Source organism: Haloferula sargassicola, assembly GCF_040362925.1.
GTDB lineage: Bacteria > Verrucomicrobiota > Verrucomicrobiia > Verrucomicrobiales > Akkermansiaceae > Haloferula > Haloferula sargassicola.
Window position 1 is genome coordinate 228,986 of sequence record NZ_BAABRI010000002.1, and the last position, 57,671, is coordinate 286,656.

The following is a 57,671-nucleotide window of genomic DNA, read 5'->3' on the forward strand; positions in this document are numbered from 1 at the left end:
AGAGCAGCAGGCAGTCGGCCGGCAACCCGTCGCGACCGGCGCGGCCGGTTTCCTGATAGTAGCCTTCGAGGTTTTTCGGCAGGTCGGCGTGGATGACGAAGCGGACGTCCGGCTTGTCGATGCCCATGCCGAAGGCGACCGTGGCGCAGATCACGCGCGTCTCATCGCGCAGGAAGGCCTCCTGATGGCGGGCGCGGGCGGCGGCATCGAGGCCGGCGTGGTAGGGCAGCGCGGCGATCCCGGCATGGCGCAGCGCGGCCGCCATCTCCTCGGTGCGCTTGCGCGACTGGCAATACACGATGCCCGAGTCCTGCCCGCGTTCGAGGATGAAGCGGGCGATGCGTTTCACGGCGTCTTTCTTCGGCTCGACGAGGTAGTGCAGGTTCGGTCGGTTGAAGCTGGCCAGAAAAACCGCCGGATCGCGCAGCCCGAGCTGGCGCACGATGTCCTCCCGCACCCGCGGCGTGGCGGTCGCCGTCAGGGCGATCACCGGCACGCCGGGAAGCGCGGCGCGCAGCTCGCGCAGACGGCGGTATTCCGGGCGGAAATCGTGGCCCCACTCGCTGATGCAGTGCGCCTCATCGACTGCCAGCGCGGTGACCTGCCACGAGCGCACCGTTTCCAGGAAACGTCCGCCCATCAGCCGCTCCGGGGCCAGATAGACCAGCTTCAGCTTCCCCGCGCGGATCGCATCGAGCCGGCGGCGGGCTTCATCGGGCTCGAGGGTCGAGTTGAGGAAAGTCGCGGGGATGCCCGAGGCGGACAGCTGGTCGACCTGATCCTTCATCAGCGCGATCAGCGGGGAAACGACCAGCGTCAAACCCTCGCGGGCGAGCGCGGGAAGCTGGTAGCAGAGGCTTTTCCCCGCCCCCGTAGGCAGGATCGCCAAGGTGTCCCGCCCGCCCAACGCCGAGTGCATGATGTCCTCCTGCAAGGGCCGGAACGAATCGTAGCCGAAGTGGGTCTTGAGCAGCTCGTGGAGGGGGGATGCAGCGGTCATGTCGTCATTCAGTAAAGGGTTCAGATGAACACATCAAGCGTGAAGAATCCCCGGCCCGATGGGCAATCTTGCTGTGGATCCCCGCGTCCGTCCTCGACAGCCGCTGCCTCCGCAGAGGAGCCTCGCGCCATGAATGCCGACCTCATCCAGCGCCGCATCGATGCGCTCGTTCATGAAAGTTACTTCGTCCGCTCCGAGGCGCTCGAATTCTGGGCGGATGAAATCACGCCCCCTCCTGCCGTTACCGATCGTGCCGTCGAGGCCGTGGAGACTCATGGGCTCGATGGGGCTTTCCGCTTCGTTCACCAGCTCGGCGAGCTTCCCCACACCGAGCGGTCGTGGGCATGGCTGCTGGAGCGCTTGAAGGCGGTGCGCGACCGCGCTCCGGATGCCCCTCCCTCCGATCTGCGGTCTCATCTTCTGGGATGGCTGGAAAAAGGCCCGCCCGACTGGATCGCGCGCGATCTCCCCGGGCTGTTCGATGTTTCCGATGGGAAGATCGTGCCGCTCGGCGGCTTGGCGGACATGGATGACGGGGACCGGTTGGAACGTATGCCTGCCCGATGGCGAATCGCGGCGATGTCGCCCGAGGAACGGCGGGAAATGCTCGAGAACCGGATCAAGCACGCGGCCGGGTGTTCCGATTTTGCCCATGCCGAGGTGGCGGAAATCGAGATGCTTGCCGGGGAAATGGGGAGCCGTGGAGAACTCGCCGCGGCCACGATCGAGGAGTGGCTGAGCGGGTTCGTGGCAAACCCTGAGGGCGATGACATCGGCTACCGGGCTGCTGCCGCGTTGTGGGCGCTCGCGGCGGGCCGGGGGAAAATCGAGTTGCCCGTCGACCTGTTGCTGAGCGTCCTGGCCATCGATTCGGAGTGGCACAACGAACTGGTCGGGACGTGCATGACCACCGGCGCGAGTGCGGCGGACCTTGAGGTCGTCGCGGTGGCCTGGCCGCGTTTCCAATGGTTCGAACGTCTCTACCTTTCCACGGCGTTTGAGCGGCGTCGGTTTCCCGAAATCGAAGCCGCCGTGCTGGGCCTCCTCGATGAGGATGAGGACGACGATTTGATGCCGCAAATCAGGCTCGGCTGCGCCGCCGTCTGGTATGGTAGCGACGAGTCTCTCGACGCCGCTCGCAGGTTCGCCGCGGAAATCTCCGACTACGGGGATGGTGCCCAGCTTCACGACGCGCTTTGGTTTCACGACGCGATCACGACCGGTATCGAAGGCGAGGTCGCCCGCCGGCTTTCCCGGATGAAGAAGCACGAGGAGGAGGCCCAAGCGCGGATGAAGATGCTGGAGCAAGGTGCCTGGTCCGGCCTCGCGAGACCCTCGGGTCGCGAAGCCGACTGGTATGTCGGAGGCCCACCGGTCCCCACCTTCACCCGCGAAGCCCCCAAAGTGGGCCGCAACGACCCCTGCCCCTGCGGCAGCGGGAAGAAATACAAGAAGTGCTGCGGGTGAGGGCTGACCAGCGCTTCAGGTCAGACAGGCGATCCTTTCCTCTGCGTAGGCCATCAGGATCCGCTCTTGTTCGAGGCGGAGCCCGTCGCGCGAAAGTTGCCCGAAAACATCGGCCTCACCCGAGCTCAGGCATCCGATGTCGAAAGGCGGTCGACGGCAGGGGTCCGGAAACTTGGTATCGACCCCCGCGATCGGGAACTGGCGGATGTAGAGCCCGGAGTCCGGGTGATCCCGCAACCAGGCGCCCACAGCCACGATCCGCGGCCAGTTCCCCAGTTCGCGCAACAGCACGCGGACATGATTTTGCAAGCCACGGCCACCAATCGGGGAAGGTCTCCAGGACGAAAGCAGCTTCTTCCCTGAATTGCGAGACCTCGTCCGCCTTGCCGAGCGCCCGCAGGTAAGCGGCTTCCCCGGCAAAAAAGGCCCGCATCGGGTGTTCGTGGCGTCCGAAGCGGCGTTCCTCCACCGTTTCCGAGTGGAGGAATGAAAGGATGAAGGCGGCCTGCTTTTTCCTCAGCAGCCCGGCGCTCGGATGCTGGAGCAACTGCCGGACTTCAAGATAGGTCATGCGTGTCGGATGAAACGTCGTGACCGGGTCCGGCAATGCGGATCGATGAAAACCGCCTGCCCTACCTCCCGGTCCGCGAGCGGGCGTGATGGTCGGCCCATTCGTGGATCATCTTCCGGGCTGCGGCTCCGCCGGCTTCAAGGATGTCGATCATTTCCTGGAGGCGTTGCGTTTCGTCGATGAGTTCGAGCTTCTCTCGCTTGGGATCGATGCGGTCGCCAAATGGCCCGGCAAAGCGTTCGAGAATCTCATACTCCGGCTCGTAGGGAAGCTGCCGGGTGTGCTCGCGGGTCTCGGCGGCCTGTTCCTTGAGCACCATGGCGTAGATGCGCAGCTTTTCGTCCGTGGCCTTGGCGAGATTCCCGGCTTCCTCACCGAGCCATTCCATTTCGATCTCCAGCATTTCGCGCAGGTCGCCGCCGGAATGGGCGCTGGTGAGGCGCTTCATCCAGCTCTCCTTGTGTGCCTTGAGGGTGGGATCGGCTTCGAGGTCGGGGTGCAGGACTTTCGCGAGCTGTTTGTAGAGCGTCTTGATGTCGCGCTTCTTGGCTTGCTCGATCTCCTGCTGCCTCCGTTCGCGCTCGAGGGCGGCCTTGGTCGGCTTGCGCTTGCGTTTCGGCTGGCCGGGAGGGGGCGGCAGCTCGCCGCTCTCGAGTTTCTTTTGGAAATCCTCGCCGGCGGCCTTGAAGCGCTCTTCGAGCTGGCGTTCGAACTCGGCGGGATCGCCGTTGAGGTCGAGGCTGGAAAGATCGATCTCCACGCCGGCGTTGCGGGCCATCTCTTCGATGATGCCGCTGAGCATGCCGAACTCCTCGCGCTCCCATGCCTGCTGCTGCTTGTCGAATTCGCTGACGCCGAGCGTTTCAATGAGCGCTTCCAGCTCATCAAGCTCCGCCTCGGCGAGGTCGACCGGGTCGGCGAGGCATTCGGCGGCTTTTCTGCTGATCAGATCGCCGAGCCATTTTTTCCGCCGCTTGGTGAGCTTGATCGATTGGCTGAAGCTTTCCGCGACGATGACGAGGCGGAAGCTGATGCGGTTCATCTTCTCGACGAGGGGCATCAGTTCGGTGCGGCAGAGATGCAGCTGCTTGTCGAGGCGGTCGCGTTCCTTGGCGTGGGAAGTGCGGGCCTTTTCGAGGGACTTCAGCCGCTTGTTGAATTCCACCTGCGCCGGACTGAGGGTGGCGGTCCCGGCGGCCGGGGAGAGGGTGAGGCCGGGCTTCGGTTTGGGAAGCGGATCGAAGCCGAGGTCGAGTTCGTTCTGTCGCGGCCGAGCCATGCGCGGACTTTGGCGGCCTTGGCGGAGATGTCCCGCTCGAACCCTGGTCTTCGAGAAAATGGAGGTGGGGACTGCCGGGCGGGGATCTCAGTTCAGGCAAGCCCGCACTCGTTCGACGACTCCCTCCGCATCCCGATGCCATTCCCTCGCGGTGACCCGCAGGTGCTTCCAGCCGCGATGGGCGAGGACGTTGGGGACGTGGACGTAGTCTTCATACACGTCGGCTCCGGCATCTCCCTCCTCGCAGAGGATCGCCAGGGCATACTGGTGGCGGTTTCCATCCGAAACGACCGCCACGGGCAGCCGGAACTCGCTGCTGCCGATCAACGTTTCGACGGTGAGGCCTGCTTTTTCCAAAGCCAAGGCAAGCTGGTGATGCAGCGGGAGGTGATCGGTTTTCGCGGCGATTGCGGCAGCTCGGGGCGAGACCCGACGGTCGTTGATGAGGGAGAGGATTTTCTCAGCCTGGGTGCGGCGGCATTCATCCTTGTCATCGTTCTCATATAGTGAACATTTGTTCACCTCATGCCTCGCTCTCGAACCAACCCGCGTGACAGGCTGCTCGCCTTCCTCCAGAAGCTGGAGGTGGCCGCTGCACCGCCCCCATCCGTTCGGGAGGTTTGTGACGAACTTGGCTACCATAGCCCGAACGCCGCTCTGAAGCTGATCCACCGCCTGCAGAAGAGCCGCGATGTGATTTACGAGCCCAAGCGCGCACGTAGCCTTCGGCTGAGAAAAAAGCCTCACCCCGGAGTGCCGTTGCTCGGGTCGATCACCGCCGGTTTTCCCGACGAACCCGGCGTCGATCCGACCGAACGCCTCCCTCTCGACCCTGCCTCCTTCGGAATCCGGAATCCTGCGGCCGCCTTTGCACTCCGCGTCCGCGGCGATTCCATGATCGGTCGGCATTTTCTCGACGGCGACCTAGTCCTTTTGGATCGCGCCGCCGAAGCCAGGCACCTAGATGTCGTCGCCGCTTTGATCGATCAGGAGTGTTCCCTGAAGACACTCGTGATTCAGAACGGCAAGACTTTGCTGAAAGCCGAAAATCCCGCCTATCCCGACCTCATCCCCGCCCATGACCTGGAAATCCAAGGAGTCGCCAAAGCCGTGATTCGAATTATCACCGCATGAGTTCCGCTCTTTTCCAACCCTTGCCCGAACCTCCCCGGTCCGGTTTCCGTTACTACCGGACCGAGAGGGAAATTCGCCGTGCGCCCGAGTTGCTGGCTTATCAGCACCTCCTGTTGCGGGCATGGGAGGAAATGAAGCTCACGGCAGTCTTGACCCTCAATGGGCTTCCAACGGTTTACGTGCGCGACTCGAAGAAGCCGCTGCCACCGGCAAAGGCGGCGGAGCTCCAGTGTCAATTTTGGAATCAGGGTCTGGCCACCGTGCTGCTGCTTCGCGAGCCTGGACGATTGAGGGTCTTCTCTTCCATGGAGCGTCCGGTCCCGCCGGTGGAGGCAACGAACCACGATGTAGACGCCCCAACCGTCGAGACGCTCAATCTCCTCGATGTCGCCACCCAGGCCGCATGGGTGGAACGATTTTATCTGGAGCTTGGGAACGGCCAGTACTACGCGAAGCACTCCACCAACTTCAACCCGCGGGAATCGGTCGATGCCTGGCTCATCGACAATCTGGAAGCGGTTCGCGATGTCCTGACCTCGGGCGCGAACAAGCTTTCCGCACCCGTGGCCCATGCCTTTCTCGGGCGCATCCTTTTCACCTGCTACCTGTGCCATCGTGGCATCATCAAGCTTGAGAACTACGTCACCGGTGGACCTTGGGAGGATCTGCGCGATCTCCTGAAAAGGACGCCCTCGGAAAAAATCCGGACGCTACTTTATACCAAGCTCTTCCCCAAGCTCAGGGAAACTTTCAACGGCAGCATGTTCGATGACGACCTCGGCGCCGAGCAGGACGCCATCCAGCCGCGCCACCTGGAGGCGGTGCTCCATTTCCTTGAAGGCTCAGAGGTGAAAAAGGGGCAGCGAAGTCTCGGTTTTTGGGCGTATCGCTTCGACTTCATTCCTGTCGAAACCATCAGCTCCATCTACGAGAAGTTCCTCGAACACGAGGACGGAGCGTCGAAACGCAAACTAGGGGCCTATTACACGCCCCGTCTCCTCGCGGAGATGACTCTTGATCTCGCGCTGAGGGATCGGTGTGACATCAGTGGTCTTCGCTTCATCGACCCGTCGTGTGGCTCGGGGATTTTCCTCGTGCTCGCCTTCAATCGGCTCGTGGCCGCATGGAACGCGAGGCGGAAGAGCGAGCCCTCCGTCACGGATCGCGCGGACGCTCTCCTGACGATTTTGGGACAATTGCGAGGTGTGGACATGAATCTCACCGCCTGCCGCATCGCCTGCTTCAGCCTCTACCTCGCCTTTCTCGACCAATTTAGCCCGTCCGACGTCAAAAAATACGTCGAGGTAACCCGACGGAAGCTCCCGAACTTGCTTGTGGAGGAAGGGCGCGGACTTAAGAGGGCGGATATTCCCGTAATCTGGAAGCGAGATTTCCTAACGATCGCGAAAGAATGGCAGGGGCAGTTCGACATCATTGTCGGGAATCCCCCATGGGAAGGTCGCGGCAAAGGGCAGATCGCCAATCGCTTCATGGAGGCTGTTCCGGGTTTGCTTGCTGCGGAAGGGCGCTCCGCATTAATCCTACCCTCGAAGATTTTCCTCAATAAAACCGACGATTTCCAGCGCCGCTGGCTGGGACAAGTGACGCTTGAGACGATGATCCAATTGGCGGACTACCGCTTCATCCTCTTCAAAGAAGCCGTCTGTCCAGCGTGCGTCGTGGCGTTTACTTCGGTTAAGCCTACACGGGATCATGAAATCGAGTACATCGCGCCAAAAGTAACCCGTGTGGATCTGCGCGACGGCCAGGTTCCCATCTCGCCGCAGGATCGGAAATGGATCCGCCTGTCGGCTCTCCTTGATGGCGAGCGCCAAGATCCCATGTCGGTCGTTTGGAAAACCCGCCTCTGGGGAACCCCCCGCGACCAAAAACTGCTGGACTATCTGTTCACGCTTCCGAGGCTCTCGGAGCTGGCCACGCTGATCAGCAAGAAGAGAGCTGCAGACCAAAAGAGATGGATCGCCGGACAAGGCTGCAAGCCTTGGAAGGCCAACTCAAAAGCAAAGCCTGACCGTGTGCTAAAGGAATTCGGCACATGGGCCGAAACGGATCGCTTCGTGATTCCCGACTCGTTGGACGGCATCGCGCTTCTTTGTGAGGAAGCATGCGTTTCACTTCGAGATCATTTCACCAATGCAGGATATTTGCTCGGCAAGCTTTATAGTAAGCCTCCCGAGTGCCTTTTCACGCCGCCTCTGGTCCTTCTGAACCAAGGCTTCTCGGAGGCGAGCTTTTCCAAGCGAATCGTCAGATTTCAACACTCGCTCCAGTCATTTTCGAATCCCGCGGGCGGAGACCAGGAAGCCTTGTCATTTCTTGCCGCATTTTTCAGGTCGAAGTTGGCGCGCTACATGGCATTTCACACAGCGTCGAATCTTGCCACTGAACGCAACAAGGTTCATTTGGACGAAGTCTTGAGATTGCCGTTCTTTCTTCCCGGCCCCGATGAGATCACTAGTGGAGTTCATGAAATCTATGATCAAGTTGTGTCCGCGATGCGCTCCGAGGAAGCCCGCCTATCCGAGTCAGCGAAAAACTTCCAGAAAGAGTTCCGGCGCAGAAAGACCGATCTATTTGAGGATGACAAAAGATCGTCTTGGGAAGCCGCGTGGCTGGCAAGTGAGAGAGCCAGCGGCTCAGCCTTCCGGAGTTCGCTGGATCCATTGTTCTATCAGTATTTCGGCCTCACGGATCAAGACATCGCTCTTGTCGAAGACACCTGCGACATCTTCGACAAGGGAGACACCCCAACGTCGTTAGAGAGCGCAATGGACATTCCCACGCTCCAACCCATCGATGACGCGAAGGGCCTTGAGCCGTATTCGACCATGCTGACCAAAACCCTGAACCAATGGGCCAGCGGTCCGATGAAGAGTGCCGCCGCGGGAACGGTGGATCGCCAAAGTGGATTTGCTATGGTCGAACTGACACAGACGAGGGAAGAACAGCCATTTCGCACGGTCTCCCGATCCGGTAAGGTTCTCGAAGCCGCGCGCCGCCTTCAAGACGCCTCCGTGGAAAAACTGGGTAATACCCTCGGGTTCCAACGCAATGGCTGGTTTTTCGAGGGGAAGCGCATCTTCATCGTGAAGACCTCAAGAGTCGGCGAATGGACGAGGACGGCGGCGCTCAACGATGCCGCGGAATTGTTTGCCCACATTTCCCAAACCCGATTTTCCGGCAGAGCATGAGCGATGATGCGGGCAAGTGGGTAGTTCCCGTGTTTCCGGAAGATGAGATCCTTCACATTCTCGCCGCTTTGTTGCGCTGCCTCAAAGGACTCCAAAAAACCAGTTCGTTGGAGCTCGAGACGTCACTGACCAAACGGCTCCTCAAATTGCTACGGCAGGATAGCGGACTCCGAGATCGCCCTGTGTGGCCATTTCGCGAAACCGTCATAGACGACGAGGAATCCGACGCCGAGGGCAGGCTCGACTTGCATTTTCACCTTCAGGATCCACGGCATAAGCCACCCCCCTATTTCGCCGTCGAAGCGAAGCGGCTGCACGTCACTTTCAACGCAGGCTGGAAGTCCTTGGTGTCCGATTACGTCACCCATCATCAGGGAATGATGTGCTTCATTGACGGCAGGTATTCCAAAGGCCTTCGGTCCGGGGGAATGGTGGGCTACGTGTTCGACGGCAATATTCAGAGAGCCATTTTGGCCATCTCGGAGAGTCTGGAGGCACATCGGGAGAAATTGAGATCGGTGACGCCTCATTTGCCTCAACCATCCTCCGAGTTTCCACTTGATACCGTTTGGACGACGATTCACCGAGTGGATGGCCACTCATTCACGATGTTTCATATTCTGGCAGAAGTGTGAACCGTCCCCGTCGATCGATTCCGAACCTAGCTCAGTAAAGGCGCGAAGGTCTGAGCTAATGCACGAGGGAGGCTGTTGTCGAAGAAGTCGCAATAATCTGCCGGGATAGGTGCCAGGTTCCCCTGCCGACAAAATCGCTTTGTTGCTCTCGCAATTCCGCTGCCGGGGCGATGTGCATTCGCGGCTGTGGAAAAACGTGAGTCGGGAAAGAAGGGCTACTTGCCGATGTGCCGGGTGGGGGACGATGATCCGGAAGGGTTTTCGCAGATGCGGCATACTCACGCGATTGCTGGATTCCCTTTCTCCCCCGAGCCCGTAGCATCCGCCGCATTGAGCGAGACGACGGATCAACAACGAAGCTGGCTGGATGACCTGGATCGGCAGATGCGGCGCGAGGTGCGGTTGCAGCGGCAGGCGACGGAGGAAATCTGGCGCACGCCGTTGGCGGAGCGGGTGGCGAAGGGGCATGCGCTCGGGCCGTTGCGGGTGGTTTCGGTTTCCGGGAAACGGTTGATCCTCCAGCCTGCCGACGACTCCGCCGCCATGGCCGAGTGTTCGCTGCGCGAGGGCGACTTCGTTTGTCTCAGCCAGGATGCGCCCCATGCACCGACGGGGCATTTCATCCACGGCGGCGAAGATCATGCAGGGATTCATCTCCATCTCTGGAAAGGTGAAGTTCCGTCCGCCGGTGAGGGTTGGGTGATCGACCCTGACTTCTATGACCTCAGCCCGCGTTTCGCCGAGGCCATCGAGGCGCTGGCGATGACAGCTGACGGCCGCGACCGCATCCTACCGCTGTTGATGGGGGATACGTCGGGCAGCATCGATCCGGATGTCTATGAAGACGCCATGGATGAGCTGGAAAGCGCAGATTCGGTTGCTCCGAAGTGGCATGACTCGCAGGAGGAAGCGATCGCCTGTTGCGTCGCGGCGCTGGATGCCCACCTGGTCCAAGGGCCGCCGGGGACCGGGAAAACGCGGGTGCTGGTCGAGGTCGCGCGGCGCTTGATCGAGCGCGGCGAACGGGTGCTGGTGACGGGGCCGACGCACCGGGCGATCCACCACGCGCTGGAGGGCATCCGCCGCGAATTGCCGGCGACGGTTCGGGTGGCGAAGATCGGAGTGGCGCCGTTTTCCCCGGTCACCTTCGAATGCCACGAGGACTATACGGAGAGCGGACTGCTGGAAAGCGACGCGCCGCATGTGGTCGGAGCGACGCCGCATGCGTTGTGGAGCCGTTTCGCGGGCTTGCACGAGGCGCGCTTCGACAGCGTGCTGCTCGACGAGGCATCGCAGCTCACGCCCCTCCTCGCGGCGATGGCGATGATGCGCGGCGAGCATTGGTTGTTCTTCGGCGATGACTGCCAGCTTCCGCCGGTGGTGCTCGGCGATGACGCCACGCCGCCGCGACTGAGGTCGGTTTTCGGTCGGTTGAAGGGGCGGGGCTTCGATACGCTGCTGGAGGAAACATGGCGTCTCAACGAACCGCTCGCCGAGTGGCCGTCGGCGACCTTCTACTATGGTCGCCTGACTTGCCGCCACGACCGCCGGCTCGTGTTTCACACGCCGCCCGCCCATTCGCTGCTGGCAGCGGATCCCGCGGCGTGCCTCGCGGTGCTGCCCGGTGATGGGTGCGCCACGGTGCGCGCGGACGAGGAGGCCCAGCTCGCGGTCGATCTGGTGCGCGAGGCCGTCCGCTGCGGGCTGGACCCGGAGCGCATCGGCGTGATCACGCCCTTCCGCGTCCAGGCGGCACGCGTGCGGCAATTGCTGGGGATCGACTCGCTTTCCGGCCTACGGCAGAGGGTGGCGGTCGATACCGTCGAGCGCTATCAGGGACAGGAGCGGGATCTGATCATCATCACCACCGCCGCCGCCGATCCGCGCTTCATCCGCCTGCGCGCCGACTTCCTTTTTCAAGGCGAACGCTGGAACGTCGCCATGACCCGCGCCCGCTTGAAGACGATCGTCATTTCCTCCGAAGGCTTCGTGGAAACCGCCGAGTCGCTCGCCGAGGAGCCGCACGCCGGCGCGTCGTGCTTCGTTTCGCTCATCGATCATCTCCGCCACCACGCTTGTTAGATCATGGCCATCCTGATCCCTCCCAAGCCCCACGCGGCCGCGCCAGCACCGGTGATGCGGATGTTCCGGCTGCTGAAAAAGCTCGGCGATGATTTCACCGTGCGCCATCTCCTCGATGCGGACGGGCCGCAGTTCCTGATTGTCTGGCGCGATCGACACGCCTTCCTGCTGCACGTGGCGGCGACCAGTCAGGAGCTGGCCGATCGCGCGCTGAGTCCGTCGTTTTTCTCGGATGCCGAGGCGGTGGATCTGGATGAAATCGGCCGCCCGGAGGTTTTCGGCGGTCTTGCTTCGGATCTGCCCGTCAGACGGTTGGTGGTGTTTCCGAACGTCGATAACTCCACCGTCGATCAGATCGAACGCCTGCGCTCGGAGGACAGCGGCGTGAGTTTTCTCGGTCTCAAACAAACGCCGCCGGAGCGCTTCGCAAGTCATCTCGAAGCGCTCGCCGAGCCGCCGCTGAGCGAAAGCATGTTGCTCACCCTGCGCGAGCGCTTCGATGCCGGTTCGCGCATCCACGACAGCGCCGCCGTGCGCCGCATCCCGCTGTCGTCGAGGCTCGCCGACGAACCGCTGCCGCCCGCGTTTCTCGATCTCGATCAGGAAACGCTGGCCAAGCTGGACATCGCCCTGCCGCACGCGGACCTCCGGCTCGCCGAGCGTTTCGACACCCGGCTGGTCACCGGTCCGGCCGGCTGCGGCAAGTCGCTCGTGCTTCTCCACCGTGCGCTCTTCGCCGCCCGGCTCAACCGCGGGGCGCGGCTGTTGCTGCTCACGCACAACCGGCCGATCAATGCTGAGCTGCGTCGCCGCGCCGTCGCCACGGCCCCCGAGGGTTCGCGGATGCAGGCGCTCAGCTTTTTCGCCTGGGCGAGGAAACATCTGCCCGACTGGCCGCAGCGGATCCTCCCCGCCGCCGTCACCCGTGAACGGCTCGCCGCCCTCATGGATGGCGTATCGACCAACCTCACGCCCGCCTTCGTCGCCGAGGAAATCGGCTACCTGCGCGATCTCGGTATCGGATCGCTGGACGAGTACCTCGCGCTCGATCGCAGCGGCCGCCTGATGGCGCTCACCGGCCCGCGTAGGGAAGCGGTCTGGAGCTTGCTGGAGAAATACCGGGCCGACCTCGCGCGGCGTGGCGAAAGCGACTGGCACGAGGTCGCCTTGCGGTTCCGCGACTTCGCCCGCGAGCATCCCGAACGCCTGCGCGCGCAGGATTTCATCTTCATCGATGAAGCCCAGTTCTTCGCCAAGGTCTGGTTCGAGCCCGTGCTCGCCGCGCTGAATCCCGGAGGCCAGCTTTTCCTCGCCGCCGACCCGACCCAGGGCTTTCTCAAGCGCCGCGACTCGTGGCTGGCCGCCGGCATTGATGTCCGCGGTCGCGCCAGTCGGCTGCGCACGCCCTACCGCTCGACCCGCGCGATTCTCGGTTTCGCCCGCGACCTGCTCGCGCGCCGAGCCGCCCTCCACCCGGACGCCGCGTCCGACCTCGACCCGCCGACCGACGCCGACCTCGCCGCCGTGCCCGAGGAAGGCGAAGCGCCCGTTATTCTGTCGGCGGCCAGCCCGCACGATGCCCTCGCCCGCGTGGTCCGGGAAATCCACGACCTGCGGGAGACCTCGCCGCACCTCGCGGGCTCCGTGCTCGTCCTGCATGCCGACAGTTTCGCCACCGGCGGCCTCGTCAACGCCCTGCGCGCCAAGCTCGGCCCCGACGCCGTCGCCGACCTCAACCACAGCCGTGACCCGCAACCCGTCGCGCCCTTTTGCCAAGTCTCCACCTGCATGGCCGCGACCGGCCTCGAAGCGGCCGTCGTTTTCCTGCTCGGCGTCGACATCCTGCTGGAAAAGGAAGGCGACCCACGCCTCGACGAAGCCGCCCGCGCCGAGCTCGCCGCCGATCACACCCGCCTCCTCTACATGGCCTGCACTCGCGCCGCCCGGAGGCTTGTGGTGTTTTCCAGCCGGCTCTCATGATTTCGCGGCCCGGCCTTTCCCTTCCGGACCGCTCCCTGCACTCTTCCTCCGCCATGCCCTCCAGGAAAAAGCCTTCGAAACGCCGCGCGAAAAAGAACGCCATTCCCCTTCCGTCCGCAGGCGACTGGCGCAGCACCGACGAACAGGAAATCCTCCGCCGCGTCCAGCGGGCCCGCGATGAAAAGCACTCGGTGGTTTCCCTCCGCGACGACCACCCGGTGTTTTCGTCCTTCGAGGTCAGCTCTCCCAGCGGGATGGCCTATCAGGTCGAGATACGCGGGCTCGCCGACCGCGCTTTTTCCTGCACCTGCCCCGACTTCCGCACCGCCGGCCTCGGCACCTGCAAGCACGTCGAGGCCACGCTCCTTTGGCTGAAGCGACGCCGGAAAGGCGATTTCCGCGTCGCGCAGAAATCCTGCTCGCCCTTCATCGACCTCGTTCCGGACGGCGATGGCCTGCGCATCGAGCGCAATCTCGACGCCCTGCCGGGTGCCCTTCGGCCGCTCTTCGGTGACGACGGACGCATCCTCACGGACCCCGAGGCGGTGTTGCCGAGACTCCGCCGCTCGGAAAAGATCCGCGTTTCCCAGGACGTCGGACCTTTCCTCGAAAACCGCCGCCGGGCCATCGAGCGCCGTCAGCTCCGGCGCGATTACGAAACCGGCGTCGTCGAAGGTCGCCATCCCGAGCACGTCACCCTCCATCCGCTCTATCCCTACCAGCGCGAAGGCATGCTGCACCTCGCCTTCGGCGAACGCGCCCTGCTCGCCGACGAAATGGGCCTTGGCAAAACCATCCAGGCTGTTGCCGCCTGCGCGCTGCTCCACCACCTCGGGAAAGCCCAGCGCGTCCTCGTCGTCACACCCGCCTCGCTCAAGACCGAGTGGGAAGAGCAGATCAACAAATTCACCACCCTTTCCCACCAGCTCGTCTTCGGCCCCCGCTCCGCCCGGCTGAAATACTACGCCGACCGTAATCCGCCCTTCTTCACCATTGTCAACTACGAGCAGGTCGTCTCCGACAGCCTCGACATCAACGAGCACCTGCGCCCGGACATCGTCGTGCTCGACGAAGCCCAGCGCATCAAGAACTGGGCCACCAAGACCGCCCAGGCCGTCAAACGCCTGCAATCCCGCTACGCCTTCGTCCTCACCGGCACGCCCATCGAGAACCGCATCGACGAACTCTACTCCATCGTCGATTTCCTCGATCCCTCCCTGCTCGGCCCGCTGTTCCGTTTCAACCGCGCGTTCTATCAGCTCGACGAAAAAGGCCGGCCCGAGAACTACAAAAACCTCGCCGCCCTCCGCGAGCGCGTCCGCCCCGTCCTGCTCCGCCGCCGCAAGCACCACGTCGAAACCGAGCTTCCCGACCGCACCGACCGCAACCACTTCGTCAAGCTCACCCGCGCCATGCGCTCCGAGTACGACGAGGTCAAGCAACAGGCCACCCAGCTCGTCCAGCGTTCCCTCAAGCGCCCGCTGACGAAGGACGAATCCGAGCTGTTGATGATCCTGCTCGGCATGATGCGCATGATCTGCGACTCGCCCTCCGTCATCAAAAACCGCGACTGTCAGGACTGCCCGAAGCTCGACGAACTGGCCCGCATCCTCGACGAGGCGCTCGAAGACCCGGACGTGAAAGTCATCGTCTTTTCCGAATGGGAGGGGATGCTCCGCAAGGTGCGCGATCTCGCCGATCGGCAGGGCATCGGCTACGCTTGGCACACCGGCTCCGTGCCCCAGCAAAAGCGCCGCGGCGAAATCCTTGCCTTCCGCAACGACCCCAACTGCCGCCTTTTCCTCAGCACCGACTCCGGCGGCGTCGGCCTGAACCTCCAGAACGCCAGCGTCGTCATCAACTGCGACCTCCCCTGGAACCCCGCGCGCCTCGAACAGCGCATCGCCCGCGCGTGGCGGAAACACCAGACGCGCCCCGTCACCGTGATCAACCTCGTCGCCGAGGACACCCTCGAGCACCAGATGCTGGGCACCCTCGCCAACAAGATGAACCTCGCCGAGGGGGTTCTCGACGGCTCCGACGAATCGCTTTCCCGCACAAAACTCAAACGCGGCCGCAACGCCAACCTCGCCCGTCTCCGGCAATTCCTCGGCACCCCTCCCTCCGGCAAACCCGGCGCGAGGAAATCTCCGCCTGCCGATCCGGCCCTCCACTTCGCCGAGCGCGCGCAGGACGCCCTCGGCGACGCCCTTATCCACTGCCAGGAAGCCATGCTTCCCGGTGACGCCGAGCCGGTCCTCCTCACCGTCCTGCGCGATCCTGCCCGCTCCGCTGCCGTCGAGGAACTCCACCGCGAAACCGAATGGCGCGGTGGTGTTCCGCGTCTCCACATCCTCGACCGCGCCACCTGGTCCGCCCTCCAGCAACTCGCCGACTCCGGCCTCATCACCTTCAACACCCGCGCCACCCGCCACCTCACCGGCGACGCCCCGCCCGAGCCGAAAAGACCCGTCCTCACCCCCGAACAACTCCAACGCATCGCCGACCTCAAAGCCTTCGCCGCGAAAAAGGAAAAGGTCGCCAAACTCCTCATCGAAAGCGACCTCGCCGAAGAAGCCGAGCCGCACCGGAAGGCGGCGGAGAAGGCGCTGGAGGAAGCCGCGGGGATTGAGAGGGGAGAATCCGCTTCCTGACGGAACTCGACTTTAGTTCTTGCCTTCATCACCCTCTCGTCATGCCCCGCCCGTCTCCTTTCAATGACTCAATGCCTGGAGCGAAATGGTGGCGCGTGGATTTTCACACCCACACGCCCTTTTCGACGGATGCGTATCAGGGAGAGAACAACCTCACCCAGCAAGAGTGGTTGTTGACCCACATGAAGGTGGGAATCGACGCCGTGGTCATCAGCGACCACAACGGAGGAGGATGGATCGATGGGCTAAAGACCGAGTTGGCGAACCTTCGCTCTCAGCATGTTCAAGAATTTCGGGAGATCGCGCTGTTTCCCGGCGTCGAGGTGACCACCTCCCAAAATGTTCATCTACTGGTGATTCTCGATCCCTCCGCACCAGCATCCGATGTCAGCCGGATTCTTCAAGTCGCCAGCTATCGCGGGAACGAGGGCTGTGCACAAACCGCAGCAGATGCTTCGATTGTTTCGTTCATCGAGGAGCTTCAATCCAAGGGCATTTCGTGCCTCGTCATTCCGGCGCATGTGAACGGAAGCAAGGGCCTGCTCAAGGAAGGGACGGTCCCGTTCGATACCCGACAGAAGACCCTCCGTCACTCGATGGTCTTCGCCTTGGAATGCCACTACTCCAAGCCGGCGGACTGGGATCTTCACAACTACGGTCTCGGAGACAAAAGCTTCTCCACGGTATTCGGATCCGACTCGCATGCCGTGGAAGAAATCGGGCGACGGACGACTTGGGTCAGGATGCAGTCCCCCACCTTGGATGGTTTGCGGGTCGCATTGTTCGATGGAGAAACATCGGTCAGAGAGTTCAAGGAGGGTGAAGCGGATCCGGGGCCAAACAGTCCTTATTTCATCGAACGCATCGCCATTTCAGGCACGAAATTTATCGGACGTCGAACACCTCAGGTGATCAAGTTGAACCCTTCTTTCAACGCGATCATCGGTGGTCGGGGAACCGGCAAATCCAGCATTCTGGAACTTGTTCGCACCGCGACCAAACGAGGAGCGGCGTTTTCCCGGGAGGAATCGGACTACGCGAGAAACTATCGCGATCTGATCCGGGAGATTACCGCCGAAAACGGTAACCTCAATCCGACGGTGGAGGTGGATTACCGCCAGCATGGGCAAACGTTCCGCATGAGGTGGCAGGCATCGTCCCAGTCGTTCGACCTCTTCGCGCTTGATGCGGACGACTCCCTTGCCGAAGTAAGCGAGCAAGGCGTGTGGAGCGAGCGGTTTCCACTACGGATTTTCAGCCAGAAGCAGCTTTATGCGTTCAAGGAACATACCGCCCCGCTTCTTGAGGAGATTGACGCCACTCCGGAGGTGAATGGTCCGGATTGGCGGCGTGACTGGGAAAACGCTGTTGCTGGATTCGTCCAACTTTCCACTCATATCCAACAACTCGACGGGGAAGTGCGGGAGTGGGAATCCATCAAGGCGAAGATGGCCGATCTCGAACGGCAGATCGAGGTTCTCGAAAAGGCCGGACACAAGCAGGTTCTCCGCGAGTTGTCGCTCCGCCGCCGCCAACGCGGTGAGGTGGATCGGTGGGAAGAGGCTATCGAGCGGTTGCCTTCCGAGGTGGAAGAGTTGGCAGCCCGAATGGGAATACCGGCTCTCGGCTTATCCCGAATGCCAGCCGAGGACGAAACCAAGGGAGATGAATCGGTGGAGATCTCCTTGGAGCAAAAGGCGAAACAGATCAAGTCGCTGCTGGAAGCAAACGCTGAGAGCCTGCACAAGATGGCTAGCTCTCTTAAAGAGCGCATTGCTCAATGGCAGGAAGAACTCAAGGCTTCCGAATGGGAAGCTCTTCGCGCCCGCAGCGAAGTGGCATATCAAGAGCTGATCACAAGCCTGCAAGGAACCGGTCAGGCCAAACCCGAGCAATACGGGGAACTGGTTCAGGCCAAGCAGTTGCTGAAAAAGCGACTGGACGGGATCACCGCAAAGAAAGAGCTGCTCGGCAAATCGAAGGACGACCGCGACAACAGCTACGGCACGCTTCGGGAGCGGCGTTCGGCCATTTCGCAAAAGCGCCATGACTTCTTGGAAAGTCTTTTTACTTCGGACTCGAATCTGCGCGCTTCACTGGTGACGTTCGGCGACATTCCGCAGGGCATTCAGGATCTCAGGGCAATTCTTTCCCGCGATGGCAACGTTGCCCGCGAGGAGTTCGACAGTTTCGGCGAATATCTGTCGGGAGCAACGGGTGACGATGACCGTATGGATCGAATTCACCGCCTGAAGGTCAAATTGCTGCACGTGGCAAAAGAAGGGCAGGACTCGGGAGAAGAACTGCCGGTACGAATCCGTGCGCCATTTGCCACTCATATGGCCGCGCGCACGGCGGAAGACAAGGCACGGCTCTTGGCATGGTTTCCACCCGACCTGCTGAAACTTCGCTATCGCAAGGAAAGCGGTGGATCCTTCAAGGATCTCGAAAAGGGCTCACCCGGCCAGGTGGCTGCCGCGGTGCTTGCTTTCCTGCTGGCCTACGGGGATGAACCCATCTTGCTCGACCAGCCGGAGGACGATTTGGACAACCGCCTGATTTACGATCTCATCGTAAAGGAGATCCAAACGAATAAGCTCCGCCGACAACTTCTGATCGTTACCCACAATCCTAACATCCTGGTAAACGGGAACGCAGACTTGATCATTCCCATCGAAGAGCAGGCAGGTCTGGCTGTGATCCCAGAGCCTGGAGCTCTTCAAGAGCCGGCCGTTCGCAAGGCGGTGTGCGAAATCATGGAAGGTGGTCGCCAGGCTCTGGAACGCCGCTTCAGGAGAATCGTCTCGTAGATTTTTTACCATGTTCGACACACCCGAAGAGCTCGCCGAGCGGATCCGCTTGCCGGAAGACTCCCTTTTGGAATTGAAAGTCGTCACGGCGACGAACCGAGGGATTACAAGTCCACACCCGAGCAGCTTGGCTCAGGAACTGGCAGCCTTCGCCAATTCCGCCAAAGGCGGGGTTCTCGTGATCGGCGTCGATGACAAGTCACGGGAGATTGTCGGATTAACCCAAGAGGAAGCGGAGGGAGCTGAACTAACGATTCGGAATTTGCTGAACGATTCGTTGGAACCCGCGCTGTCTGCCACGGTCTCGTTCTTGGAGCTGCCAGATTCGTTGGGAACCTCCCGGCTTCTTCTTCGGGTGGATGTCCCGCGCAGCCTTTTCGTTCACAAGGCTCCAGGCGGGTACTTCGAACGCATCAGCAGTTCGAAACGGGAGATGTCGCCCCAAGCGCTGGAACGTCTCATGCAACAGCGCAGCCAGAGTCGCCTCGTGCTTTTTGACGAACAACCCGTGCCCGGAACGACACCCGAAACACTGGAAAAGAAGCTGACGGATCGCTTTGTGTCGAATTCCGAGGAGCCGGCCGTGGATCTTCTCAGAAAAATGGGGCTCATGTGTTCGGATATGGACGGCAACCTTGCCTGCAGCGTGGCGGGCGTGCTGATCGCCGCCACGCGGCCTGATCAATGGCTTCACAGCGGGGCATGCATCGAGGCCGTTCATTATGCGGGCACTGAACTTGACTCAGACCAGCAAGTGACGTCGCGGCGGATTGTCGGCCCTATCGATCGCCAGATCTTGGAAGCGTTTGAGTTTGTCTGCGGCGCGATGCTTAGGCCGGCGACGAAGGAGCCGGCTCGTGTCGAACGCCCGTCTTTCAGTGAACGCGCGGTGTTCGAAGGAATTGTGAATGCCGTCGTCCACAGGGACTATTCGATGGCTGGAGCCAAGATCCGGCTTTTTATCTTCCAGAATCGGCTCGAGATTTTCTCACCGGGCGCGCTGCCCAATACACTCACCATTGAAACCATTCCGCACCGGCAGTACACCCGGAATGAAACACTGGTAAGCCTGCTTGCCCGATTGACCTTCGAAATCGACACGCCCGACGCTCCGATCAGACGGGGCCGTTTCATGGAAGCCCGTGGAGAAGGGGTTCCAATCATCTTTCGGGAGGCAACCAGGCTCGGCGCTCCAATGCCAGTGTACGAACTCTTTGACGCTCAGGAGCTGAAATTGACAATCTTTGCCCAAGCACGCGGGTAGCCCTCACCCCCAAGCAACTCCAACGCATCGCTGACCTCAAAGCCTTCGCCGCGAAAAAGGAGAAGGCCGCCAAACTCCTCATCGAATCCGACCTCGCCGAAGAAGCCGAGCCGCATCGGAAAGCGGCGGAGAAGGCGCTGGAGGAGGTGGCCGCTATTGAAACATCTTCATCCTGAAGGACTATGGCCGGAAGGTCAGGAAGTCGCGACTTTAATTTCGACTTGCGACTTGGAGATTAAAGTCGCAACTTTATTCCGTGTCCGAGCTTCGTTTTGATCAATCCATCGACGGAATCGCCGGCGGCTATCGGGCCGACGCGGTGCTGGGATCATGGATTTTCGAGGTGAAACGGAATCTGAAGGATGTCCGTACCCTTCGGGACGTCTTGCTGCAGATGGCGCACATCGCCGCATCAAAGCAGGACCGCCATGCGATTCTCATCCTCGACCAACCGAGTATCACGGCGGATCGCGTTCACGAGGAATGGAACCTGTTCTCTCGCATTCTCGACGTCGGCCTCAAAGACCGGATCGCGGTCGTCGGCGAAATCCCCGGTTTTGGGTTGGACGGGCTCGCGGGCGAGTTGCCCGATGATTTCACGGACTGGAGACCTGTGGCACATGAGATTCTTCAGCACGAGGAGAGGGTTTTCCCCAAGGCCCGTTCGGGTGCCTTCTATGACGTGCTGCGGATGCTGCTTGTCCACTGGCTGAGGGGCGATGCTCCGGTGTCCACCAAACAGCTCACCGAAGAAACCGGGTTCAGCTATCCGACCGTCGCGGCGTCTCTTCAAAAGCTTTCGGACTATCTGACCCGCGGCCCCAACCGCTCCGTCGGCCTGAAGCGCTTTCCCATCAATGCCTGGAAGAAGCTGCTCGTCGATGCCGACACCGTTCGTCAAACGCGTCGCTTCGCGACGGAAGGCCGCCCCCGTTCGCCCGAAGCGATGCTCGCGCGCTTACGGGAATTGGAAACCCCTGACATCGCCGTCGGTGGGGTGCTGGGCGCACGGCATTGGGTTCCGGGTATCGACATCGCCGGAACGCCGCGGCTCGACCTCACGGTCAATTTCGCGATGCCGCAGCAACGGGAGTGGCCGATGCCGGATGCTGCGCCTCCTCATGATTTCATCCGGAAACTCGATCCCGCCCTAAGGCCCGCGAAGCGCGACGAACCCGCCGCCCTCGTCATCCACGGCCTCTTTACCCCCGAAACCTTCACCAAGCAGGGAGACGACGGGACCATCTGGGCCAACGAAGCCGAATGCCTCCTCGATCTTCAGGAAGCCCATTTTGAAGCCCAGGCCCTGGAATTCCTCAACCTCCTCTCCCCGTCATCTTCATGAGTCAGCTTTCCCCGCACACCGTTCTGAGTCAGGTCGCCGCAGCCGTTCCAGATAATTGCCGACATCGCATCATCATCATCGGAAGCCTTGCCGCCGCCCATGCCTACTTCGGCACGGACACGTCGAAGGGCGTTCGCACCAAGGATGTCGATTGCGTGCTGGAGCCGTTCAGCATCGCGGTGGAAGCCGGGCAAAAATCGTCCACGAACTCCTTGATGCCGACTGGCAGCGTAGAAAGCAGGGCGACCACCAAGAACCCGGCGATGAAAACACCCCGACGGACCAACTTCCTGCCGTCAGGCTCTATCCGCCGGTTGTGGATCCCGATTCCGAGGGCGCATGGTTCCTCGAATTCCTGACCGTTCCGGAATCGCCGGCTGAAACCGGCAAATCGTGGACACCCTTGAAACTTCGGGAAGGCTACTTCGGATTGCCGTCGTTCCGCTTCCTCGCCATCGCCGCCTTCGAACCGGAAACCATCCCGGACTTGGGCCTGCGGAGAGCCCGACCGGAAATGATGGCACTGGCGAATCTCCTCGAGCACCCAGCCATCGGAGCCGCCACCATGAGTTCGCCCATCGGAGGCAGAACCCTCAAGCGTGCGAACAAAGACCTCGGCCGCGTCCTGGCGGTCGCCACCTTGGCGGATCTCGACGACTATCGCCCATGGGGAGACCGCTGGCGGACCGCGCTGGAGAGCATCTTCCCCGACCAATGGCGCGAATTCGCCCTCCGGACGGGCCAAGGATTACGCCACCTCCTAGAAAGCGAAGCCGACCTCGAAGAAGCCCACCATAGCTGCATCAACGGACTCCTCTCATCCCAGCAAACCACCCTCGGTGCCCTGCGAGCCGCAGGAGAGCGCCTGATCGGCGATGCGATCGAACGGCTGGAATGGCTCGGCAAACAACGGATCATGCACCTGCTCCGACTATACGCGGAAGCCGAAGCGGCGGAAAGCCGTGAAGGAGGAGGCGGAGGGAATCGAGAAGCGTGGTTGCGAAGCGGCAGGTTGGCATCCGATTCAATCATTGCGGATCCTTCCCGTTTTTAGGCTAATCCCGAGGTGTTTTCCGAACTCACCCGCCGCTATGTCCGCATGCGCCGCGGTAACATGTCGTGGGGACTGCTTGCTTCGCGTCGGGCACCGCTGGTGGCGGGCTGTCTGAAGCCTCTTTTCGAGGAAAGCCAGGACGAGCTGCGTTGGGAAGACGCGGTGGAGAAGCTGGCGGAAATCTTCGCGGAGCACGCGAATCACGAGGATTTCGACATCGCTCCCGGCGAGCAGGTGCCTATAGCCCGGGCGGAGTTGCGCGATTGGCTTAAACGCGGGCTGGTAGTCGAGCGCGAGGGCCGGCTGATCGCCACGGACGCGTTTCAGAAGGTGTTTCATTTCCTCGACAGTCTGGAGGACAAGCACATGACCTCCACCGCCTCGCGGCTGGCGACGGTGCAGCGGGAGATCGAAAACCTCGAAACCCGCCTGAACCCCGACCGCTCGAAGCGCGCCGAGCACCTTCGGAAACGGATCGCCGCTCTGGAATCCGAGCTGGCCAGGGTGGAGCAGGGCGAGTTCGAAGTGCTCGGCGGCTCGCGGGCGCGGGAGGGCATCCGCGAGGTCTATCAACTCGCGCTCAGTCTGCGTTCGGATTTCCGCCGCGTGGAGGACTCCTATCGTGCGGCGGACAGGCAGCTCCGGCAGAGCATCGTGCGGAGCGATCAGAACCGAGGCAGCGTGCTCGATCTGATGCTGGACGGCCATGACGCGCTTCTGAAAACACCTGAAGGAGGCGTGTTCGAAAGTTTCTATCAACAGCTCGGCGAAGTCGTGGAGCTGGAGGAAATGAAGGCCCGCCTGCGTTCCATCCTCGAGAGTCCGGAGTCCGCCGCCGCGCTGACCCAACGCCAGCGGGCGGATCTCCGCTGGCTGGTGCCGGGGCTCGTGCGCGAGTCCGAGCGCGTGATCCAGGCCCGGGCGCGGGGCGAGCGTGATGTGCGGGGCTTCATCAAGGCCGGGCTGGCTGGTGAGCAGCACCGCGTCGGCGCGCTTTTGAACGATATCCTGGAAGCCGCGACGGAACTCGATTGGTCGTCCGCCGCGCTCCGGCGCTCGCCCGGTCCCTTGCGGCCGGTGGCGGTATCGATGCCGCTCCTGCCGCTGGTCCAGCGCCTGCGTTTCAAGGAACCCGGCGGCGGTGACGACGCGGATCTCGATCTCAGCGAAACGACCGGCAGCATCGAGGACATGAGCGAGGAGTTTTGGGACGCGCTCGACGGCCTCGATCGCATCGCGCTGTATCGCGAGACCTTGGACACGCTCGAATCCGCGAACCGCGGTCTCACCCTCGGCGAGCTGGCGGAGGCCCTGCCGCCCACGCATGATCTGGAAACGCTCGCTTATTGGCTCGGGCTCGGTCGCGAGACGGAGGCGGAGTTTCGTGACGAGCGCGAGGTCTTCGAAATCGCGGATCGGAACGGCATCGCCACCCAGTTCGATGTCCCCCGCGTCACCCTTGAAGCGGCGGCCGTCGCCCGCGTGGAACCGGAAACACTCGGCTGATGACATACGAAGACTGGCAAGCACCCGCACCGGCGGATGAATCCGAAGCCTCCGGCATACCCGCCGAGGTGAAGGCTCTCGCCCAGGAGTTATTGAAAAACGGCTTCATCGAGAGTTCCGCGCGGCCGGCGGATTTCAATGCCGTGCTCCGTCTCCGGAAAGAAATCGATGCGGTCCTCGAGCCGCTCGATCTCCGGATCGACCTCGACGAAATGCGGGGCCTGGCCGTCCTCCGGGTGGCGGACTCCGCCTCCGGCACCCCGGATGAAGCGTGGAGCCATCCGCTCGTCCGCCGCCAGCGCCTGACTCTGGAGCAGTCCCTCCTCGTCGCCATTCTGCGGCAATTTCATGTCGTGCAGGAACTGGAAGGCGGCATCGGCGTCCGCGAGGTCCGCGTGCCGCTGGACGAGCTGCTTTCCCAGCTCCAGGTCTTCCTGACAGACACCGGCAGCGATACGAAAAACCGCCAGCGTCTGCTCACCTTGCTCGACCAGCTCAAGCCCCACGGCATCGTCTCAGAGCCGGATTCGCGCGGCGAAGTCACCATCCGCCCGCTCATCACGCGGCTCGCGAATCCGGAAACGCTCACCGCGCTGCTGAAACATTTCCGCGAACTCGCCGGTGAGCCGGAGGGAAACGAAACCACATCGCCCGATGAGTGAAACCACGGAAACGCCCCCCGATACCCCGGCCATGGCACTCCCCGCCGAGGACGAATCGTCATTTCTCCTCACCGCCGTCGACGTCTTCAACTGGGGTCCGTTTCACGGCCGCCACCGCTGCGCCATCGATTCCCGGGGCACCGCCATCATCGGCCCCACCGGCAGCGGCAAGACCACGATCGTCGATGCCCTGATGACCCTGCTCGCGCCGTTTCCGAAATACAATCTCGCCTCCACCGGCGGTCACGAAAGCGACCGCGACCTCATCTCCTACATCCGCGGCGTCTCCGGTGTGGAAAACGCGCAGGAGGAAAACAGCCACCTACTCCGACGGCCGCCAGACCGTCATCCTCGGCGGCCTGCTCTGGGTGGATGGAAGCAGCAACGCCGCGGACGACCTGAAGCGCCTCTGGTTTTTCGCCCGGGACATCCCGGAACCGCTCGACACCCTGCTCACCCTCCACCACGAGGGCGGCAAAGCGGCGATCACCCGCCATGTCCGGGACACCGCCGGGCTGCGCGTTTTCCCCAGCAAAAAGGAATATCTCGCCCAGGTGCGCAGCTTTTTCGAAGTCGGCGAAAACGCCTTTTCCCTGCTCAACCGCGCCGCAGGTCTCAAGCAGATCAACAGCATCGACCAAATCTTCCGCGAACTCGTCCTCGACGACCGCTCGGCCTTCGACCGTGCCGCCGAGGTCGCCCGGGAGTTCGACACGCTCCACGGCATCTACGAGGAACTGCAAACCGCCCGCCGCCAGCGCGACTCACTCCTTCCCATCCGCCAGGGCAAGGCCGATTGGGAAAAGGTCGCCGCCAAGCTTTCCGCACGCCGTTGCTTGAAGGAGATCCTGCCCGTCTGGTTCGCCGAGGTCGCCGTGCACCTCTGGCAGGCGGAAGTGGGAAAGCTCACTGTTGCCAAAGAAGAAACCGGTTCCCGCCTCCGGGCCGCCGAAGAACTGGCGGATAACCACGAACGACGCGTCCAGACGCTCAATGAGGAATACCTGCGCCACGGCGGTGCCGCCATCCAAGGAATCGAGGAACTCATCCGCGCCAAGGAGCAGCTCTGCGCCCAGATCCGCGGCGCTGCCGGGCAATACGAAACCTATGCCACCGCCCTCGGCCTCGCTGCCGAAACCGACGAAGCCACCTTCCACAGCAACCGGCGGCGATTGCCCGAAGTCAAAGCCGCCGCCGAATCCGCCCATGCCGACGCACGCCAGCATGCGCTCAATCTGGCAGCGGAGCTGGCCGGTCACCGCGAAACCGAGCACACCCTCAGCACCGAGATCCAGCAGGTCGAGGCGAGGCCGAACTCGAACATTCCCGCTCCCCATCAGGCCTTCCGCGAACTCCTCGCCAATGAACTCGGCATCGCTTGCGACGATCTTCCCTACGTCGCCGAAATGATCGAGGTGAAGGCCACCGAACACCGGTGGCAGGGAGCCATCGAGCGCGCCATCGGCTCCGAGCGTCTGCGCATCCTCGTCCCCGCCCACCGCATGGACGACGCCCTCTCGTGGATCAATCACCGCGACAACCGCCTCCACATCCGCCTTCAGAGAGCGGAATCCTTCCCCGCCGAGGCCCGCTTCTTCGAGGACGGCTTCACCCGCAAGCTCGACTACCGGAACCACCCGCTGCGCGAGCACGTGAAACTCCTTCTTTCCCGCCGCGACCGGCATTGCGTCGAGTCCATCGAGACCCTCCGCCGCACCGAGCATGGAATGACCGTCGAAGGCACCATGTCCGACCGCGACGGACGTTTCGAAAAACAGGACCAGAAACCGCTCGCCTCCGGATGGATGACCGGCTTCGACAACCGCCACCTCCTCGCCACCCTCCAGGCGGAGCGCAAACAAACGCGCGAAACCATTGCCAGGCTCGATGAGAAAAACCGCACCCTCGCCCGCGCCGAGCGGGAGTGTTCCCAGAAGCTCATCCTCATCGGCCAGCTTGAGTCCCTCGACTTCGCGAAGATCGACACCGCCGGAGCCGAGCAGGACCTGGAACACCAGCGCCAACGCCTCGCCGATCTCACACGCCCGGACTCCGACGCCGCCACCGCCAAGGCCCGCCATGACGAGGCCAGTGAGGAACTCAAGCGTGCCAAAGCCGAAGTCACCCGCCTCACCAAACAACTCGGCGGCCACGAAACCTCTCTCGAATCCGCAACCAAAGAACTCACCCACGCCCGCGCCCGCCGGGGCGACGGCCTCGCCGAAGAAGACACCGCCCTCGCGCGCAAAGAGTTTCCTCTAACGGACATCCAACACGCCCATCAACTCACCGACGCCGAACGCTCGGCAAACCAAGCCCTCGATCAAAAAATCCAGCGCGCGGAAGAACAGAAGACCGATGCCGAAAAACGCCTCATCCGCCTCATGGGAAATGCCAAGACCGCCGACACCGGAGCCCTTTCCGACGTCGGCACCGAACTCCGCGATCTCGACGCCTATCTGAGCCGCCTCAAAACCCTCGAAGACGAATCCCTGCCGGAAAAACTCGGCCGTTTCCTCGAATACCTCAACCAATCCTCCGGCCAGGGCGTCACCCAGCTTCTCACCCAGATCGCCAATGACGTCACCCTCATCCAAGAGCGCGTCACCGATCTGAACGCCACTCTCAGCCGTGTCGATTTCCGCCAGGGGCAGTTCCTCCAGCTCCACACCCAGTCCATCGCCCATCCCACGCTCCAGCAGATGGAAACCGCCCAGCGCAAGCTCCGCCACATCGTCCTCAGCCAGCGCGAGGACGAAGGCGAGGCCCACTACCGGGCCCTTGGCGAAGTCGTCCGCCAGCTTCGCGAAGCCGCCGAGAAGCGCCACACCCTCGGGGCCCAGGCATTGCTTGATCCCCGCCACCGTCTGCAATTCTCCGTCGTCGAGGTCGATCGAGCCACCGGCCGCAGCTCCGGCGCGCGGAAGGGCTCCCAAACCGGCAGCGGCGGCGAGAAGGAAATAATGGCCAGTTATATTCTAACAGCATCCTTGAGCTACGCCCTCTGCCCGGTCGGAGCCGCCGTCCCGTGCTACGCCACCATCGTTCTCGACGAAGCCTTTTCCAAAAGCTCGCCCGCCGCCGCCGCGCGCATCATCGAGGCCCTCCGCGCTTTCGGCCTGCACCCGCTCTTCGTCACCCCCAACAAGGAAATCTCCCTGCTCAAGTCCCACACCCGATCCGCCGTCCTCGTGCACAACAAGAACAAACGCGCCACCCTCACATCCCTCACCTGGGAGGAAATCGAAGAGCACGCCCGCTCCCGGAAGAAGGATCCGTCAAATCAGACTGATCCCTCGGATCGGACCTCCACTCCGCCATGAAGCGCCCCGCCGATCTCACCCCGCGCTGGGCCCGCCAGTGGCAGAACCCCGACCTCCGCGAAGCCCGCTTGTTGGAAGAGTCCGCCTGGCCCGCCAGCCTGCCCATCGGCCGACCCACCGCCGCGGACATCTCCTCGGACTGGCAGGAAACCGCCGCCACCATCCGCCTCTGGCGTGAGCTGCGCATCGGCAGCGTCCTTTGGGAATCCATCACCTTCCGGGCCACCGGCGCACCGGTGGATCTCCCCGTCGCCTGGCAAATCGCCAGCCCGGACGAATGGATCGCCGCCGCCGGCGACCGCTCCGTGCGCGCCGAGTACGAGATGCTCCGTACCATTCTCGCCTCCGCCGATCCGCTTTTCCACAACGCTCTCGTCCGCGAGCGCTCGCTTTGGAAAAACAAAACGCCCGCCGAAACCCTCCAGGCCGCCCGGCTCGCCATGGCGCTCAGCCCCGGCTGCGTCGAGGGCAAGCCCCTCCGCGCCGTTTCCCTCGCCGGCATCGACAGCAAGTTCTTCGAACGCCACCGCCCGCTCATCGCCCGCCTGCTCGATCTCCGTTTCGACGGCGAAGCCAGCCGTCATGGCCTCGAAACCTTCCTCGATGCCGCGCGCGAAAACGACCCCTGGCTTCTCCTCGCCGACCTCGGCCAACCGCGCATCCTGCCATTCCCCCAGCTCCGTGTCCGCGGCATCGATCTCGCCACCCATGGTCCTGGAGCCCGGGACATCCTCATCGTCGAAAACGAAGCCTGCCTCCATCTCCTACCCAAGGATTTGCCTGGAGTCATGGCCATCCTCGGCACCGGGAACAATCTCTCCTGGCTCGCCGCCCCGCACTTCCGGGAAACCCGCATCGGCTACTGGGGAGACCTCGATACCTGGGGGCTCACCCTGCTCTCCCGCGCCCGCGGCCACGCCGCCCATCTCACTCCTCTGCTCATGACGCACGAGGTTTTCGAAACCCACTCCGCCTCCGCCGTAGCGGAAAAGGTGCTCGCCTCCTGCACATCGCCCGTCGGCCTCACTTCGGAGGAAACCGCCCTCTATCAGCACCTCCTCGCCCTCCCCAACGGCCGCCTCGAGCAAGAGTTCCTCCCCGCCGCCCGGGTTCATGAAGCCATCCACGGATGGAGGGCCGGATAGTTCCGGCGCATCACGCCAAGCCGGAAGCGCGGAGGGAGGAGCCGACGCGAGAACGGAAACGTTTGCCGGGGCAAGGAACTCCGACAAGCGCCGGCCGGGAAATCCGCGCGGTTGAAATCCCGGCCCGGGCAGAGAAGCTCACCTCATGCCGACGCTGCACGATACCCTGTGGAATCAAACGGTCGATGAACTCCGCTACCGGCTCAAGTTCCTCGCACCCGCCTCGAAGGCGACGAAGAAGGCGGACTTCATCGATCGCATCAAGGCGGAGCTTTCCGGCCCCGGGTTGGCGATGGCGATGGATCAACTCGACGAAACCAGCCGCCTCGCCGTGATTGAGGCGGTCCACAATCCCGGCCTCTTCCACGACGCTCCGCGCTTCAGCGCGAAGTACGGCCGCGACGCCGTCTTCTTCACCGTCCCGGAAAAGCCCGGCTTCTCCTCCCGATATCAGACGCCGCAGAATTCCACGCGGTTAAATCTGTTTTTCTACTACGATGGCCCCAGTAGATCCCGCGTAGTTCCGTCCGATCTGGCCGCGGCATTACGTCCCCTGGTGCCCGCTCCGGCGGCGGTCACCGTGCCGTGCATCCCGGAGCCCGTCGCAACGGAGGACCGGTGGGTCCGCCACACCGAGGGCGAGGCGCTTTCCGAACTCGGCGCGATGCTCCGCCTCGCGGCCACCGGCAAGCTCGGATTCGGCGGGAAAACCGGTATGCCGTCGAAGAACTCGCTGGCCGCCATCGAGACCGCGCTGACCAGCGGCGATTGGTTTCCGCCCGAACGGGTACACATTCCGAATCCGCAACCCTGGGATCAAGAAATCGGCCCGATCAAGCCGGTCGGCTGGACCCGCATGCTTTATGCCGCCGGGCTCGTTTCCATCGGCGGCTCGAAATCCCTCCTCACGCCGCAGGGGCGAAAGGCCGTGGCAAAGCCCGCTGGGGAGGTCATCGCAGCGATCTGGCGGAAATGGATCGCCAACAGGGACTACGACGAGTTCAACCGGATCGACGTCATCAAGGGGCAGTCGGTCAAGGGTTCTCTCACAGCAAGGGCACCGCGCCGTTCCGCCGTTTTGGAGGCCCTCGGAAAATGCCCGACGGGCGAGTGGATTCCCTTCGACGGCTTCTCCCGCTACATGCGCGCCGCGGGGATCTTGTTCGAGGTATCGAACGATCCCTGGAAGCTCTACATTGCCGACCGCGAGTACGGCGCGCTGGGCTACGATGGATTCGGCGGCTGGGATGTATTGCAGAACCGCTACCTGATGTGCTTCCTCATGGAGCACGCCGCCACCCTGGGCCTCGTGGACATCGCCTACGGGATCCCGGACCACGCCCGTCCGGTGGACAACTGGGGCATGGACGACTACCTGTGGCTGTCCCGCTACGACGGGCTGGAGGCCTTCCGCATCAATCCGCTTGGCGAGCACGTGCTGAGCGGAGGCAACACCGCCTTCCATCCCACCCGCCCCGCCGCGCAGGTGCGCCTCACCGTCCTGGGCAACCGCACCATCCGCGTGGCCTCCGGGAGCCTCTCCCCCACCGAGCGTCTCCAGCTCGAAACCTGGGCCCAGCCCGAAGGCGACGATGCCTTCCGGCTCGATGACTCCCGCGCGCTTGATGCCGTGGAGTCCGGCCAGGACCCCGATGGCTTTACGAAATTTCTCGAAGAGCGCGACGACCAACCGCTTCCGGAAACGACGCTCGCCTTCCTCATACAAGCCCGCGAGAACGGCGATGCCGTCCGCCAATCCGGCGGCGCCATCCTCTTCGAGTGCCGCGACGCCCGCACCGCCGATCTGATTTCCCGCAGCAAGGATCTCGAGAAACTCTGCCTCCGCGCCGGTGAAACCACCCTCGCCGTCCGCGAGGAGGATCTCGGCATGTTCCGCAGGCAGGTGCGGCTACTGGGGCTCGGGATCAAATGTTGAACCGGCTCGGCAGAAAACACCTGCCCGACACCCTGATCGCCGCCACCTGGTGGGCCGCGGGCATCAGCGAGGTGTTCACCGAGGGGTTTTGAAGTCTTCGACGCATTTGCCCTCCACACGGTCCGTGCGGGGGAATGAGTCTCGATCCCGATGATTCCCCGACGACGAAGCAAGCCCGCGCAGTCAGCGCGAATGGCATTGAGAACGGATGGAAGGATTGGAATGGCGAAGAATCCTACATCGCCTCCACTGGCACTCCGATCAGCGTCGAGATCGTCGAATAGATCGGCAGGTTTGTCTCCGACTCCATGCTGACGATCAGGCTGTACCGGATCCGTCGTTCATGGCAGTCGTGGCATTCGTGACCCTCCGGAAACTTGCGCGTGCGCCACCAACCCGTCACCGGCAGCACCGCGATCTGGTCCATTCTGGCCAAATAGGCTGCCGGGCCACGCCAAACATCTTGGTGCAGTGAGCCTTCGATGCGCCTGCCTTGTGTGCCGAGCACCCAACCGCTCCGATCCGCAAGCTCGGAGGAGGAACCGTCATCCTCTTCCTCCGCCGTGGTCCGCGCGTTCAGACCACTCTGAAACGCGAAGTTCGAATCGGTAGGCCCCTTGACCTCGAAGCGGAGTCCACAGTTTGCGTAGCGATACCGGCCTCGGGTCGGCTGCGCACGGGAGCCGGGATTCGGCTCGATGAAGTAGGAGAGCGTGATCCGCAAAGTGACATCGGCCTCTTCCGCGCCGAGCAAAAGCTCCGTCGGCCAGGGGAGTGAGTGGATGTGCCAGTCCTTCGTCGCGATGGAACTGCCGACTTTGTGAAATGGCTGAAGCTCGTTCTCGCAGACGATCGTCGCCGCGCTCTCGGCACTCGCCAGCGCCCGCCGCTCGTCCGGCTCTCCCCAACCGACCTGTCGCAGCAGCTCCTTGGTCTCCATGGCACTCATCCGGTGCGGATCACGCCCGTTGAGCATCCGCGCCGTCCATCGGGCCGAGTGTACGACCAGACCGCGGATCGTCTCCGGCCACAGTTCCGGGTATCGCTCCTGCAAGCGGGCACCCAGCCGGGCGGCCAAGGCTGTCGCGCAGCTGGTATCGGCAAATGTCGTCAGGAACGGCGTGGGAAACCGCGGAGAGGTTGTCAGAGGGCGGAGCGAATCGAAGGGGATCGCATCCCCCGATTCGTCACGACCCCAGTTGCCTCCCTCCATTACGATGTCCGGCTTGAAGGGCCAAAACTTCGTCCACTTCTCCGAAGTCCGGGATGTCGGACCCAAACCACCGGCGGCTGCGATGGCTTTCGAGCGACCGGCCTCGTCGGTCTCCTCAAGAATCTGGTCGAAGCGCGTCGTAGCTCCTACGGTCACAGCGTTCCATGCCTGGGACGGGATCCTCGATTCCTCCCTCCACCGCCAAGAGGCTGCCTGGATACTCGTAACCGTTCACGAGGTCTCGATAGTTTCCCGCCGCGGTGAAAAGCAGACGGCGCGGTCGAGGATCGGCTTCATCCGCCTCCATCGCCCCGGCGATCGCCGCATCGACGGCCGCCGACCACGAACTCGGCCGCCCGTCCGCATGCGGAGCGTCCGCCGTGATCGAATTGCAATACGACCGAAGACGGACCGCTTGGGACTCGGGGAGGGAAATCGCGGACTGCATCACCTAGCCGTAAAGCTCCGGCTCGTGATCCCCGGTGTTCTTGAGCACCTTGACCGATTCCAGTCGATGGCCTTGCCGCCACGCCTTGCTGGATCGCAGCAGCTCCACCAGATTCCCATAGAGCGCCAGCCCCGCCATCTGCGTGCCGTGGGGTGCCGCCGGATGGTCCGCCGTCCCGGACGGCGGATCCACCGTGTGCATGTCGTCCTTATGGAGCCCGGGCGCGATCAGCGGGTGCCCGCGGTTCACCCCGACGTCCAGAAGACTTACCACCCCGGCCGACTCGGGTGCGAAGTCGATCCGCTCCAACGCCTCCTCCTGCCAATCGGCTTGCTCCCCCCACGGCCATCTCGACGAGTGGCAGCGAACAGGTGCGCGGCGACCTCACTTCAGCCAGGCAGTTCAAAAGAGCCAACGATCCTTCCAGTTGTGCCCGGGTTCCACGGACGGGCCGGACCACGTGCTCGGGCAACTGCAGGCGGGAATTCCCGGTTTGGATCCCTTTCACTTCGCACTCACCCAGAAACTGCGCTTCCCAGTCGAACCCGCCCCGCCGGATCCAGACCTCCCACCAGCAATCCATGTCCGGGGCGGGCAGTGGTAGATTCTCGGTCCACAGCGCCTCCAGCGCCGCGTAGCCGATGGAACGCACGTTCGCCCAGAGATCGTCCCCGGTCATCGGCCCGTGACTCGGATTCCCCTTTCCGTAATTATCGACCTTCCCCTCGAAAGTCGTGAGCTTCCCGTAGGGCACGAAGACCGCCGCCCTGGTGATCTCCCGACCTTCGCTGCCGGTGGTCTGGGAATTGAGAAGCTCGATGCAGTCCCGCTTCCTCGTCGCCCTGATCTGATCGAAGCTCTCGACCTTCAACGGATATCCCGGTTCTGATTCGATCCGCAGGATTAGTCCGTAGTCGGACAATTTCTCCTCCGCGATCTGTTGGGCCGCGCCGGCCTCCTCAAAGCTCTCCCGCGCGCTCGTCAGGCCCTGGAGGAGAGTCCTTGCCTGCGAAACTCGGTTTTTGTCGAACCGCTTGAACCCGCTGCCGCCTCCAGCTTGAGGATGGGTGTAGGAATCCGGAATCGCCTTCCCGGAAAACGGGATGTGCGGATACCGAAGGTGGTCGTCATCTGGCATGGACCGCTCAGTGATTCAGGAAAAGCCGCCGCTCGGTAAGGGCGTCCACCAGCATCGCGGTGACCACCCGGCTCTTCCGATGGATGAGCATCCCTTTGACCGCCTCCTCGCATGCCCGGGTGATCTCAGCGTAGCTGAGTCCCTTCGCCGCCGGGAGGATCTACGGCCACGACAAGGTCGAGACTTTCACCCCGGCCAGACGGTCCTTGATCACCTGCCGGATCTCGTCCTCGCCGGGCAGCTCGAATTCGACCAGGTCGTCAAATCGCCGGTAGAGCGCCTTGTCGAGCCGCTGGCCGTGATTGGTGGCCGTGATTGGTGGCCGTGATTGGTGGCCGTGATTGGTGGCCGTGATTGGTGGCCGTGATTGGTGGCCGCGATAATCAGGCTGTAGCTGGACAACCGCTCGATGAACAGCAGGAAGGAATTCAGCAGGCGCCGCATCTCTCCCACCTCTCCCGGAGCATCGCGGGTGTAGCCGATCGCGTCGAACTCGTCGAAAAAGTAGATCGCCCGCGTTTCGTTCGCGGTGTCGAAGATGACCCGCAGCTTTGACAACGAATCGCCCAGGTAGCGGCTGATCAGCGTATCGAGCCGTATCACGAACAGCGGCAGCTTCAGCTCGGACGACAGGGCGCTCGCCGTCATCGTCTTCCCGCATCCTGGCGGTCCGGTGAAGAGCAGCCGCTGCCGCGGTCGCAGGTTGTGCTCCTTCAGCCGGTTCAGGTTCTGTTGCTCCGCCACAATCCGCTCCACCCGCTCGCGCAAGGTCGGCGTCAGCACCAGGTGCTTCACCCGGAGGTCGGAATGAACCGGTTCGAGCAACTCCGCCGCCTCACCCTGCGGCTGTGAAAGGGGAAGGATGTTCGCCTGCGCCCGTCTTTCCCCCTTCCGGGCCTTCGCCTGCTCGACCAGATCACGAATCTCACGCGCCAGCTTCGCATGCCCCGCCCGCGCCTCCGCCGCCGCCACTTGGAGCGCGACTGCGTAAAAACGCGCCTCGTCCCCGTGGCCGTGGCTCTGGAGAAGGGCTTTCACCTGTGCAGCTGATGCCATGCGGAGTGAGTCTTTAGGAAGCCCTAATTAAATTAAGTGGTGCTAGCCAGCCGGTATTCGACGGTGCCCGGCCATGGATACGGCGGTATCGGCCTGATGTCGATCATCTGCTCAGAGCGGCGATTACCCGTTTCCTTGGACTCGCATGCATCGGTTCCAAACCCGGGAGCAAACTCAACGTCCGCGACCGGCCTGTTTGCCCTCCGGAGGCACCTGTCGCATGATCTCCACCCAAAGAGGCAGGGCAAACTTGCCTCCCGACGCGCCGTGCAGAGTGGTAGGAATGTCGCAGCCCACCCACCCCGCACACGTGAACTCAGGGTCCGAACCCAAAAACCAGTTGTCCCGTGCTTCGTTGGTGGTTCCGGTCTTTCCAATCCAATCACGCCCGGGTTGGTTCGCTCGTTTGGCGGTGCCGTGGGAAAAGACCTCCGCGAGGCACTGTTTGGTCACCCGGCAAGCCGCAGGGTCCGCAACGATCGGGGTGCTCGTCGGGGCAGTTATAAATCAGCCCCCATCTTCCGCTTCAATTTGGGAGATGATGTGAAGCGGCGGGCATTCGCGTCCGTCGAGTCGGAAGATGGTGAACGCCCGGGTGATCCTGGCCAGCGATGAGGAGAAAGCCCCGATGTAGGATGTGTGTGACTGTATCCTGGTCCATTTTCGTCCCGAGCTTGATCGCCCTGGTCGCACACCTCGTCGATCACTCTTGTGCTCGAAGAATGGAAAGAGGTTATGGCACGGATTGCGCGTTCTGTCGATTCCGTGCCGGAGCTGGACGGATGATTTCAGGCACGAGATCAACATCGCGTCACCTTGTCCGCCGCCGGTGGGCGACAGCACGGTGGATGGCATCAAGGGTGGCGTCGAGGTGCTTGGACAGGTCCTCGGTGAGGAAGCGGAGGACGTGGCAGCCGTGTTCCTGAAGCAGCACGTCCTTGCGGCGGTCGCGGCGGTAGGCGGCGGGGTTGGAGAGGTGTTGCGGGCCGTCGATCTCGATGGCGAGCTTGAGGGCGGAGGCGTAAAGATCGACTTCCATCTCGCTCCAGCCGTCGAAGGGGATCGGCAGCTTGACGTTGAGGCGGAACAGGCCGGCGGTTTCGGTCAGGGATTCCAGGCGTTGGAAAAGGAACGCTTCCGCGGCGCTGCGGGCACGAGATTCGTCGGAGACGGGTCGGCTGGCGGCGACGAAGAGACCCGCCAACGGGACATCGACGCCATCTCGGATGAGCCGCCGGACACTGGCGGCGTAGTCGTTTTTCCATGCGGTATCGACCGGCAGCGGCACTTCGACGGGCCAGCCGGGCATAGCGCTGGCCGGGAGCAGGATCGTGTAGCCGACCGCCTCGTAGCCGGCGCAGCGCTTGTCAAACATGCGGGAAAGCATCGGCACGTCGAGGTCGGCGTAGTCGTGGATGCGGACCTCGCGTTTGCCGTCGTGCAGGCGGTGGAGGCGTCCGGCGTATTGGGCGATGGTGCCGCGCCACGACACGGGCATGGTGAGAAACAAGGTGTCGAGCCGCGGGTCGTCGAAGCCTTCGCCGACGAAGCGTCCGGTGGCGATGACCACGCGGGCTTCATCGGCGGGGATGGCGGCCAGTGTTTTCATCGCCGTGCGCAGGGCCTTGCGGCCCATACCGCCTTGCAGGATGACGAGATGAGGAACCTGCGGGCGAAGCAGTCCGGCGAGCGTTTCGAGGTGTTCGGTTCGTTCCGTTAGAACAAGGGGCGATCGCCCTTCGCGCAACGCGGCGATCACTTCGTCGCGGACCATTTCATTGCGCGGCGCGCAATCGATCAGTTCGGCGCAAAGGTTCTGGTATTCGAGGCGGCGGTCGGGATCGGGTTCGGTCAAAGATCGGAAACCGGTGGGCCGGACCAGCACATGGTGGGCGAACGGCCGGGCCTCGGCCTGTTGTTTGGCATCAACGCGGTGCCGGACCGGGCCGCACTGCATGAAGATGATCGGGTGATGCCCGTCCTTGCGTGCGACGGTGGCGGAGAGTCCGCAGACGAAGCGCGCTTTCGTCCGCCTGGCGACTTGTTCGAAACTTTGCGCCGAGAGGTGATGGCATTCGTCCACGATGAGATGGCCGTAGTCCGCCACGCGGTCATCGACCACCCCCTTGCGCACCAGACTCTGGATCAGCGCGACGTCGAGGTTTCCGGTGAGTTTCTTGCGCCCGCCGCCGAGCCGGCCGATGGACTTCGCCGGAATGTCGAGGAAGGCGGAGAGTCGTTCGACCCATTGCTCCATCAGTTGTTGCCGATGGACGAGCACCAGCGTGTTCACTCCCCGGGCGGCTATCAGATGAGCGGCGAGCACCGTCTTGCCGAAGGCGGTGGTGGCGGACAACACACCGGTGTCATGGGCCAGCATGGCGGCGGCGGCCGTTTCCTGCTCCGGGCGGAGCTTGCCTGTGAAAGCGACATCCAGCGGTTTGCCCGCCACGCGCTCGTCGCGGATCCGGGCCTTGATCTTGTGGGCTTTGAAGAACGCCCGCAATTCATCGAGGCATCCGCGCGGCAGACCGACGTGCTCGGGAAGGTCCTCGGCACAGCCGATGATACGAGGTTTGTCGTAGGTCGGTAGCCGCATGGCCTGGGCGCGGTAGAACTCGGGATTCTGGAACGCCGCGAGGCGCAGCAGGCGGTTGCGCAGCGGGGCGGTTAGCGCGTCCTTGGCGAGATAGATCTGATCGCCGAGAACCACTTCGACTTTGGATGGGAGCGGGCCTTCGAGCGGTGGTTCTCTGCGGCGGCGAGACGGTGGGGCATTCCATGGCTCCGGATCGTTCTCGTCGTCGGCGAGAACGAAGCGCACTCCGGTCACCCGGCCGCGCGTTTCCGCATCGCGGGCGAGGGTTTCCACCTGCTCTTTGGACAGGCGGCGGACGCTGGAAAGAAAGGCCCATTGGTCGGGCCATGGCTCCAGCGCGTCGTCCACGAACACGCTGTTGCCGTTCATGCGCGGCGTCTTTTGCAGCGGCAGCGCGATGAGATTGCCGAAGCCGCCTTTCGGCAGCGTGTCCTGATTCGGGAACAGCCGGTCGTAGGATGCGAGGCCGATCTCGGGCCGGCGCTCCATCGTTTCCGTCAGGAGGAAGGATCCGACCTTGCGGGCGAGGGTCGCGGGCACGGCTTCGGCGAAGAACAGCCAGACGTGGCCGCCGTTGCCGGAGCGGGAGCGTTCGAGGGCGGCGGGGATGTCGAGCTTGTGGCAGGTGGCCATCACCGCGCGCACGTCGTCGCCCCAGGAATCCTTGTCGAAATCGATGGCGAGGAAATGACAGGTCTCGTCGATCAGCATCGGATAGACTCCGGCGGTGAACGCCGCGCCGGACGAGTCCTTTCCCGAAAGGTGCCGTCGGATCACTTCATCGGTGACCGGCAGGAAGGCGCGATGGGGGCAATCGGCGCACTTGATCCGGGGTTTTTCGCAAACGCCGCGCACCCATTCGTTGCCACAGGCAGGGGCGTAGCCGGAGCGGCCGCTGCGCTGGCTCTCGAAACGCCGGGGATACACGTCGTTCCGGCCGCGGAACAAGGAGCGGAAGAGTGCCACCTTCTCCACCACCGGGCTGTGGTGGTCGATGCGGCCCTCCGCGTTCTGGATATCATTTCCCTGCATGGCACTGTGTGTCGCGGATGCATCGGGAAGTGACCTTCATCGCCTGCCGAATGTCAAAACCACGGTGCTATGGAGAAGGGGTTTTCAACCCCTTGGGTGGTGGGTGGAAGATGAAGGAATTGCAAATTCCTTCTCCGTAGGGTCACCGCAGCGCGAGGGCGTCGGCATCACGTCGGAGGTTGCGGTTTGTCACCCGCATTGCGTTTCCCCACCACCACGAGGTGGGTGGCATACGCTTCCTCGATCTTCGGTTCGCCGCTGCGGGAGAAGCGCAGGCTGTGGCTGCGGTGCCGATAGACGGTGAGCGAAGGCTTCAGATTCAGGTCGTGCGCATGAAAACGGAGCAGGCGGAGGATGCGGCCGGCCTTGGTGAGGTTGCAGCGGATCACGCGCTCCAGCACGGGAACCTGCCCGCGCTTCCAGCGTTCGAGATCCGTGGGCATCAGCAGGCCCATTTCGACGAAAAGATCGACGGGCGCGACGAAGCGCTGGCGGGCGAGGATGCGGGAAACCGCCGCCACGATCTTCGGGTAATCCTTGAACTCCCGGTAATTGGCGACGGTGGGCTTGGGAGGTTTGGACATCGAAAGTGCGGTAGGACGGAAACGAGAAAGAGAATGGCCGGGCAGGTCCAGGGTCGAGCGGAAAGGCAAGAGCGGATTGCTTGCGACAATTGATTTCCCCGGCGGGCTGTGGTTTCGTCCGGCCGCCATGGCAGCGACGCTTGTTCCAGATGCGACCGGACACTTCGGGAAGTTCGGGGGGATGTTTGTGCCGGAAACCCTGATGGCGCCTCTGGCCGAGCTGACGGAGGCCTATGAGGCGGCCCGGAAGGATCCGGCGTTCCAAGCGGAGCTGGATGACTTGCTGGCCAACTACTGCGGGCGACCGACTCCCCTCTATTTCGCGGAGCGGTGGACCGAGAAGCTCGGCGGGGCGAAGATTTACCTGAAGCGCGAGGACCTGCTCCATACGGGCGCGCACAAGATCAACAACGCGATCGGTCAGATCCTGCTGGCGAAGCGGCTCGGGAAAAAGCGAATCATCGCGGAAACGGGGGCCGGCCAGCACGGGGTGGCGACGGCGACGGTGTGCGCGCGCTTCGGGATGGAGTGCGTGGTTTACATGGGCAAGGTGGACATGGAGCGGCAGGCGCTGAACGTGGCGCGGATGCAGCTGATGGGAGCCGAAGTCCGGGCGGTGACCGCGGGGCAGGCGACGCTGAAGGAGGCGGTCAACGAGGCGATGCGCGACTGGGTCGCCACGGTCGATCACACGCACTACATCCTCGGCTCGGCGCTGGGGGCGCATCCGTTTCCGATGATGGTGCGGGATTTCCACCGGGTGATCGGGGTCGAGGCGCGCCAGCAGATTTTGGAAAAGGAAGGTCGCTTGCCCGACCTGCTCGTGGCCTGCGTGGGCGGCGGATCGAACGCGATCGGGCTGTTCCATCCGTTCATCGACGATGAAAGCGTGCGCCTGGTGGGCGTCGAGGCGGGGGGCCTGGGCATCCTGCCGGAAAAGCACGCGGCGCGATTCCAGGGCGGGAAGCTCGGGGTGCTGCAAGGCACGAAGACGTGGTTGCTGGCGAACGACGACGGGCAGATCGAGCTGACGCACTCGATTTCCGCGGGGCTCGACTACGCGGCGATCGGGCCGGAGCACGCTTACCTGCAGGACATCGGTCGGGCGGAATACACCTACGCAACGGATGATGAGGCGCTGGCGGCGTTCAAGGAGCTGGCGCATTGCGAGGGCATCCTGCCGGCGCTGGAGAGTTCGCACGCGATGGCCTACGTGTCGAAGGTGGCGGGCAGCCTGCCGAAGGATTCCATCCTGATCGCGAACCTCTCGGGCCGCGGCGACAAGGACGTGGCGCAGGCGGCGAAGCACTTGCTGGGCTTGGATTTTTGAACCGCAAAGTCACCAAGGGCTGCCGGGGACTTTGATCAGGATGGATAGGATGAACGGGATGGATGGGATTGGTTCTCGGGTTCTGTTTTTCAAACCATCCTATTCATCCCATCCATCCTGGTCCCTCAATTGGATATGATCCGGAAAGCATTTTTGTTAGGTGCGGGGCTTGGGACGCGGTTGCGGCCGTTGACGAATGTTTTGCCGAAACCGCTGGTGCCGCTGTTTCACAAGCCGATGGTCGGCTGGGCGGCGGAGCGGTGCAGGGCGGCGGGGATCGAGAGCTTCGCGGTAAACACGCATCATCTGCCGGGAAAATGGATGGACCCGGAGTGGGGCGTGCCGTGCGAAGGTGGCTGGCGGGAGTCAGCGCTTCGCGGGGGAAACGGGATCGTGGCGATGGAGGGGGACTGGATGGGCCGGCCGACGCATCTTTTCCATGAACCCTACCTGCTGGAAACCGGTGGCGTGATCCGCAACATCGAAGCATGGATCGGGGACGAGGACGTGCTGGTGCACAATGGCGACATCTACTCGTCGATGCCGTTGGAGCTGCTGATCGAGGCGCATGAGCGGTCGGGAAACGCGGTGACGTTGGCGCTGCGCAGCGAGGGCGCGGGGCGGCACATCGCCTTCGATGGCGAACGGGTGCGCGACATCCGGAACAGGATCGGACAGGGCGAGGGCACGCATCACTTCAGCGGGGTGTATTGCTTTTCGCCGGAGTTGCTGGAGTTCATCCCGAGGGGGGGAAAGGTCTCGGTGATCCCGGCATTTCTGGAACTGGCCAAACGCGGCCGGATCGGCGGGGTGCTGCTCGACGAGGGCGTGTGGTTCGACCTCGGCGACGAGGCCAGCTATCTCGCTGCGCACCGCGACCTCGGTCTGGCGGATGCGATTCACTCCGGGGCGAAGATTTCGCCGCAGGCGGAGGTGGAGCGGTCGGTGATCGGCCCGCGGGCGGAAATCGAGGCCGGCGCGGTGGTGCGGGACTCGGTCGTCTGGGCGGGCGCGCGGGTGGCGGCGGGAAAGGCCGTGGAGTCGCGGGTGGTGATGGGAAACCCAAATTGAAAGAGCGCCTACTTCAGGGAAATCACGCTGGCTTTCACGGAGATCGGCTCATCGCCGAATGTGCCTAGCGTGGTTTCGATCCCATTGACGACCGTCAAACCCGACACAAAATCGGACGCCCTTCTAAAATGGGCGAGGTGGATGGCGAGGTCGATGAGAGAGCCATTGCTGGACCGATTGGGGGCTAAATCGATCATCTGATCGCTGACTGAAAGATGAGCTTTTTCACCTGATCGGGTTAGAATCATGGCGTCGGCATTCCCGGCGCCAATGCTGCATTCAATGAGATGGGGTGAAATTATGCAGCCGGATGTTGAGATCTCCTTGAGCAGATCAAGGTTATCTTGAGTATCGATAACAAAAATACGCTCTCCTCTCGGATCATAGCCCGCAAACGCATTTGCTGTTTCCGATCGAAACCCCATCGACCTCAAGAGATCTTGCGCCTGAGTCAAGCCTTCGGGGATGATTTCCTTAACATCTTCAGGGATTGCGGTGATCATCTCAACCGGGTCGGAAAAGCGGGCAGCGGGGAACTTGAGACATTGAAAGAACAGGCCATTCGGCAGCGCGACCGGATCGGTGTGAGCGTGGCTTCCGGCCAATGGCAACCTGGCTGTGGTGCCATCTTCAGTTTGACGGATTTGCCCAGCTGGGGTTCCCCACCAAGTAACGAATTCCAATCCAAGGGTGACGGAGCTTTCGAGATCGTCCATTCTCCACTTGGCCACGCATAATGGTTTGGAGGCGACAAGGGTGACCGCGGTTTGGATTCCTACCTTTCCTGAAGGTAAGGCGCTTTCGACATGGACGGAAATGTCAGCAAGGGTTTGTTCGGAATTGAAGTTGGAGCAGAATTCCCAATGCACATCCCCCATGGTCGCCGATGACGTGCACCCGGAGCGAGACCTGATTTTCAGTGATCGGTGCTCACTGCCGGACTTGAAATCCAACGTGAGGATGGCCTGGACGGGCGTTGCCAGTTCGAAGATGGTGTGATCGAGGAGGTAGAGGTCGGCCGCGCTCCCTCGCGCGACAACTTGGCGACGCGATTGGTTCCAAAATACGAAGTCTCCTGGGAAAGTCCGCGGTTCGAGTACCTTCAACTGGCCGTCGTCGGCCGATGACGAAAACGGGTCGAAATTCGGATCCAGTGTCTCAGGAGCTAACACCGGAATCTTCAGGATGCCTGACAAGTCCCAGAGTTCATCCTGATTGGAAACGAGGTCGGAGTTTTCGATCGTGCCGACGGCTCGCGTAAGTTGATGCAAGCCGCCAACCTGAAGCAGCTCAAGGGGGATGTTCCAAGCCATCGTCTCGGCTTGCGAAAGCCCGACCGAGACGAAGCTGATGCAGACCAGTCGGAGCAGGGCCATGCGGTAGGCTGAACTCAACGGAACCACTTTGCAAGGATCCGGAGCCGGCAAGCCGACGTGAGGATTGATTTGGCTTGGCGAAGTTTTCACGGCAGGCTCACGGCAGCTTCACTCGAACCTGTTCTGATCCACCCATGTCTTCCTCTCTTCGCATGGCGGTCCCGTTGGTTCTCGGTCTGGTGATCGGGGGCGTGGGCGCATCGTTTTTCCGCGACAGCCTGCCGGGCGAAAAGGGGTCGGCGGAGGAGCGGGTGAGCGAACTCGAGGCCGAATTGAAGAAGGCGGAGAACCGGATCGCGGCCTTCGAGGCGGATGGGAAAACGGATCACCGCGAGCGGACGCTGCGCGAGGGGATCGGCGACATCGCCCGCAAGCTGCGCGACGGCGGCAAGGTGACGCCCGACGACCTGCTGCGGGCCACGCAACCGCTGGCGCGCGATCTTTCGCCGATCTTCGAGCGGATGCATGCGAAGCAGCTGCAGCGCGAATACGATGCGTTGGCTGGTGAGGTGGCCCGGAAGTATGACCTGACCGATGAGCAGCAGCAGCAGGTGAAGGCGTGGTTCGAGGCCCATGCGCAGGAGCAGGCCGAGCACTGGATGAACGTGGTCAGCCGCGAGGGGGCGACCATGACGGACCTGGCCGAGGCGGCCCAGAATGCGCGGGCGGACGACGGACTGGACGGCTTCATGAGCACGGTGCTGCAGGGCGAAAAGCTGGCCCAGTTCCGCTCCGACCGGCTGCACGAGAAGGCCGGGCGGGTGCAGGACTACGCCGACATGCGGGTGCAGCGGATCGACAACATCGTGGACCTCGATGAGTCCCAGCGCGACCGGCTTTTCGGCGTGATGGCGGCGGGCTCGCCGGACTACGACGCGTCGATGCGCTTCGAGGGGGCTTCAGGGGAAATCGAAGCCCGCCCCGGAGTCGATCGTGAGCAGGCGATCGAGTCGGTGCTCACGCCCGGTCAGCGGGAGGCTTACCAAACCTACAAGGATCAGCAACGCGAGGCGGCGAACAAGGAGATGTCCGAGTTCGGGCTGACCCTGCCGGCCGACTGGGACCCGCTGGACTGGCGATGATGGAAGGCGAGGTGACAGCGCGGCCGACGGCGATCGAGATCCGCGACCTGCGGGTCGACTACGGCGATTTCGTGGCCGTGGACGACGTCTCGCTGAAGGTTCCGGCCGGCGAAGTGTTCGGCCTGGTGGGCCCGAATGGGGCGGGGAAAACAAGCACTTTCCGGGTGCTGGCGACCTTGATGGAGCCGACTTACGGCGAGGTGTTTCTCGATGGGGTGGACATTCTGGAGGACCGCGAGCAGGCACGGCGGATCGTGGGCTACATGCCCGACCTGGCGCCGGTGCCGACGGACCTGAAGGTGTGGGAGTTTCTCGATTTCCATGCGGCGGCCTACGGGATCGGTCGTCGAAAAGCCCGCCGCGAGCGGGTGGCGGAGTGCCTGGAGGAGGTGCGCATGTCCGACCAGCGCAACGCGTGGTGCCACAAGCTTTCCCGCGGCCAGACGCAGCGCGTGGTGCTGGCGAAGACGCTGCTGCACCGGCCCCGGGTGATGATCCTGGACGAGCCGGCGAGCGGGCTGGATCCGCTGGCCCGGCGCGATCTGCGCACGGCGCTGAGGAACCTGGCGAAGACCGGCGCCACGGTATTTGTCAGCTCGCACATCCTCAGCGAGCTGGCGGAGATGTGCACTTCCTTGTGCGTGATGAACCGCGGCAAGCTGCTCGCCGCGGGCACGGCCGAGGAGGTGCGCCGACTGCTGGGAAACGCCGGCCGCAAGGTGACGCTGCACTTTGTTTCCCGCGTGGAGCATGCCATGGCGTGGATGGAGGGGAAGCCGGGCATCGGCGCGATGGAGCGCGAGGGCGAGCGGGTCACGGTGGACCTGGAGGGCGATGATTTCCTACAATCCGAACTGATGGCGGGGCTGGTGAACGAGGGTTTCCGGATGCTGAGTTTCGAGGAAAGGCGGTCGTCGTTTGAGGAGATCCTGGTGGAGGTGGCCGAATCGAACCGGAAATGATGAGCGAGGAAACGAGAGCCGTGCGGCATCCCTGGTGGAAGGTGGGGAGCAATCCGATCTTCCGCCGCTACTGCCGCTCGCGGCTGCGGCTGAGGGGCGGCGGGGTGTCGGTGCTGCTGGCCGTGATGATGGCGGGCTTCCTGTTCGCGATGTCCCGGTCGATCAATTTCCATCGGTTCCACCTCCATCCGGAGGACGCGGAGAAGGGGCCGCTGATCCCGCTGCTGGTGCTCCAGGGCGTGATTCTTTTCATCCTCGGGACCGCGCAGGTGGCCGGCGGGATGACGGCAGAGCGGGACGAGGGGACGATCGATTACCAGCGGCTGATCCCGATGTCGCCGCTGGCCAAGGTGATGGGCTACCTGTTTGGCCTGCCGGTGAAAGAGTGGGCGATGTTCCTGGCCACGATGCCCTTCACGCTGTGGTGCGTGTGGTTCGGAAAGGTGGACTGGGGCGTGATGGTGAAGCTGTACGGCGTGCTGCTGTCGTCGGCGCTGCTGTATCATTTCACCGGGCTGGTGACGGGGACGGTGGTGAAAAACCGGCGGTGGGCGTTCCTGGCCTCGATCGGGCTGGTGGTCAGCCTCTACACGATCATCCCGCAGCTCGCGAAGCTGGGACTGGTGACCTTCCGCTACATGACGATCTGGCCGGTGCTGGAGGAGTCGCTGCCCTCGCTGCTGCCGCAGGTGCCGGCCTCGATGGTGAAGGCGACGCAGCGGCTGCTGCCGACGGTGAAGTTCTTCAACCTCGATTTTTCGGAGGCGTGGTTCACGGTGTTTTCGCAGTTCGGGCTGATGCTGACCTTCCTGCGGATGCTGTGCCGGCGCTGGGGGCGGGCGGAGTCCCACTTGCTCGGCAAGGCGTGGGCGACGGGGTTCTTCGTGTGGATCCAGGTGCTGCTGCTCGGCACGGCCCTCCCGGAAATCGAGCCGGGCAACATTTTCCCCAGCCGCGGCGTGTCCCGGCTGGTGCCGCTGGTGGGCGAGAGCGCCCCGGAAAAAGCGGAGGCGGTGGCGCTGGTGGGGGTCTACGGGGTGTTCGCGCTGCTGCTGTTGTATCTGTTCGCGATGATGATCACGCCGAGCTCCGACCGGCAGAGGGAGGGCTGGCGGCGGGCGCTCAAGCAGGGGAAAACCCGGCTGCCCATGTTCGGTGATCCTGCCACGGGTTTCGGCTGGATGGCGCTGATGGCGGCCGCCGGGGCGTTTTCGTGGTACGTTTTCACCAAGAGCATCGTCGAATCCGCGTGGTATCCGGGCCAGGTGGTGCCGCCGGCGGTGGGCGGGTATTTCGCGGTGGTGCTGCTGGCGGCGGTGCTGGGATTCCAGGCGCTGCTGGAGACCCGCGGCGGGCGGACGGTTTTTCTGGTGTCCATCTTTTCCGGGGCGCTGCCGCTGATGGTGGGATCGGTGATGGGTGCGATCGACGACCGGCTTTGGCCGCTGGCCGTGTGGATCATGGGCGTTTCCCCGATCACGCTGCCGGTTTATGCGGCGGGGAGCGTGCTGCAGATCGCCGAGCTGCCGCCGCTGGTGGCACGGGCGGTGCCGAAGGCGTTCCAGTTCTGGACCTTCGTGGCGGGTCTGAACGCCGCCTGGCTGGCGTGGCGTTTGTGGCAGAGCCGGCGCGCGATGGCCGCCGAGGTGCTCGGCGCGTCCGGAGATGAAGAGCCGTAGAAGTCGCCGTCGCTTGCAGTTTCGGGGAATTCCATCGAGTCTGGGCCCGTGCTGCCGAAGGAATACGACACGGAAAAGGGAACGGTGCTGGTGAGGAATCCGCGGGTCGATGACATCCCATCGATGATCGCCCTCCACCGCCGCTGTTTTCCGCACATGGTGGCGGCGGATGGAGCGTGGGAGGAAAATGAACTCCGCTCACACCTGAATGTGTTCGAAGAGGGCCAGTTGGTGGCGATCGTGGACGGAAAGATCGTCGGCGTGGCGTCTTCGCTGATCGTTTCGATGGGCCGCAATCCGCTGCGCGCCCACACCTACTACGGCATCACCGATGATGGCTATTTTTACAACCACGACCCGCAGGGGGACACCCTCTACGGGGCCGAGGTGTACGTCGATCCGGAGGCGCAGGGACGCGGGATCGGCAAGGTTCTCTACGAGGCGCGGCGGGAGCTGTGCCGGCGGCTGAACCTGCGCCGGATCCTCGCCGGCGGGCGGCTCTCGAACTACGCCGACCACGCCGATCGGCTGACGCCGGAGGAGTACGTGTGGCAGGTGCAGGACGGGAAGATCAAGGACCCGGTGCTGGGTTTCCAGATCTCCCAAGGCTTCGCGGTGCGCGATGTGATGCCGAACTACATCCGCGACCCGCGCTCGAAGGACTACGCGAGCCTGATCGAGTGGCTGAACCCCGAATACCAGGCGAGCAGCGAAAAGGAGGGCACCAAGGTGCGCGTGGCCTGCGTGCAGTACTCGATGCGCAAGGTCGATGGCTTCGACGACTTCGCGAACCAGGTCCGCTACTTCGTGGAAACGGCGGGCGAGGACTACGGGGCGGAGTTCGTGGTGTTTCCGGAGTTTCTCTCGGTGCAGTTGCTCAGCCACCTCAAGCCGATGGGCTCGCGCGAGGGCATCCGCAAGCTGGCGGAGTTCACGCCGCAGTTCGTCGAGCTGATGGGCACGCTCGCCCGCGAGCAAGGGCTGTATTTGATTGCCGGCTCGCACCCGGTCGAGCAGCCGGATGGCCGCTTGGAAAACACCGCGATGATCTTCAAGCCGGACGGGACTTACGTTTGCCAGCCGAAGCTCCACATCACGCCGAGCGAGAAGACCTGGTGGGGCATTTCCGGCGGCGACTCCCTGGTGGTGGTGCAGACGCCGAAGGCGCGGGTGGGCGTGCTGATCTGCTACGACGTCGAGTTTCCTGAAGCTGCGCGGTATCTGGCGGACCGCGGCATCGAGGTCCTGTTCGTTCCCTACTGCACCGACAACCGGCAGGGCTACCTGCGGGTCAGCACCTGCGCGGCGGCGCGGGCGATCGAGAACCAGATCTACGTGGTGACCGCCGGCGTGGTGGGCAACCTGCCGGACGTGCCGGCGATGGACATCCACTACGGCCGCGCGGCGGTCTTCACGCCGAGCGACTTCGAATTCGCCCGCGATGGCATCCAGAGCCAGGCCGATGCGAACGTGGAGACGATGCTGGTGACCGACCTCGACATTTCCGACCTCTATCGGTCACGCCAGAGTGGCGCGGTGACGCCGGTCAGCGATCGCCGGCGGGATCTGTTCGAGTTCCAAAACAAGCTATCGAACGAGATGATCCAGGCAGGCATTGAGGAGGGCCGTTTGTAAAAACGAGGCCGAGCGTCGGCGGATGGAGGGGCGAAATGGAGCGCCACCGAAAGTTTTTTTCAGGTCAAATCGGCATGAAATTGGGGAAGGAACCGGCGGCGAGAAGTTGCTTTAGATGTCTTAATGAACTCCATAAGACGTTGATTGCCAAACTTTTGACCCGATAAGTCCGGGCGGCGCAATGGGATCAGGGAGCCACCCTACGCGATCCCGTATCCGTGATTCCGTTAATATTTGGCGTTTGTGACCCCCAAGGTCGATTGGTATTACAGACCCGTAAACCAAACGGCCCTCATGACCACCGCCGCCCAACTCAACGAATATCGCACCGCCTACTCGGCCGCCCAAGCGGCGGCGATTCGTGGTGGTGCCACGATTGGCCAGGCTGCTTCGCCTGAAGCGGAAGCCAAGCTGAGCAAGCTGCTCGCCGTGACCGCCGGCATGTTCGTCGCCTCGATCGCTTCCGTGGTCGGCGTGGGCATATGGATTTGCTGACCCTCTTCTTGGTTCGACCACCTCTGAGCCCACGGCTAATGAAAAGCGGCACCTCCCACGAGGTGCCGCTTTTGTTTTCCGAAGAGGATGAGCGCCTGCCGGAGGCGGGTCACTTGTCGACCAGCGCGAACTTGAGCTCGGCCTCGGAAGCGACCTCGCCATTGACCAGGCAGCGGCAGCGGGTGGAGCCGATCGAGCCGCGGATCTTGATGACCTCCGTCTCGATGTAGAGCGAATCGCCGGGCAGCACGGGGCGGCGCCATTTGACGCTGTCGGCACTCATGAAGTAACCGATTTTGCCGGCGTTTTCCGGCTTCCGGAGCATCAGCACGCTGGAAACCTGGGCCATGGCCTCAAGCTGGAGCACCCCCGGCATGATCGGGTGGCCGGGGAAGTGGCCGGGGAAGAACGGCTCGTTCATGGTCACGTTTTTGACGCCGACGCATTTGGTATCGCCTTCGAAATCGACGATCCGGTCCACCAGCAGGAAGGGGTAGCGGTGGGGGAGGATTTGGAGAATGTCGTTGATGTCGAGGACGGCCTCGCCGGAGGGAATCGCAAACGGCGCGGCCAGCGAGCGGACGCGGGCGTATTCGCGCTTGAGGGTGGCGGCGAGCTTGGTGTTCGGGCCGTGGCCGGGCTTGATGCAGATGACGTGGCCGAGGATGCGCTTGCCGGAGAGCATCAGGTCGCCGATCAGATCGAGCGCCTTGTGGCGGGCGAATTCGTTGGGGAAACGGACGGCTTCCTTGCTCATGACCTGGTCGCCCCGGACGACGACGGCGTTTTCCAGGGAGCCTCCCTTGATGAGCCCCTTGTCGAGGAGCGGTTTGACGTCCTCGTAGTAAACAAAGGTGCGGGCGGGCGCGATTTCCTTCTCGTAGATCTCCGGGGTGACTTCGGTGGAAAAATACTGGGTGAAGCGTCCCTCGGGGCCGACGTTGGTGACGGACACGCGGAAGGTCTTGCAGGGGACGACGGTGAGCAGGGAGCCGTCGCCGGTCTCGAGGTGGATGGGCTCGCGGATTTCCCAGGTTTTCCGCGGAGCGTTCTGGGCGACGATGCCGGCTTTCTTGATCAGCTCGACGAAGGGCGTGGACGAACCGTCGCCGATCGGCGGCTCGTTGGCGTCCATTTCGATGATGGCGTTATCGACGCCCAGCCCGCAGAGCGCGGACAGGACGTGCTCGACGGTGTGGACCTTGACCGAGCCCTCGGCGAGGGTGGTGGCGCGCTCGACGGTCTGGACCTTGTCGACATCGGCATCGATGAAGGGCTGGTCGGCGATGTCCGTGCGGCGGAACTTGAAGCCGTGGTTTTCCGGGGCGGGCTTGAGGGTCAGGGTGACCTTCGAGCCGGTGTGCAGCGAGGTCCCTTCGAGGGTGGCGGCGGCGGCCAGGGTGTGTTGCGCGTCGGCGGACATGGGGCGGAAGTAGCCAGCAGCCGACCGGAAGAGGCAAGGGTAAACCGCACCCACGGCGTCGGCAGTGCTGGTGCCGGCGGGGACGCTATTTGGCTTGTGGATCGCGGATCAGGACGTGGTTGGACTCGCGTTTGACGTCGAAGATGCCGATGGCCTCGAGCAGTCCGCTGAGCTTGGCGTAGCCCCAGTTGCGGGAGTCGAAGTCGGGGCGGCTTTTCTGGATGTGCGAGCCGACGCCGCCGAGCTGGGCCCAGCCGGCTTCCTCGGAGGCGACGGCCTCGACGGCATCGCGCAGCAGGCGGACGAGCTTGGTGTCGCTCTTGAGCTGGGCCGGCGCGGTGCGTTTGCCGGCGGCGGAGGTGTCATCGGACTTGGCGCCGAGGATCTCGGTGTAAATGAACTTGTCGCAGGCGGCGACGAAGGGCTTGGGCGTTTTTTTCTGGCCGAATCCATAGACCGAGAGGCCGTCCTCGCGGATGCGGGTGGCGAGGCGGGTGAAGTCGCTGTCGCTGGTGACCAGGCAAAAGCCGGCGAAGCGGCCGGTGTAGAGCAGGTCCATGGCGTCGATGATCATCGTGCTGTCGGTCGCGTTCTTGCCCTTGGTATTGGCGAACTGTTGGACGGGCTGGATGGCGTGCTCGGGGAGCTGCTTTTTCCAACCGCGGAGCTGGTCGGTGGTCCAGTCGCCGTAAATGCGGCGGACGCTGGCGGTGCCGTATTTGGCGACCTCGTCGAGGAGGTCGGCGATGTTGGCGGGCGAGGCGTTGTCGGCGTCGATGAGAACGGCGAGGTTCTGGGTGGGAGTGGACATGAGAATCGGTGGATGGAGCGGGTGAATTGGAACCCAGACCTGCGGCGGGAGGCAAGGGCGGGGCGGATTTCCCTCGCTACCGGCTGCTTGGTTCCTGCTACTTGCCCCATGCGGGCGGTGTGCGAATTCGAGGTGATCGACGAGTCGCCGGACTGGATCGTGGTGAGCAAACCCGCTCCCCTGGCCGTGCATCCCGCCAACGGCAAAGTCGAGCCAACCTTGCTCGGCGGGCTCGAGGCCTTGTTGGCGGCAGAGCTGGCTGGCGGAGGGCGGCTTTCGATCCTGACGCGCCTGGATCGGGAAACGAGCGGCCTGGTGCTCATCGCCAAAAACCCCGAAGCGGCCCGTGAGCTGGGAGGGCAGCTCGCCCGGCGCTCGGCGCACAAGGAATACGAGGCGATCGTCCACGGTTGGCCGGAGTGGGACGAACGTCAGGTGGACGAGCCAATCCTGCGGGCCGGCGAGGCCGGGGAGTCGGCCATCTGGCTCCGTCAGCGGGTGCATCCGGATGGGCGGGCGTGCTGCACCGGCTTCAAGGTGGCGGCCCGATTTTCACGCGAGGGGGCGGCCTTCGCGCGGATGATTTGTTTTCCCCTCACCGGCAGAACCCATCAGATCCGGGCGCATCTGGAACATGTGGGGCATCCGTTGGTGGGGGACAAAATCTACGGAACGGCGGGCGAGGCGTATCTGGCGCAGTTCGAGGACCGGCTCACGCCGGAAATCGAGGCCCGCCTGATGCTGCCGCGGCAGGCCCTGCATGCGCGGGCACTGGGGGTGGAATGGCGGGGGGCCGAGCTCCGCTGGGAGTGCCCGCTGCCGCCGGATTTGGCTCGGTTTTTCGAGGGGACGGATCTAGCTCAGAAGCATGGCTGAGCTGCGAGAGATCCGCGATTTCCTCGATCGCGAACTGAGGATCGGTGACATTCCTGACTACTCGGGCGCCGTCAACGGGCTCCAGCTGGAAAATGGCGGGGCGGTGCGCAAGGTGATGGCCGCGGTGGATGCGTCCCTGCCGGTGGTGCTGGAAGCCGTCGAATCGGGAGCTGATCTCTTGCTCGTGCATCACGGACTGTTCTGGCAGGGCGCTCAGCCCATCGTCGGAGGGCATTGGCGGAAACTCAAGGCGGCGATCGAGGGCGGGCTCGCAGTTTACTCCGCCCATCTGCCGCTCGACGTCCATCCGCAGTGGGGAAACAACTGCCTGCTGGCGGAGGCAATCGGTTTCAAACCCGACGGAACCTTTCTGGAATGGAAGGGCTTGCCGGTGGGATTGACCGGAGGCATGGAGATCAGGCGGGATGAACTCGCCGAGCGCTTGGAACGCGCGGTCGGGGGAGCCGTGCACGTTTGTCCCGGGGGCCCGGAGCGAGTCCTCAAGGTGGGACTTTGCACGGGTGGTGCCGGGTCGCAGGTTGCGGAGGCTGCGATGGCCGGCGTCGATGCCTTCATCACCGGCGAGGGCCCCCACTGGAGCTATCCGCTCGCCGAGGAAATGGGGATCAACGTCTTTTACGCCGGCCACTACGCTACCGAAACCTTCGGGGTGAGGAAGCTGGCGGAGGTGCTCGGCGCTGGATTCGGTATCGAAGCCGGATTCATCGACCATCCGACCGGTCTCTGAAATGGGCGATTCCCTGACAGCCCGGTTTTTCGAGAACTCCGCGATCCAATGCGCGCGGGACCTCATCGGGGCCGAATTCTTCTGGGGGGGCTGCCATGGGAGGATTGTCGAAACGGAAGCCTACCTTGAGCACGGCGATCCTGCCTGCCACACCTTCAGCCGGCCGAGCGCCCGGGAATTCGTCGCCCGCCACCCGGCGGGAACCGCCTACGTTTACCTCAACTACGGCGTCCATTGGCTTTTCAACGTCCTGACCAAGGATTCGGGAGGGGCTGGCTTCGTGCTTTTCCGCGCCATCCAGCCGCTCGGTGGACTGGAGCTGATGCAAGAGCGTCGCCATACCCGCCGGGAAATCCAGCTCTGCTCGGGGCCCGGGAAGCTCTGCCAGGCGTTCGGCATCCGGAGTGACGCCCACGCCAAAAAGTTTCTGGGCGGACCAGGGAAGGGGATTCGTCCGCGCACCGGGCCGGTCAAGATCGCGGCGGGAGCGCGCATCGGCATCTCGCGGGGCTCGGAATTCCCGTGGCGATTTGCCGAAAGGAATTCGCCCTACCTCAGCAAGCCCTTGATTTAAAGGGGGGTACGGGTGATGGGAATCGAACCCACGCCTCAAGCTTGGGAAGCTCGCGTTCTACCATTGAACTACACCCGCAAGGAACTGCCCGCGCCGTAACGGCCGGACCCGCGGAAAGCAACCCCATTTTCCGGCGCAGAAACGCCTTGCCGAAACCTTAAACCATTTTGAAAAAAGCCTTGCCGGGCTAACCGCTGGGTGGTTAGTAACAGGTCATCCGAAAGCGCGGGTATAGCTTAGTGGTAAAGCTCTAGCCTTCCAAGCTAGCTATGCGGGTTCGATTCCCGCTACCCGCTCCAGTACCAATCCAGTACCAAGCATCCTCTCCAATTAGCGTCATGAAACCAACGTCTCGACTCCTCGTTCTAGCTGCGGCCGCCTTCGGTGCGCACGTGGCTTCCGCAGCGGACTGCATTGAGCTGTCCGTCACCGTCAAGCACGCCGTCGCCGCCGATTCTTCGAAGGTTCTCGAAGTGGTCGAAAAGCAGGTGGCCGCCAATCCCGACTGCGCTTGCGAAGTCGTGAAGGCTGCGATTGCCGCCTCTGACGCAGATGCCAAGGCAGTTGCCTCCATCGTTGAGGTGGCAGCCTCGGTGGCCCCCGATCAACTTCGCCTGGTCGCCCAATGCGCGGTGGCTGTGGCCCCCGACTCGCTCAATGAGGTCCAGATGCTGATGGCCCGGATCGATCCCGGAAGCGGCGAGCCGATGATGAGCGATGCCAAGAGCCCCAAGGCTCCGATTGAAGTGAAGCCCGCTTGGAATCCTCTCGATTTCCCGGGTCAGGGCCCCGTCGGTCCCAATCCGGGCGGTCCTGGTGGCAACCCGCTGATTCCCGTCGGACCCCCTCCTACGGTGCCGCCGCAAACGGTTCCTCCGGTCATCGAACCCCCGACGGGAACGGTTCCGAACATGTATTATCCGCCGCTCTCCTGAACGATCCGTGAAAGTGGGGCGTCCATGAAGGCTTCGAAATTTCTTCGGCCCGCCTTCATCCGCTCCTCCCCCTTGCATCCACTTCTCTTAAGATCATGAAATCGAACTTTGCCGCCCTTCTCGCCGGTGCAGCCGCTCTGGGATCAGTGCACGCTGCCGAAGGCCTCTATTACATCGGATCCGAAGCCCAGGAAAGCCTCCCGCTCAAGTGGGTGGTCGGCGTCAACGCCATCTGGGATGACAATGTCACGCCCACCGCGGTCGGCCCCGGTGCCAATGACGAGGCGTTCAGCTTGAACCCCTATGTCGGGGTGTCCTTCGTCAACATCACTCCCCAGTCCACTCTCGATGTCTATGCCCGTTTGGGGCTCGTCTACTACATCGATCAGCCTGCCGCCATTGGCACCGACGATATCTACCCGCAGTCGCGGATCGGGGTGAACTGGACGCACCGTTTCTCGGAACGTCTCCGTTTCAGCACCCGGAACTTTGTCGCCTATGAGCTCGAGCCGGACTACGCTTACGGTTTCGCGACCTCCCGCCAGCTTGATGCCTACCTCTACTGGCAGACCGACAATTCCATCGGTTACCGCTGGACGGAGCGTCTGGCCACCTACACCGGCTTCAATGTCACCGGTCTTGACTATGACAGCGCGGTGACGAACTCCGATCGTCTTATCTGGGGCGTTTACCAGCAGTTCCGTTATCAGCTGTCGCCGCAGTCGGTTGCTACCCTTGATTACCGCTACAGCCAGACGGATGCCGACGGCCTCGCTGCTGATTCGTCGTCTCACTACATCCTTCTCGGTCTTGAGCATCGTTTCAGCCCGAACACGATCATCGTTGCCAAAGCGGGTGCTCAGATCCGGCAATCGGACGCTCTTTTCGGAAGCGATAGCACCAACCCCTACGCGGAGTTGGCTCTTCGCAGCCGCATCAACGATGTCTTTTCGATCCGTAGCTTTGTTCGGTATGGATCCGAGCCGTACGACACCGTCCGTCAAGTGGCCCTTGGGCCGCTTTATGACTTCGATGATCGTCGGACCCTCCGGGTGGGCGTGTCGGGAGAATACATGATCTCCCCCATGCTCAGCCTGTTCGGTGGAGTCGACTACATCGGTGCTCAGTTTGATGACGGACGCTTGGTGTCGGGTGTCGGCCCGCTCACCGCCAACAGCATCGATGAAGATCTGGTGAATGCTTATGTGGGTCTCTCCGTGAAGTTCGCTGACAGCATTTATGGAACGGTTAGCTACAACTACACCGACAGCAGCTCGGACTTCGTCGGATACTCCTACGACCGCAACCGCGTCAGCGTCGGAGTTCGTGCTGAATTCTGATCCCATTCCATTCGCTTAAGGTTTCTGAACTGATCTCGATTTCACTGTTCTCAAACTAGTCGAAATTTCAATGAACTCCCGCAATGACCATCATTGCGGGAGTTTTTGATTTGAAATGGTTCGCTTCCATCCGCAAATAGACGGCACTCGAATTCCATGACCTCTCCCAACTCCTCCAACTCCGAAGCCGGACTCCATGCAGTCGATTACTGGCAGGTAGTTCGCAATCGATACGGGATCATCCTATTGGCCTTCCTGTTGGTCTTTATGACCGCATTGGTCATCACCTACGTGATGCCGAAGCGATACGAGTCCAAGGCGGTTCTCCAGGTGCGGTTGAGCACCCCGGCGATGGAGGTGATGCCCGGGGTGGCAAGAGCCCCGTCAAACCTTTCCCAGTCCTTCTTGCAGACTGAGTTCAAGGTCATCACCTCCCAGAAGACCCTGGACATCGTCATCGACGAGCTCGACCTCACCAACCACTGGAATCTCGACCGGGAGCAGGTTCGAGATCAGCTGGCTGGGATGATCGACGCTCAGAACATCCGGGGAACGGACCTGATCGAGATCCAAGTCCGGGCACAGAATCCCCAAGACGCCCGGATGATTGCCGAGCGGGTTTCGAAGGCCTACCGCATTCGTCGGGGGGAGCTTGAAAACAAGCGGTCGGATCAAGCACTCTCGGAGCTCAGGGATGCGGTGATCGCCCAGGAGGACTTGGTGGAGGAGAAGCGTCAGGCCCTGACCACGCTGATCCGGACCGAAAAGATTCCCTATGTCTCCAACCAATCCGGGATCAACAACCGGACCTATACCGAAATCGATGATGCCCGGAGTGCCGCCGAGCGCTACGCGGAACTTGAGGCAGAGCGGATCCGCCTTGAGAGCCAGATCGAGACGCTCCTTCGCTATGACGGTGACCAATTGATGACTTATGCTTCGGGCTTGAATCTGCCGGAGAATGTCATTCGGACGCTTCATCCGCAGTATCTGGAAGCCCAGCGCTCAATGAACGCATTGAAGGCGGGCGGACTGGGAGAGAACCATCCCAACGTGAAGCAGCAGAAGGAGATCATCGAGGGTCTCAAGGGCCAACTGGAGGACGGAGTGCTCGCACTGCGGCAGACGCTCAACGCCCAGCTCGAGCTGACGCGGGAGCAGGCGGAACGCCTCAAAGTGGCCGCTGACTCGAAGGAGGAGGATGCCGTGACCATGGGCATTGCGCGTCAAAGCTTTGATCAGGCCCGGTCCGATTTCGAGACGGCGCAGGATTTGCTGGAGGAACTCAAGATCAAGGAGATCGGAGAGCAGATGCAGCGGCGGATTTCCGAGGATCCCGTGATCGTCCACGAAGAGCCGGTTGAGTCCCAAGCTCCGGTCAGCCCGAACATCACTCTGAACCTGGCTCTGGGTGCGATCGTCGGCCTCGTGTTCGGCGTTGGGATCGCTTTCTTGCTCGAATATCTCGATACCTCGGTGAAGACCTTGGAGGACGTGGAGCGCTATCTCCAGGTCCCGGTGCTTGCCGTGATCCCCAAGGACGTCGGCGTTCTTTACAAGCAAAGTGGCATGAGCCCGGACGCCGAGGCCTATCGAATCCTCAGGACCAACATCGAGTTCAATCGGAAGAATCCGGAGGACAACGCCATCACCGTGATTTCGGGTGGTGCGGGTGAAGGCAAATCCACCACTCTGGTGAACCTGGCCTACATTTGCGCGCAGGGCGGCTACACCACGTTGATGATTGATGCGGACCTTCGCCGCCCGCGTCTCCACACGTTCTTCGAAATCAACAATTCGGTCGGGCTGACGAATTACCTTACCACCGACCTGATGCTTGAAGATGTGATCCTCCAAACGCCGGTCGATAATCTCTATTTCATGCCGTCCGGCATCCTGCCTGCGGACGCGGCGGGTATTCTCAACTCGCGCCGGATGTCCGAACTGATTCAGGACGTGAAGCAACGCTTCGACCTCGTCCTGATCGACTCTCCTCCGATCCTCGGCGTGAGCGACGCCTCGGTGCTGGCGAGCGAAGTGGACCTCACCATGATCGTCGTCCAGCACCGGAAATTGCCGCGCAACATGCTGCAGCGGGTGAAATCGACGGTCGAAGGCGTCGGCGGGCATGTGATCGGTGTCGTGCTGAACAATGTGGACGTTCGGAGCGACAGCCAGTACCAGTATTACACCAGCTACTACACC

Annotated in this window: 42 protein-coding genes, 2 tRNA genes and 3 pseudogenes (2 of these 47 running past the window's edge); 32 read left to right on the forward strand and 15 right to left on the reverse strand. The window is 62.8% G+C overall.

The annotated features are described in order from the left end of the window. Window positions 1-1,000: the 5' end (the start) of a DNA helicase RecQ gene (gene recQ / locus ABXH26_RS02450; RefSeq protein WP_353565444.1), read on the reverse strand. Its footprint begins 1,187 nt before the window's first position; 1,000 of the gene's 2,187 nt are visible here — the first part of the coding sequence; it begins with the start codon at window positions 998-1,000; its stop codon lies off the left edge, out of view. A gap of 1,377 nt (window positions 1,001-2,377) precedes the next feature. Between recQ and ABXH26_RS02455 the strand changes: the two are divergent. Beyond that, window positions 2,378-2,467: pseudogene (locus ABXH26_RS02455) on the forward strand (SEC-C metal-binding domain-containing protein); the annotation flags it as partial. A 15-nt stretch (window positions 2,468-2,482) separates the two neighbouring features. Here ABXH26_RS02455 and ABXH26_RS02460 read toward each other — a convergent pair. The 4 genes and pseudogenes from ABXH26_RS02460 to ABXH26_RS02475 form a co-directional block, all read right to left on the reverse strand. Then, window positions 2,483-2,758 (reverse strand): DUF3322 domain-containing protein, encoded by a 276-nt coding sequence (locus tag ABXH26_RS02460; RefSeq protein WP_353565445.1) that lies wholly within the window; start codon window positions 2,756-2,758, stop codon window positions 2,483-2,485. A gap of 25 nt (window positions 2,759-2,783) precedes the next feature. Further along, window positions 2,784-3,038 (reverse strand): annotated as a pseudogene (locus ABXH26_RS02465) (DUF3322 domain-containing protein); the annotation flags it as partial. Window positions 3,039-3,099: 61 nt separating this feature from the next. Beyond that, entirely contained in the window at window positions 3,100-4,317 is a 1,218-nt protein-coding gene (locus ABXH26_RS02470) for a hypothetical protein (protein WP_353565446.1), read from the reverse strand. Window positions 4,318-4,404: 87 nt separating this feature from the next. Beyond that, window positions 4,405-4,839 (reverse strand): PDDEXK-like endonuclease domain-containing protein, encoded by a 435-nt coding sequence (locus tag ABXH26_RS02475; RefSeq protein ID WP_353565447.1) that lies wholly within the window; start codon window positions 4,837-4,839, stop codon window positions 4,405-4,407. A gap of 3 nt (window positions 4,840-4,842) precedes the next feature. Here ABXH26_RS02475 and ABXH26_RS02480 point away from each other — a divergent pair, with 3 nt between their 5' ends. From ABXH26_RS02480 to ABXH26_RS02560, 17 genes and pseudogenes are all read left to right on the forward strand, one after another. Further along, on the forward strand, window positions 4,843-5,451 hold the full coding sequence (locus tag ABXH26_RS02480; RefSeq protein WP_353565448.1) for a LexA family protein: 609 nt from the start codon (window positions 4,843-4,845) through the stop codon (window positions 5,449-5,451). Beyond that, a complete protein-coding gene (locus ABXH26_RS02485) occupies window positions 5,448-8,663 on the forward strand; it encodes an HsdM family class I SAM-dependent methyltransferase (RefSeq protein WP_353565449.1) in 3,216 nt (1,071 codons plus the stop codon). Before ABXH26_RS02480 ends, ABXH26_RS02485 begins: the two co-directional genes overlap by 4 nt. Beyond that, a complete protein-coding gene (locus ABXH26_RS02490) occupies window positions 8,660-9,298 on the forward strand; it encodes a hypothetical protein (protein WP_353565450.1) in 639 nt (212 codons plus the stop codon). Before ABXH26_RS02485 ends, ABXH26_RS02490 begins: the two co-directional genes overlap by 4 nt. A gap of 330 nt (window positions 9,299-9,628) precedes the next feature. Next, the gene (locus tag ABXH26_RS02495) at window positions 9,629-11,380 is read left to right on the forward strand and encodes a DEAD/DEAH box helicase (RefSeq protein ID WP_353565451.1); all 1,752 of its coding nucleotides are present in this window, start codon (window positions 9,629-9,631) and stop codon (window positions 11,378-11,380) included. Window positions 11,381-11,383: 3 nt separating this feature from the next. After that, window positions 11,384-13,360 (forward strand): DEAD/DEAH box helicase, encoded by a 1,977-nt coding sequence (locus tag ABXH26_RS02500; protein ID WP_353565452.1) that lies wholly within the window; start codon window positions 11,384-11,386, stop codon window positions 13,358-13,360. A gap of 53 nt (window positions 13,361-13,413) precedes the next feature. Then, window positions 13,414-16,014, forward strand: coding sequence for a DEAD/DEAH box helicase (locus tag ABXH26_RS02505; protein WP_353565453.1), 2,601 nt, complete (start codon window positions 13,414-13,416; stop codon window positions 16,012-16,014). A 41-nt stretch (window positions 16,015-16,055) separates the two neighbouring features. Beyond that, entirely contained in the window at window positions 16,056-18,824 is a 2,769-nt protein-coding gene (locus ABXH26_RS02510; RefSeq protein ID WP_353565454.1) for a TrlF family AAA-like ATPase, read from the forward strand. A 10-nt stretch (window positions 18,825-18,834) separates the two neighbouring features. After that, window positions 18,835-20,088 carry an ATP-binding protein gene (locus ABXH26_RS02515; RefSeq protein WP_353565455.1) on the forward strand — a complete coding sequence of 418 codons (1,254 nt, stop codon included), beginning with the start codon at window positions 18,835-18,837 and terminating at the stop codon, window positions 20,086-20,088. 256 nt (window positions 20,089-20,344) lie between these two features. Continuing rightward, complete coding sequence (locus ABXH26_RS02520) at window positions 20,345-21,433, forward strand: hypothetical protein (protein ID WP_353565456.1); 1,089 nt, start codon at window positions 20,345-20,347, stop codon at window positions 21,431-21,433. Next, window positions 21,430-21,792, forward strand: a complete 363-nt coding sequence (locus ABXH26_RS02525; RefSeq protein ID WP_353565457.1) for a hypothetical protein — start codon at window positions 21,430-21,432, stop codon at window positions 21,790-21,792. Before ABXH26_RS02520 ends, ABXH26_RS02525 begins: the two co-directional genes overlap by 4 nt. A gap of 44 nt (window positions 21,793-21,836) precedes the next feature. Further along, window positions 21,837-22,487, forward strand: a complete 651-nt coding sequence (locus ABXH26_RS02530; protein ID WP_353565458.1) for a hypothetical protein — start codon at window positions 21,837-21,839, stop codon at window positions 22,485-22,487. A gap of 12 nt (window positions 22,488-22,499) precedes the next feature. Then, the gene (locus tag ABXH26_RS02535) at window positions 22,500-23,993 is read left to right on the forward strand and encodes a DUF3375 domain-containing protein (RefSeq protein ID WP_353565459.1); all 1,494 of its coding nucleotides are present in this window, start codon (window positions 22,500-22,502) and stop codon (window positions 23,991-23,993) included. After that, window positions 23,993-24,655 (forward strand): DUF4194 domain-containing protein, encoded by a 663-nt coding sequence (locus ABXH26_RS02540; RefSeq protein WP_353565460.1) that lies wholly within the window; start codon window positions 23,993-23,995, stop codon window positions 24,653-24,655. Before ABXH26_RS02535 ends, ABXH26_RS02540 begins: the two co-directional genes overlap by 1 nt. Before the next feature lie 31 nt (window positions 24,656-24,686). Beyond that, window positions 24,687-24,884: pseudogene (locus ABXH26_RS02545) on the forward strand (ATP-binding protein); the annotation flags it as partial. A 61-nt stretch (window positions 24,885-24,945) separates the two neighbouring features. Further along, complete coding sequence (locus tag ABXH26_RS02550) at window positions 24,946-27,978, forward strand: ATP-binding protein (RefSeq protein WP_353565461.1); 3,033 nt, start codon at window positions 24,946-24,948, stop codon at window positions 27,976-27,978. Further along, window positions 27,975-29,123 carry a DUF3322 domain-containing protein gene (locus ABXH26_RS02555; protein ID WP_353565462.1) on the forward strand — a complete coding sequence of 383 codons (1,149 nt, stop codon included), beginning with the start codon at window positions 27,975-27,977 and terminating at the stop codon, window positions 29,121-29,123. The genes ABXH26_RS02550 and ABXH26_RS02555 overlap by 4 nt, the downstream gene beginning before the upstream one ends. A 145-nt stretch (window positions 29,124-29,268) precedes the next feature. Further along, complete coding sequence (locus ABXH26_RS02560) at window positions 29,269-31,059, forward strand: hypothetical protein (RefSeq protein WP_353565463.1); 1,791 nt, start codon at window positions 29,269-29,271, stop codon at window positions 31,057-31,059. A gap of 235 nt (window positions 31,060-31,294) precedes the next feature. Here ABXH26_RS02560 and ABXH26_RS02565 read toward each other — a convergent pair whose 3' ends face one another. From ABXH26_RS02565 to ABXH26_RS02590, 6 genes are all read right to left on the reverse strand, one after another. Beyond that, window positions 31,295-32,491 (reverse strand): S8 family serine peptidase, encoded by a 1,197-nt coding sequence (locus ABXH26_RS02565; protein ID WP_353565522.1) that lies wholly within the window; start codon window positions 32,489-32,491, stop codon window positions 31,295-31,297. A gap of 232 nt (window positions 32,492-32,723) precedes the next feature. After that, window positions 32,724-32,993 (reverse strand): S8 family serine peptidase, encoded by a 270-nt coding sequence (locus ABXH26_RS02570; RefSeq protein WP_353565464.1) that lies wholly within the window; start codon window positions 32,991-32,993, stop codon window positions 32,724-32,726. Continuing rightward, the gene (locus tag ABXH26_RS02575; protein ID WP_353565465.1) at window positions 32,929-33,858 is read right to left on the reverse strand and encodes a hypothetical protein; all 930 of its coding nucleotides are present in this window, start codon (window positions 33,856-33,858) and stop codon (window positions 32,929-32,931) included. The genes ABXH26_RS02570 and ABXH26_RS02575 overlap by 65 nt, the downstream gene beginning before the upstream one ends. A gap of 210 nt (window positions 33,859-34,068) precedes the next feature. After that, window positions 34,069-34,896, reverse strand: a complete 828-nt coding sequence (locus ABXH26_RS02580; RefSeq protein WP_353565466.1) for an AAA family ATPase — start codon at window positions 34,894-34,896, stop codon at window positions 34,069-34,071. Window positions 34,897-35,725: 829 nt separating this feature from the next. Then, window positions 35,726-38,545, reverse strand: coding sequence for a TOTE conflict system archaeo-eukaryotic primase domain-containing protein (locus tag ABXH26_RS02585; RefSeq protein WP_353565467.1), 2,820 nt, complete (start codon window positions 38,543-38,545; stop codon window positions 35,726-35,728). Between the two features lie 167 nt (window positions 38,546-38,712). Next, a complete protein-coding gene (locus tag ABXH26_RS02590; RefSeq protein WP_353565468.1) occupies window positions 38,713-39,129 on the reverse strand; it encodes a hypothetical protein in 417 nt (138 codons plus the stop codon). Window positions 39,130-39,256: 127 nt separating this feature from the next. On the opposite strand from ABXH26_RS02590, the gene trpB reads away from it, so the two are divergent. Both trpB and ABXH26_RS02600 read left to right on the forward strand, forming a co-directional pair. Further along, entirely contained in the window at window positions 39,257-40,459 is a 1,203-nt protein-coding gene (trpB, locus tag ABXH26_RS02595) for a tryptophan synthase subunit beta (protein WP_353565469.1), read from the forward strand. A 135-nt stretch (window positions 40,460-40,594) separates the two neighbouring features. Beyond that, window positions 40,595-41,530 (forward strand): sugar phosphate nucleotidyltransferase, encoded by a 936-nt coding sequence (locus ABXH26_RS02600; RefSeq protein ID WP_353565470.1) that lies wholly within the window; start codon window positions 40,595-40,597, stop codon window positions 41,528-41,530. A gap of 8 nt (window positions 41,531-41,538) precedes the next feature. On the opposite strand, the gene ABXH26_RS02605 is transcribed toward ABXH26_RS02600, so the two are convergent. Further along, window positions 41,539-42,906 carry a hypothetical protein gene (locus ABXH26_RS02605; RefSeq protein WP_353565471.1) on the reverse strand — a complete coding sequence of 456 codons (1,368 nt, stop codon included), beginning with the start codon at window positions 42,904-42,906 and terminating at the stop codon, window positions 41,539-41,541. A 134-nt stretch (window positions 42,907-43,040) separates the two neighbouring features. Here ABXH26_RS02605 and ABXH26_RS02610 point away from each other — a divergent pair, with 134 nt between their 5' ends. From ABXH26_RS02610 to ABXH26_RS02630, 5 genes are all read left to right on the forward strand, one after another. Further along, on the forward strand, window positions 43,041-43,988 hold the full coding sequence (locus ABXH26_RS02610) for a hypothetical protein (protein WP_353565472.1): 948 nt from the start codon (window positions 43,041-43,043) through the stop codon (window positions 43,986-43,988). Window positions 43,989-43,999: 11 nt separating this feature from the next. Beyond that, window positions 44,000-44,950, forward strand: coding sequence for an ABC transporter ATP-binding protein (locus ABXH26_RS02615; RefSeq protein ID WP_353565473.1), 951 nt, complete (start codon window positions 44,000-44,002; stop codon window positions 44,948-44,950). After that, on the forward strand, window positions 44,947-46,629 hold the full coding sequence (locus tag ABXH26_RS02620) for a hypothetical protein (protein WP_353565474.1): 1,683 nt from the start codon (window positions 44,947-44,949) through the stop codon (window positions 46,627-46,629). The genes ABXH26_RS02615 and ABXH26_RS02620 overlap by 4 nt, the downstream gene beginning before the upstream one ends. A 48-nt stretch (window positions 46,630-46,677) precedes the next feature. Continuing rightward, on the forward strand, window positions 46,678-48,264 hold the full coding sequence (locus ABXH26_RS02625; protein WP_353565475.1) for a GNAT family N-acetyltransferase: 1,587 nt from the start codon (window positions 46,678-46,680) through the stop codon (window positions 48,262-48,264). A gap of 294 nt (window positions 48,265-48,558) precedes the next feature. Further along, window positions 48,559-48,759: a hypothetical protein gene (locus ABXH26_RS02630; protein ID WP_353565476.1), complete on the forward strand. Its 201-nt coding sequence runs from the start codon at window positions 48,559-48,561 to the stop codon at window positions 48,757-48,759. A 109-nt stretch (window positions 48,760-48,868) separates the two neighbouring features. Here ABXH26_RS02630 and ABXH26_RS02635 read toward each other — a convergent pair whose 3' ends face one another. Beyond that, a complete protein-coding gene (locus tag ABXH26_RS02635; protein WP_353565477.1) occupies window positions 48,869-50,182 on the reverse strand; it encodes a bifunctional UDP-3-O-[3-hydroxymyristoyl] N-acetylglucosamine deacetylase/3-hydroxyacyl-ACP dehydratase in 1,314 nt (437 codons plus the stop codon). Between the two features lie 85 nt (window positions 50,183-50,267). After that, a complete protein-coding gene (locus ABXH26_RS02640) occupies window positions 50,268-50,993 on the reverse strand; it encodes an NYN domain-containing protein (protein WP_353565478.1) in 726 nt (241 codons plus the stop codon). A gap of 108 nt (window positions 50,994-51,101) precedes the next feature. Here ABXH26_RS02640 and ABXH26_RS02645 point away from each other — a divergent pair, with 108 nt between their 5' ends. Genes ABXH26_RS02645 through ABXH26_RS02655 form a run of 3 tightly spaced genes read left to right on the forward strand, consistent with a single transcriptional unit; the run spans window position 51,102 to window position 53,191 of the window. Then, window positions 51,102-51,869 (forward strand): RluA family pseudouridine synthase, encoded by a 768-nt coding sequence (locus tag ABXH26_RS02645; protein WP_353565479.1) that lies wholly within the window; start codon window positions 51,102-51,104, stop codon window positions 51,867-51,869. Continuing rightward, window positions 51,862-52,617: a Nif3-like dinuclear metal center hexameric protein gene (locus ABXH26_RS02650; protein ID WP_353565480.1), complete on the forward strand. Its 756-nt coding sequence runs from the start codon at window positions 51,862-51,864 to the stop codon at window positions 52,615-52,617. Before ABXH26_RS02645 ends, ABXH26_RS02650 begins: the two co-directional genes overlap by 8 nt. 1 nt (window position 52,618) lies before the next feature. Continuing rightward, window positions 52,619-53,191: a DNA-3-methyladenine glycosylase gene (locus ABXH26_RS02655; protein WP_353565481.1), complete on the forward strand. Its 573-nt coding sequence runs from the start codon at window positions 52,619-52,621 to the stop codon at window positions 53,189-53,191. Window positions 53,192-53,198: 7 nt separating this feature from the next. On the opposite strand, the gene ABXH26_RS02660 is transcribed toward ABXH26_RS02655, so the two are convergent. Then, a tRNA-Gly gene (locus ABXH26_RS02660) sits at window positions 53,199-53,269 on the reverse strand. Window positions 53,270-53,416: 147 nt separating this feature from the next. Here ABXH26_RS02660 and ABXH26_RS02665 point away from each other — a divergent pair. The 4 genes from ABXH26_RS02665 to ABXH26_RS02680 form a co-directional block, all read left to right on the forward strand. Then, window positions 53,417-53,490 (forward strand) — tRNA-Gly (locus tag ABXH26_RS02665). A gap of 174 nt (window positions 53,491-53,664) precedes the next feature. Continuing rightward, on the forward strand, window positions 53,665-54,126 hold the full coding sequence (locus tag ABXH26_RS02670; protein WP_353565482.1) for a hypothetical protein: 462 nt from the start codon (window positions 53,665-53,667) through the stop codon (window positions 54,124-54,126). Window positions 54,127-54,221: 95 nt separating this feature from the next. Then, entirely contained in the window at window positions 54,222-55,466 is a 1,245-nt protein-coding gene (locus tag ABXH26_RS02675) for a hypothetical protein (protein ID WP_353565483.1), read from the forward strand. A gap of 156 nt (window positions 55,467-55,622) precedes the next feature. Beyond that, window positions 55,623-57,671, forward strand: the 5' portion of a protein-coding gene (locus ABXH26_RS02680) for a GumC family protein (protein WP_353565484.1). Its footprint extends 114 nt past the window's final position; the window shows 2,049 of its 2,163 coding nt (coding positions 1-2,049); the start codon lies at window positions 55,623-55,625; its stop codon lies off the right edge, out of view.

Bases quoted from the DNA above. Each gene is read 5' to 3' on its own strand.
- ABXH26_RS02675 (WP_353565483.1), top strand. From the start codon at position 54,222: ATGAAATCGAACTTTGCCGCCCTTCTCGCCGGTGCAGCCGCTCTGGGA.
- ABXH26_RS02560 (WP_353565463.1), top strand. From the start codon at position 29,269: ATGCCGACGCTGCACGATACCCTGTGGAATCAAACGGTCGATGAACTC.
- ABXH26_RS02620 (WP_353565474.1), top strand. From the start codon at position 44,947: ATGATGAGCGAGGAAACGAGAGCCGTGCGGCATCCCTGGTGGAAGGTG.
- ABXH26_RS02630 (WP_353565476.1), top strand. From the start codon at position 48,559: ATGACCACCGCCGCCCAACTCAACGAATATCGCACCGCCTACTCGGCC.
- ABXH26_RS02635 (WP_353565477.1), bottom strand. From the start codon at position 50,182: ATGTCCGCCGACGCGCAACACACCCTGGCCGCCGCCGCCACCCTCGAA.
- ABXH26_RS02485 (WP_353565449.1), top strand. From the start codon at position 5,448: ATGAGTTCCGCTCTTTTCCAACCCTTGCCCGAACCTCCCCGGTCCGGT.
- ABXH26_RS02585 (WP_353565467.1), bottom strand. From the start codon at position 38,545: ATGCAGGGAAATGATATCCAGAACGCGGAGGGCCGCATCGACCACCAC.
- ABXH26_RS02510 (WP_353565454.1), top strand. From the start codon at position 16,056: ATGCCCCGCCCGTCTCCTTTCAATGACTCAATGCCTGGAGCGAAATGG.
- ABXH26_RS02515 (WP_353565455.1), top strand. From the start codon at position 18,835: ATGTTCGACACACCCGAAGAGCTCGCCGAGCGGATCCGCTTGCCGGAA.
- ABXH26_RS02605 (WP_353565471.1), bottom strand. From the start codon at position 42,906: ATGGCCCTGCTCCGACTGGTCTGCATCAGCTTCGTCTCGGTCGGGCTT.
- ABXH26_RS02540 (WP_353565460.1), top strand. From the start codon at position 23,993: ATGACATACGAAGACTGGCAAGCACCCGCACCGGCGGATGAATCCGAA.
- ABXH26_RS02600 (WP_353565470.1), top strand. From the start codon at position 40,595: ATGATCCGGAAAGCATTTTTGTTAGGTGCGGGGCTTGGGACGCGGTTG.
- ABXH26_RS02590 (WP_353565468.1), bottom strand. From the start codon at position 39,129: ATGTCCAAACCTCCCAAGCCCACCGTCGCCAATTACCGGGAGTTCAAG.
- ABXH26_RS02555 (WP_353565462.1), top strand. From the start codon at position 27,975: ATGAAGCGCCCCGCCGATCTCACCCCGCGCTGGGCCCGCCAGTGGCAG.
- ABXH26_RS02480 (WP_353565448.1), top strand. From the start codon at position 4,843: ATGCCTCGCTCTCGAACCAACCCGCGTGACAGGCTGCTCGCCTTCCTC.
- ABXH26_RS02575 (WP_353565465.1), bottom strand. From the start codon at position 33,858: ATGCCAGATGACGACCACCTTCGGTATCCGCACATCCCGTTTTCCGGG.
- ABXH26_RS02470 (WP_353565446.1), bottom strand. From the start codon at position 4,317: ATGGCTCGGCCGCGACAGAACGAACTCGACCTCGGCTTCGATCCGCTT.
- ABXH26_RS02610 (WP_353565472.1), top strand. From the start codon at position 43,041: ATGTCTTCCTCTCTTCGCATGGCGGTCCCGTTGGTTCTCGGTCTGGTG.
- ABXH26_RS02650 (WP_353565480.1), top strand. From the start codon at position 51,862: ATGGCTGAGCTGCGAGAGATCCGCGATTTCCTCGATCGCGAACTGAGG.
- ABXH26_RS02525 (WP_353565457.1), top strand. From the start codon at position 21,430: ATGAGTCAGCTTTCCCCGCACACCGTTCTGAGTCAGGTCGCCGCAGCC.
- ABXH26_RS02490 (WP_353565450.1), top strand. From the start codon at position 8,660: ATGAGCGATGATGCGGGCAAGTGGGTAGTTCCCGTGTTTCCGGAAGAT.
- ABXH26_RS02505 (WP_353565453.1), top strand. From the start codon at position 13,414: ATGCCCTCCAGGAAAAAGCCTTCGAAACGCCGCGCGAAAAAGAACGCC.
- ABXH26_RS02655 (WP_353565481.1), top strand. From the start codon at position 52,619: ATGGGCGATTCCCTGACAGCCCGGTTTTTCGAGAACTCCGCGATCCAA.
- trpB (WP_353565469.1), top strand. From the start codon at position 39,257: ATGGCAGCGACGCTTGTTCCAGATGCGACCGGACACTTCGGGAAGTTC.
- ABXH26_RS02645 (WP_353565479.1), top strand. From the start codon at position 51,102: ATGCGGGCGGTGTGCGAATTCGAGGTGATCGACGAGTCGCCGGACTGG.
- ABXH26_RS02500 (WP_353565452.1), top strand. From the start codon at position 11,384: ATGGCCATCCTGATCCCTCCCAAGCCCCACGCGGCCGCGCCAGCACCG.
- ABXH26_RS02640 (WP_353565478.1), bottom strand. From the start codon at position 50,993: ATGTCCACTCCCACCCAGAACCTCGCCGTTCTCATCGACGCCGACAAC.